At 68.0% G+C, this 55595-nt stretch carries 52 protein-coding genes and 1 pseudogene (2 of these 53 cut by a window edge); 33 read left to right on the top strand and 20 right to left on the bottom strand.

The window, feature by feature from the left end; all coding sequences use genetic code 11:
- Positions 1 to 680: the 3' portion of an L-histidine N(alpha)-methyltransferase gene (gene egtD, locus VPH46_RS06450; RefSeq protein ID WP_416609797.1), read on the top strand. It extends 292 nt beyond the left edge of the window; the window shows 680 of its 972 coding nt (coding positions 293-972); its start codon lies beyond the left edge, outside the window; it ends in the stop codon at positions 678 to 680.
- A 4-nt stretch (positions 681 to 684) separates the two neighbouring features.
- Here the strand turns inward: egtD and VPH46_RS06445 are convergent, their stop codons facing one another.
- On the bottom strand, positions 685 to 1785 hold the full coding sequence (locus tag VPH46_RS06445) for a DUF1176 domain-containing protein (RefSeq protein ID WP_416609796.1): 1101 nt from the start codon (positions 1783 to 1785) through the stop codon (positions 685 to 687).
- Between the two features lie 72 nt (positions 1786 to 1857).
- Between VPH46_RS06445 and VPH46_RS06440 the strand changes: the two genes are divergently transcribed.
- The 4 genes from VPH46_RS06440 to VPH46_RS06425 all read left to right on the top strand — a co-directional run bounded on the left by VPH46_RS06440 (position 1858) and on the right by VPH46_RS06425 (position 6948).
- Positions 1858 to 2727 (top strand): 3-hydroxybutyryl-CoA dehydrogenase, encoded by an 870-nt coding sequence (locus VPH46_RS06440; protein WP_416610023.1) that lies wholly within the window; start codon positions 1858 to 1860, stop codon positions 2725 to 2727.
- A 278-nt stretch (positions 2728 to 3005) separates the two neighbouring features.
- Positions 3006 to 3761, top strand: a complete 756-nt coding sequence (otsB, locus tag VPH46_RS06435; protein ID WP_416609794.1) for a trehalose-phosphatase — start codon at positions 3006 to 3008, stop codon at positions 3759 to 3761.
- Positions 3758 to 5557, top strand: coding sequence for a glycoside hydrolase family 15 protein (locus VPH46_RS06430; protein ID WP_416609792.1), 1800 nt, complete (start codon positions 3758 to 3760; stop codon positions 5555 to 5557). The genes otsB and VPH46_RS06430 overlap by 4 nt, the downstream gene beginning before the upstream one ends.
- Positions 5554 to 6948: an alpha,alpha-trehalose-phosphate synthase (UDP-forming) gene (locus tag VPH46_RS06425; RefSeq protein ID WP_416609790.1), complete on the top strand. Its 1395-nt coding sequence runs from the start codon at positions 5554 to 5556 to the stop codon at positions 6946 to 6948. Before VPH46_RS06430 ends, VPH46_RS06425 begins: the two co-directional genes overlap by 4 nt.
- 22 nt (positions 6949 to 6970) lie before the next feature.
- Here the strand turns inward: VPH46_RS06425 and VPH46_RS06420 are convergent, their stop codons facing one another.
- Together VPH46_RS06420 and VPH46_RS06415 are read right to left on the bottom strand one after the other, a co-directional pair.
- Positions 6971 to 8233, bottom strand: coding sequence for a NupC/NupG family nucleoside CNT transporter (locus tag VPH46_RS06420; protein ID WP_239434911.1), 1263 nt, complete (start codon positions 8231 to 8233; stop codon positions 6971 to 6973).
- Entirely contained in the window at positions 8230 to 8364 is a 135-nt protein-coding gene (locus VPH46_RS06415; protein WP_272695210.1) for a hypothetical protein, read from the bottom strand. Before VPH46_RS06415 ends, VPH46_RS06420 begins: the two co-directional genes overlap by 4 nt.
- Before the next feature lie 53 nt (positions 8365 to 8417).
- Here VPH46_RS06415 and VPH46_RS06410 point away from each other — a divergent pair.
- From VPH46_RS06410 to VPH46_RS06375, 8 genes and pseudogenes are all read left to right on the top strand, one after another.
- Positions 8418 to 9075 (top strand): annotated as a pseudogene (locus VPH46_RS06410) (queuosine precursor transporter).
- Positions 9072 to 9377 (top strand): alkylphosphonate utilization protein, encoded by a 306-nt coding sequence (locus VPH46_RS06405; RefSeq protein ID WP_416609787.1) that lies wholly within the window; start codon positions 9072 to 9074, stop codon positions 9375 to 9377. Before VPH46_RS06410 ends, VPH46_RS06405 begins: the two are co-directional and overlap by 4 nt.
- Positions 9378 to 9577: 200 nt before the next feature.
- On the top strand, positions 9578 to 10477 hold the full coding sequence (gene argB / locus VPH46_RS06400; protein ID WP_125961656.1) for an acetylglutamate kinase: 900 nt from the start codon (positions 9578 to 9580) through the stop codon (positions 10475 to 10477).
- Between the two features lie 91 nt (positions 10478 to 10568).
- Complete coding sequence (locus VPH46_RS06395) at positions 10569 to 10871, top strand: YggT family protein (RefSeq protein WP_125961655.1); 303 nt, start codon at positions 10569 to 10571, stop codon at positions 10869 to 10871.
- Entirely contained in the window at positions 10871 to 11182 is a 312-nt protein-coding gene (locus VPH46_RS06390) for a DUF167 domain-containing protein (protein ID WP_416609784.1), read from the top strand. Before VPH46_RS06395 ends, VPH46_RS06390 begins: the two co-directional genes overlap by 1 nt.
- Positions 11179 to 12054, top strand: coding sequence for a bifunctional methylenetetrahydrofolate dehydrogenase/methenyltetrahydrofolate cyclohydrolase FolD (gene folD, locus VPH46_RS06385; RefSeq protein ID WP_416609782.1), 876 nt, complete (start codon positions 11179 to 11181; stop codon positions 12052 to 12054). Before VPH46_RS06390 ends, folD begins: the two co-directional genes overlap by 4 nt.
- A gap of 18 nt (positions 12055 to 12072) precedes the next feature.
- Positions 12073 to 12693: a MarC family protein gene (locus VPH46_RS06380; RefSeq protein ID WP_125961652.1), complete on the top strand. Its 621-nt coding sequence runs from the start codon at positions 12073 to 12075 to the stop codon at positions 12691 to 12693.
- 230 nt (positions 12694 to 12923) lie between these two features.
- Positions 12924 to 15833, top strand: a complete 2910-nt coding sequence (locus VPH46_RS06375) for a TonB-dependent receptor domain-containing protein (protein WP_416609780.1) — start codon at positions 12924 to 12926, stop codon at positions 15831 to 15833.
- 76 nt (positions 15834 to 15909) lie between these two features.
- Here VPH46_RS06375 and clpB read toward each other — a convergent pair whose 3' ends face one another.
- Positions 15910 to 18489, bottom strand: a complete 2580-nt coding sequence (gene clpB, locus VPH46_RS06370; RefSeq protein WP_416609778.1) for an ATP-dependent chaperone ClpB — start codon at positions 18487 to 18489, stop codon at positions 15910 to 15912.
- 65 nt (positions 18490 to 18554) lie between these two features.
- Between clpB and VPH46_RS06365 the strand changes: the two genes are divergently transcribed.
- The 4 genes from VPH46_RS06365 (at position 18555) to VPH46_RS06350 (ending at position 23083) form a co-directional block, all read left to right on the top strand.
- The gene (locus tag VPH46_RS06365; protein WP_239434920.1) at positions 18555 to 18866 is read left to right on the top strand and encodes a hypothetical protein; all 312 of its coding nucleotides are present in this window, start codon (positions 18555 to 18557) and stop codon (positions 18864 to 18866) included.
- A 634-nt stretch (positions 18867 to 19500) separates the two neighbouring features.
- A complete protein-coding gene (locus VPH46_RS06360; protein WP_165890080.1) occupies positions 19501 to 19752 on the top strand; it encodes a TonB family protein in 252 nt (83 codons plus the stop codon).
- A 134-nt stretch (positions 19753 to 19886) separates the two neighbouring features.
- Positions 19887 to 22769 carry a M16 family metallopeptidase gene (locus VPH46_RS06355; RefSeq protein ID WP_416609775.1) on the top strand — a complete coding sequence of 961 codons (2883 nt, stop codon included), beginning with the start codon at positions 19887 to 19889 and terminating at the stop codon, positions 22767 to 22769.
- An 11-nt stretch (positions 22770 to 22780) separates the two neighbouring features.
- On the top strand, positions 22781 to 23083 hold the full coding sequence (locus VPH46_RS06350; protein ID WP_125961647.1) for a hypothetical protein: 303 nt from the start codon (positions 22781 to 22783) through the stop codon (positions 23081 to 23083).
- A 79-nt stretch (positions 23084 to 23162) separates the two neighbouring features.
- Here VPH46_RS06350 and VPH46_RS06345 read toward each other — a convergent pair whose 3' ends face one another.
- Entirely contained in the window at positions 23163 to 23471 is a 309-nt protein-coding gene (locus VPH46_RS06345) for a hypothetical protein (protein ID WP_416609773.1), read from the bottom strand.
- 347 nt (positions 23472 to 23818) lie between these two features.
- Between VPH46_RS06345 and VPH46_RS06340 the strand changes: the two genes are divergently transcribed.
- On the top strand, positions 23819 to 24394 hold the full coding sequence (locus tag VPH46_RS06340; protein ID WP_132884353.1) for an outer membrane protein: 576 nt from the start codon (positions 23819 to 23821) through the stop codon (positions 24392 to 24394).
- A gap of 131 nt (positions 24395 to 24525) precedes the next feature.
- Entirely contained in the window at positions 24526 to 25197 is a 672-nt protein-coding gene (locus tag VPH46_RS06335) for a fumarylacetoacetate hydrolase family protein (protein WP_416609771.1), read from the top strand.
- 66 nt (positions 25198 to 25263) lie between these two features.
- On the opposite strand, the gene VPH46_RS06330 is transcribed toward VPH46_RS06335, so the two are convergent.
- Entirely contained in the window at positions 25264 to 28110 is a 2847-nt protein-coding gene (locus VPH46_RS06330) for a TonB-dependent receptor (RefSeq protein ID WP_416609769.1), read from the bottom strand.
- Positions 28111 to 28911: 801 nt separating this feature from the next.
- Here VPH46_RS06330 and VPH46_RS06325 point away from each other — a divergent pair.
- On the top strand, positions 28912 to 30981 hold the full coding sequence (locus VPH46_RS06325; RefSeq protein WP_416609767.1) for a WecB/TagA/CpsF family glycosyltransferase: 2070 nt from the start codon (positions 28912 to 28914) through the stop codon (positions 30979 to 30981).
- A gap of 605 nt (positions 30982 to 31586) precedes the next feature.
- On the opposite strand, the gene VPH46_RS06320 is transcribed toward VPH46_RS06325, so the two are convergent.
- The 5 genes from VPH46_RS06320 to VPH46_RS06300 form a co-directional block, all read right to left on the bottom strand.
- Positions 31587 to 32147 (bottom strand): hypothetical protein, encoded by a 561-nt coding sequence (locus VPH46_RS06320; RefSeq protein WP_416609765.1) that lies wholly within the window; start codon positions 32145 to 32147, stop codon positions 31587 to 31589.
- An 11-nt stretch (positions 32148 to 32158) separates the two neighbouring features.
- The gene (locus tag VPH46_RS06315; RefSeq protein WP_416609763.1) at positions 32159 to 32470 is read right to left on the bottom strand and encodes an antitoxin Xre/MbcA/ParS toxin-binding domain-containing protein; all 312 of its coding nucleotides are present in this window, start codon (positions 32468 to 32470) and stop codon (positions 32159 to 32161) included.
- Between the two features lie 3 nt (positions 32471 to 32473).
- Complete coding sequence (locus tag VPH46_RS06310) at positions 32474 to 32647, bottom strand: hypothetical protein (protein ID WP_164521337.1); 174 nt, start codon at positions 32645 to 32647, stop codon at positions 32474 to 32476.
- Positions 32648 to 32767: 120 nt separating this feature from the next.
- Positions 32768 to 33709: a copper resistance protein B gene (locus VPH46_RS06305; RefSeq protein WP_416609761.1), complete on the bottom strand. Its 942-nt coding sequence runs from the start codon at positions 33707 to 33709 to the stop codon at positions 32768 to 32770.
- Positions 33706 to 35580, bottom strand: coding sequence for a copper resistance system multicopper oxidase (locus VPH46_RS06300; RefSeq protein WP_416609759.1), 1875 nt, complete (start codon positions 35578 to 35580; stop codon positions 33706 to 33708). Before VPH46_RS06300 ends, VPH46_RS06305 begins: the two co-directional genes overlap by 4 nt.
- Positions 35581 to 35734: 154 nt before the next feature.
- Here VPH46_RS06300 and VPH46_RS06295 point away from each other — a divergent pair, with 154 nt between their 5' ends.
- Both VPH46_RS06295 and cueR read left to right on the top strand, forming a co-directional pair.
- Positions 35735 to 38077, top strand: a complete 2343-nt coding sequence (locus VPH46_RS06295) for a heavy metal translocating P-type ATPase (protein WP_416609757.1) — start codon at positions 35735 to 35737, stop codon at positions 38075 to 38077.
- A complete protein-coding gene (gene cueR, locus VPH46_RS06290; protein ID WP_317894046.1) occupies positions 38074 to 38466 on the top strand; it encodes a Cu(I)-responsive transcriptional regulator in 393 nt (130 codons plus the stop codon). Before VPH46_RS06295 ends, cueR begins: the two co-directional genes overlap by 4 nt.
- 55 nt (positions 38467 to 38521) lie before the next feature.
- Here the strand turns inward: cueR and VPH46_RS06285 are convergent, their stop codons facing one another.
- The gene (locus tag VPH46_RS06285; RefSeq protein ID WP_416609755.1) at positions 38522 to 39574 is read right to left on the bottom strand and encodes a ribonucleotide-diphosphate reductase subunit beta; all 1053 of its coding nucleotides are present in this window, start codon (positions 39572 to 39574) and stop codon (positions 38522 to 38524) included.
- A gap of 44 nt (positions 39575 to 39618) precedes the next feature.
- Positions 39619 to 39819, bottom strand: coding sequence for a hypothetical protein (locus VPH46_RS06280; protein ID WP_416609753.1), 201 nt, complete (start codon positions 39817 to 39819; stop codon positions 39619 to 39621).
- A gap of 56 nt (positions 39820 to 39875) precedes the next feature.
- Between VPH46_RS06280 and VPH46_RS06275 the strand changes: the two genes are divergently transcribed.
- Positions 39876 to 40154 (top strand): DUF2171 domain-containing protein, encoded by a 279-nt coding sequence (locus tag VPH46_RS06275; RefSeq protein WP_125961969.1) that lies wholly within the window; start codon positions 39876 to 39878, stop codon positions 40152 to 40154.
- Positions 40155 to 40326: 172 nt separating this feature from the next.
- Here VPH46_RS06275 and VPH46_RS06270 read toward each other — a convergent pair whose 3' ends face one another.
- Entirely contained in the window at positions 40327 to 42228 is a 1902-nt protein-coding gene (locus tag VPH46_RS06270) for a ribonucleoside-diphosphate reductase subunit alpha (protein ID WP_239434934.1), read from the bottom strand.
- A 408-nt stretch (positions 42229 to 42636) separates the two neighbouring features.
- Between VPH46_RS06270 and VPH46_RS06265 the strand changes: the two genes are divergently transcribed.
- Positions 42637 to 44226 carry an amidase gene (locus tag VPH46_RS06265; RefSeq protein WP_416609750.1) on the top strand — a complete coding sequence of 530 codons (1590 nt, stop codon included), beginning with the start codon at positions 42637 to 42639 and terminating at the stop codon, positions 44224 to 44226.
- Between the two features lie 126 nt (positions 44227 to 44352).
- Here the strand turns inward: VPH46_RS06265 and VPH46_RS06260 are convergent, their stop codons facing one another.
- The 3 genes from VPH46_RS06260 to VPH46_RS06250 all read right to left on the bottom strand — a co-directional run bounded on the left by VPH46_RS06260 (position 44353) and on the right by VPH46_RS06250 (position 45911).
- Positions 44353 to 44745: a DUF4345 domain-containing protein gene (locus tag VPH46_RS06260; protein ID WP_416609748.1), complete on the bottom strand. Its 393-nt coding sequence runs from the start codon at positions 44743 to 44745 to the stop codon at positions 44353 to 44355.
- On the bottom strand, positions 44742 to 45203 hold the full coding sequence (locus VPH46_RS06255) for a DUF2721 domain-containing protein (RefSeq protein ID WP_132883171.1): 462 nt from the start codon (positions 45201 to 45203) through the stop codon (positions 44742 to 44744). The genes VPH46_RS06260 and VPH46_RS06255 overlap by 4 nt, the downstream gene beginning before the upstream one ends.
- A gap of 84 nt (positions 45204 to 45287) precedes the next feature.
- Positions 45288 to 45911 carry a DNA-3-methyladenine glycosylase family protein gene (locus VPH46_RS06250; protein WP_416609746.1) on the bottom strand — a complete coding sequence of 208 codons (624 nt, stop codon included), beginning with the start codon at positions 45909 to 45911 and terminating at the stop codon, positions 45288 to 45290.
- Between the two features lie 78 nt (positions 45912 to 45989).
- Between VPH46_RS06250 and VPH46_RS06245 the strand changes: the two genes are divergently transcribed.
- Positions 45990 to 46307, top strand: a complete 318-nt coding sequence (locus VPH46_RS06245) for a 2Fe-2S iron-sulfur cluster-binding protein (RefSeq protein WP_125961975.1) — start codon at positions 45990 to 45992, stop codon at positions 46305 to 46307.
- A 156-nt stretch (positions 46308 to 46463) separates the two neighbouring features.
- On the opposite strand, the gene VPH46_RS06240 is transcribed toward VPH46_RS06245, so the two are convergent.
- The gene (locus VPH46_RS06240) at positions 46464 to 47471 is read right to left on the bottom strand and encodes a quinone-dependent dihydroorotate dehydrogenase (RefSeq protein ID WP_416609743.1); all 1008 of its coding nucleotides are present in this window, start codon (positions 47469 to 47471) and stop codon (positions 46464 to 46466) included.
- Between the two features lie 181 nt (positions 47472 to 47652).
- Between VPH46_RS06240 and VPH46_RS06235 the strand changes: the two genes are divergently transcribed.
- From VPH46_RS06235 to VPH46_RS06205, 7 genes are all read left to right on the top strand, one after another.
- Positions 47653 to 48135, top strand: coding sequence for an SUF system Fe-S cluster assembly regulator (locus VPH46_RS06235; RefSeq protein WP_416609741.1), 483 nt, complete (start codon positions 47653 to 47655; stop codon positions 48133 to 48135).
- Positions 48135 to 49598, top strand: coding sequence for a Fe-S cluster assembly protein SufB (gene sufB, locus VPH46_RS06230; protein ID WP_416609739.1), 1464 nt, complete (start codon positions 48135 to 48137; stop codon positions 49596 to 49598). The genes VPH46_RS06235 and sufB overlap by 1 nt, the downstream gene beginning before the upstream one ends.
- A gap of 72 nt (positions 49599 to 49670) precedes the next feature.
- A complete protein-coding gene (sufC, locus tag VPH46_RS06225; protein ID WP_416609737.1) occupies positions 49671 to 50414 on the top strand; it encodes a Fe-S cluster assembly ATPase SufC in 744 nt (247 codons plus the stop codon).
- A complete protein-coding gene (locus VPH46_RS06220; RefSeq protein ID WP_416609735.1) occupies positions 50411 to 51490 on the top strand; it encodes a SufB/SufD family protein in 1080 nt (359 codons plus the stop codon). The genes sufC and VPH46_RS06220 overlap by 4 nt, the downstream gene beginning before the upstream one ends.
- The gene (locus VPH46_RS06215) at positions 51487 to 52701 is read left to right on the top strand and encodes a cysteine desulfurase (RefSeq protein ID WP_416609733.1); all 1215 of its coding nucleotides are present in this window, start codon (positions 51487 to 51489) and stop codon (positions 52699 to 52701) included. Before VPH46_RS06220 ends, VPH46_RS06215 begins: the two co-directional genes overlap by 4 nt.
- Positions 52701 to 53171, top strand: a complete 471-nt coding sequence (locus VPH46_RS06210; protein WP_125961981.1) for an SUF system Fe-S cluster assembly protein — start codon at positions 52701 to 52703, stop codon at positions 53169 to 53171. Before VPH46_RS06215 ends, VPH46_RS06210 begins: the two co-directional genes overlap by 1 nt.
- A 14-nt stretch (positions 53172 to 53185) precedes the next feature.
- A complete protein-coding gene (locus VPH46_RS06205) occupies positions 53186 to 53539 on the top strand; it encodes a HesB/IscA family protein (RefSeq protein ID WP_416609731.1) in 354 nt (117 codons plus the stop codon).
- Here the strand turns inward: VPH46_RS06205 and VPH46_RS06200 are convergent.
- Both VPH46_RS06200 and VPH46_RS06195 read right to left on the bottom strand, forming a co-directional pair.
- Positions 53529 to 54521, bottom strand: a complete 993-nt coding sequence (locus tag VPH46_RS06200) for a hypothetical protein (protein ID WP_416609729.1) — start codon at positions 54519 to 54521, stop codon at positions 53529 to 53531. The genes VPH46_RS06205 and VPH46_RS06200 overlap by 11 nt on opposite strands.
- Before the next feature lie 213 nt (positions 54522 to 54734).
- Entirely contained in the window at positions 54735 to 55418 is a 684-nt protein-coding gene (locus VPH46_RS06195) for an arylesterase (protein ID WP_416609727.1), read from the bottom strand.
- 65 nt (positions 55419 to 55483) lie between these two features.
- Between VPH46_RS06195 and VPH46_RS06190 the strand changes: the two genes are divergently transcribed.
- On the top strand, positions 55484 to 55595 hold the 5' end (the start) of the coding sequence (locus VPH46_RS06190) for an ABC transporter ATP-binding protein (RefSeq protein WP_416609725.1). The gene runs 587 nt beyond the window's last position; 112 of the gene's 699 nt are visible here — the first part of the coding sequence; it begins with the start codon at positions 55484 to 55486; the stop codon falls past the right edge of the window.

Below are 55595 nucleotides of genomic sequence, written 5' to 3'. Positions count from 1 at the left end.
GCATCGCCCCCGCAGCCTATGTGCCGATCGACATCTCGGGTGACTTCCTTCGCGACTCCGCCGCCGAGCTGCAGCAGGCATTCCCGACCCTGCCGGTCCTGCCGCTGGAGGCGGACTTCCTCCGTCCCGTGACGCTGCCCGGCGCCGTCGACGGCCAGCCCAAGCTCGGCTTCTTTCCCGGTTCGACGATTGGCAACATGGAGCCCTATGCCGCGGTCGACCTGCTGCGGGCGATGCGCGGATCGCTCGGCGAAGGCGCGCAGCTGCTGATCGGCATCGACCGGGTAAAGCCGGAAACGGTGCTGGTTCCCGCCTATGACGACGCCCAGGGCGTCACCGCCGCCTTCAACTGCAACCTGCTCGAACGGATCAATCGGGAGTTGGAGGGAACGATCCCGGTCGCGCACTTCGTCCACCGGGCGGTCTGGAACGACGCCGCCTCCCGCATCGAGATGCATCTGGAAGCGACGCGCGACCTGCGCTTCACCGTCGCTGGCCAATCGTTCGAGATCGGCGCGGGCGAGACGATCCACACCGAGAACAGCCACAAATATGGCGAGCGCGGTGCCCGCGTGCTGCTGCGCGCCGGGGGCTGGACCCCGATCGGCGAATGGTCCGACGAGCAGGGCTGGTTCGCGCTGATCCTGGCGGAGGCGCAGCCCTTCGCGACCGCGCCCTAGCGCCTCAACGTAGGACGCGGGCGCGCCACGTCGGCAGGTACACCTTGCTGCCGCGGCACTCCGGCATCTCCTCCTGTCGGGAGAGGCGGAAGCGGGTGCCGTCCCAGACGAACTCCTGGCGGATGCCGCAGTCGCCGAGTCCACGGCCGCGCGCGAAGCTGGTGAGCACCTCCTTCTCGAAGCTGCCGTCGACCACGTTCTGGATCGGCGAGCCGTCTTCGGACATGCCCGACTGCGCGTCGAACTGCGCCGGCGTGTGCTTGCCGTCGCGCACGGTGAACACCGCCATCATCAGGTTATAGGCGCCCGACGAGCAGGGAAGCAGGACGAGGGTGCGGTCGCCGAGCGGCTTTGCCTGCGGCGGGCCGAGGTCGCGATCGGTTTCGCATCCCGCCTCGCGCTTCATTGCAGCGACGCGGGCGGGATCGAGCAGTGCGGCTTCCCCGCGCACCGGCACGGCCCTGATCACCGGAAGTGCAGGCGCGGGCGCCGTATCCGCCTTGCTCCCGCGCGCGACCAGTGCGCCGCTGGTGCCGGCGCGTCCCTGCCGTTCGTCGATCCAGCGAAGTGCGGCGGCGGCACCCGACAGGCTCACCGTGCCGATCGCCTTGCCCGTGCCATCCGAGACAGCGAGCCGCCGTCCGTTGCCGACCGCGGCCGCGATCCGTTCCGCATCGGTGCCGTCGAACTGCACCGCGCCACCGGCTGCCGTGCCGCCCTTGGCGAGTTGCGTCCCGTCTACCGAGATGGTGAGCGGCGGCAGGCGCTCCTCCTGTCCCGTGATATGCACCTCGGGCACCGCTCCCGGTCCCGCGGCACGGTCGAGCGCGAGCATCAGCGTCGGCTGGATCTCGTCTTCCGGCGCCAGCGCCACGGCCCGGCACGCAAGCCCATTGTCGCAGCCGACGATCCAGTCCCGGAACGTCTTGGTCTCGGCAGGCTTCGGGGAAGCGTGACTGTCCGCATCCGCCTGCTGCGGTGTCTGGGCAAGGGGCTGGGGCGCAGCGGCGGTCTGGCCCGGCTGGGCGTTGGCAGGCGCGGGATCGTTGTCGCAGCCGGCGAGAGGCAGGAGGAACAGGCAGGCGAGCAGGGAGAGGCGGTGCATGGGGCGACACTATCGCGCTGTGCCGGCCGTCGAAACCCGCTATTGCCCCCGTCAAAGACAGGAGGATGGATGATGCAGGCAGTCGGAGTGATCGGCGCAGGGCAGATGGGGGCGGGAATCGCCCAGGTGGCGGCGCAAGCCGGCTATCGCGTGCTGCTGTCGGACGTGTCGGTCGAGCGCGCCGAAGCAGGCAAGGCGGGGATCGCCAGGCAGCTTGCCCGCGCCGTCGAGAAGGAAAAGATCACCGTCGACGATCGCGATGCGGCGCTCGGGCGCATCGAGGCGGTAGGCGATGTCGCCGCCATGGCGCCGTGCGACCTGGTCATCGAGGCGGCCACCGAGCGTGAGGCGATCAAGCGCGCGATCTTCGCCGAGGTAGGCAAGGTGCTGGGTCCCGACGCGATCCTGGCGAGCAACACCTCGTCGATCCCGATCACCCGCCTGGCGCAGGCTTCGCCCGATCCGGCCCGCTTCATGGGCGTGCACTTCTTCAATCCCGTGCCGGTCATGGGGCTGATCGAACTGATCCGAGGGCTCGCGACCTCTGACGAGACCGTGTCGCGCGTGGAAGCGTTCGGCCAGTCGCTCGGCAAGCGCATCGTCCATGCGAACGACGCGCCGGGCTTCATCGTCAATCGCGTGCTGATGCCGATGCTGAACGAGGCCTGCTTTGCGCTGGGTGAGGGCGTGGCGACGATCCCGGACATCGACGCCGCCTGCCAGCTCGGGCTCAACCACCCCATGGGGCCGTTCACCCTTGCCGACTTCATCGGACTGGACACGTGCCTGGAGATCACGCGCGTGCTGTTCGAGGGGACGGGGGACCCCAAGTTCCGGCCGGCGCCGCTGCTGGTGAAGTATGTCGAAGCCGGCTGGTATGGCCGCAAGACCAAGCGCGGCTTCTATGACTACACGGGCGCGGAGCCGGTGCCGACGCGGTAGGCGACCGGCGGGGTGAGGCTTCTGCCGGGCTGCCAACGCCACCCCAGCACTCCGTATCCCCGCGCAGGCGGGGATCCAGGGCCAAGCAGAGCAACGGCGGGCAGTCCCTGGAACCCTGGGCTCCGGCTTTCGCGGGAGCACGGAAGGGGAGCGCGAGGCGGACAGGGATACGCCTGCCTCCCCAGTGGTCGAGCGCATGCAGGGGCGCTAAAGGTCGTTTCCCGCACGAAATGATCGGCTGCGCGAAACGAATGCGCGGCTGTGGGGTTAGGAGAGGCATGCAAGTTTCGTCGGCGTCCGCGGCTCTGGTCGAGCCTCCATTTTCCCTGCTTCGTGATGCAAGCCTGTTCCTGGATTTCGACGGGACGCTGGTGGAACTGGCCCAGCGGCCGGACGGCGTGTCCGTCGACGAGGCGCTCCACACGCTGCTGCTACGCCTTGGGGAGCGGCTCGATGGACGCGTGGCAATCGTCAGCGGGCGCTCGATCGCGCAGATCGACGACTTTCTCGGTCGTTCGCTCGGGCGGATCGCCGTCGTGGGCAGCCATGGCGCGGAGATCCGCCGCGCCGGCGGCGCGATCGTGCGGCCAGAGCGCCCTGCTGCACTGGAGACCGCCGAGGCTGCGTTCACGGAGCGCTTCGGGAACCGCCCCGGCGTCGTCGTCGAGGTGAAGTCGCTGGGCGTTGCCATCCACTACCGCATGGCGCCCGAAGTGGAGGCGGAGGCCCAGGCGCTGGTGGAGGCCTTTGCCCGGCACGACGGACTGGAGGTACAGCACGGGAAAATGATGGCCGAGCTGCGCATGGCCGGCCATGACAAGGGCACCGCAATCGCCGCGCTGCTGGAGGATGCGCCGTTCCTTGGCCATGCCCCGATCTTCGTCGGCGACGACCTGACCGACGAGCCCGGCTTCGTGTTGTGTGCCCGTCATGGCGGTGCCGGCATCCTGATCGGCAGCCCGCGCGATACCGCGGCCCGGTTCCGGCTCGAGGACGTGTGGAGTCTGCGCCGCTGGCTGGAGGCGGCGGCTTGACGGCGACGCTCGATCTCTGGCCGATCGGCAACTGCCAGGTGTCCGCGCTGGTCGACCGGGCCGGCCGCTTCGTCTGGGGATGCGTCCCGCGTGTCGACGGTGAGCCGACCTTCTGCTCGCTGCTCGACGACCGGCCCCGGGGCGGGGAGGAGGGGTCGAGCGGCTTCTGGGACATCGACCTCGAAGGCTGCGTCGAGACCCGCCAGTCCTACGTCCGCAACACCCCGGTGCTGATCACCCGGCACAGCGACGCCGACGGCAACGCCATCGAGGTGGTCGACTTCGCGCCGCGCTTTCGCCGCAACGGGCGCATGTATCGGCCGGTGGCCTTCTGTCGCATCGTCCGGCCGGTGGCAGGATCGCCGCGGGTGCGCGTGCGGTTGCGGCCGGCACGCGACTGGGGCGCGCAATCGCCCGAGCGGACGCGGGGCAGCAACCACATCCGCTACCTGCTGAACGACATGACGCTGCGGCTGTCGAGCAACGCGCCGATCGGCTGGATCGAGGAGGAGCGCCTGTTCCGGGTAGAGCGCCCGCTCTATTTCTTCCTGGGGCCGGACGAGAGCTTCGCGGCCGCGATCCCGACCGCGATCGATGCGATGCTCGACCGGACGGTGCGCGAATGGCGGCACTGGGTGCGGGATCTCGCCACGCCGGCGGAGTGGCAGGATGCCGTGATCCGCGCGGCGATCACGCTGAAGCTGTGCCAGCACGAGGAGACCGGCGCCATCGTCGCGGCGCTCACCACTTCCATCCCCGAGCATGCGGGGTCGCAGCGCAACTGGGATTACCGCTTCTGCTGGATCCGTGATGCCTATTACACGGTGCAGGCGCTCAACCGCCTGGGCGCGCTCGACGTGCTGGAGGGCTATCTCGAATATCTGCGCAACATCGTCGACAACGCCAAGGGCGGGCACATCCAGCCGCTCTATGGTGTGGGTGGCGAGGCGCAGCTTCCCGAGCGCGTTGCGGAGAGTCTCCCCGGCTATCGCGGGATGGGCCCGGTGCGCGTCGGCAACCAGGCCTATGAGCAGGTCCAGCACGACGCCTATGGGCAGATCGTGCTGTCGAACGCCCAGGCTTTTTTCGACCAGCGGCTGTTCCGGATCGCCGGGCAGGGCGACTTCGAGGCGCTGGAGCCGGTAGGCGAGCGCGCCTGGGAGGCGTTCGACAAGCCCGATGCGGGGCTTTGGGAACTGCGCACGCGCAGCCACGTGCACACCTATTCCGCCGCGATGTGCTGGGCGGCATGCGACCGGCTGGCAAGCGTGGCGAAGCACCTGGGGCTCACGGATCGTGCCGCCTTCTGGCGCGACCGTGCGGACACGATGCGGCAGCGCATCGAGCAGGCGGCGTGGCGGCCGGACACGAAGCGCATGTCGGCGACCTTCAGCGGCGACGATCTGGACGCGAGCCTGATCCAGCTGCTCGACCTGCGCTTCGTTGCTCCCGACGACCCGCGCTTCCGCGGTACGCTGGAGGCGGTGGAGGCGGGGCTGCGGCGCGGATCGCATATGCTGCGCTATGCGACCGAAGACGATTTCGGCCTGCCGCATACCGCCTTCAACGTCTGCACCTTCTGGCTCATCGAGGCATTGCACGCGACGGGGCGTGTCGAGGACGCGCGCGTCCTGCTGGAGGAGATGATCGAGCGGCGGACGCCGGCAGGGCTTCTTTCGGAGGATATCGATCCAAGCACCGGGGAGCTGTGGGGCAATTACCCCCAGACCTATTCGCTGGTGGGGCTGATCAATTCGGCGATGCTGCTCAGCAAGCCGTGGACGGAGGTACGATGAGTCGCCTGATCGTGATTTCGAACCGCGTGCAGGCGCCGACCGCCGCCGACGCGGGGGGTGCACAGGGCGGCCTTGCGGTGGCGCTGACGGCGGCGCTGCGCGAGGAGCACGGCATCTGGTTCGGCTGGTCGGGCGAGACCGGGGAGGACCACAAGCTCCGGTTCGAGACCTATGAGGGCGTGACCTCCGCGGTCATGGACCTGTCCGAGCAGGACGTGGAGGAATATTACGACGGCTTTGCCAACCGCACGCTGTGGCCGCTGTTCCACTACCGGCTCGATCTCACCGAGTTCGAGCGCGACTTCCAGGGCGGCTATGAGCGGGTGAACCGTGTCTTCGGCCAGGCGATCGGCCCGCATATCGAGCCCGACGACGTGGTGTGGGTCCACGATTATCACATGATCCCGCTAGGCTGGGTGCTGCGCCAGCAGGGCGTGAAGAACCGCATGGGCTTCTTCCTCCACATCCCGTGGCCGCCGACCCGCCTCCTGGTCGCGCTTCCGCAGCATCGCCGGCTGGTCGAGTCGCTGTTCGCCTATGACGTCGTCGGTTTCCAGACGGAGGAGTGGCTCGAATCCTTCCGCCACTATGTCGTGACGGAAATGGGCGGCGTGCTCTCGGACGGCGACTGCGTGACCGTGGGCGGCCGGACCATCCGTGCGATCGCCTGCCCGATCGGCATCGACGCGGACTCCTTCATCAAGGCTGCCAATGGCCCCGTCGCCAAGGCGACCCAGCTGCGCATGCTCGAAAGCGCGGTGGGGCGCAGCATGATGGTGGGCGTCGACCGGCTCGACTATTCGAAGGGCCTTGCCGAGCGCTTCTCGGGCTATGAGCGGTTCCTCCAGAACCATGCCGACCGTCGCGCGCTGGTCTATCTGCTGCAGATCGCCCCGCCCTCGCGCACCGCGGTGCAGAGCTATCGCGACATTCGCGACAACCTCGACGCCATGTCGGGCCGCATCAACGGCGCCTATGCCGATATCGACTGGGTCCCGATCCGCTACGTCAACCAGGGCTATCCGCGTGACGTGCTGGCGGGGATCTACCGCGCGGCCCGCATCGGCCTCGTCACCCCGTTGCGCGACGGCATGAACCTGGTGGCCAAGGAGTTCGTGGCGGCGCAGGACCCGCACGACCCCGGCGTGCTGATCCTGTCACGCTTCGCGGGTGCGGCTGCGCAGATGCCGCAGGCGGTCCTCTGCAATCCCTACAGCGCCGAGGACGTGGCCGACGCCATCGACAAGGCGCTGCGCATGTCGCGCGAGGAGCGCATCGCCCGGTGGAAGCCGATGTTCGACAACGTCCGCAACGAGGACGTGCTGTGGTGGCGCCGCCGCTTCCTGGATACGCTGACCAACGCGCCTCTGTGCGAGCGGAACACGATCTAGGCCCGGCCGCTGCGTCCCGGGTTCAGGACAGCAGCAGCCCGGCGAGCGCCGCCGACATCAGGTTGGCTAGGCTTCCGGCCACCAGCGCGCGTACGCCGAGCTTTGCGATCATCGGGCGCTGATTGGGCGCCAGGCTGCCGGTCGCGGCCATCTGGATCGCGATGGAGCTGAAGTTCGCGAAGCCGCACAGCGCGAAGGTGACGATGGCGACGGTGCGCGGCGACAGCTGGTCGCGCAGGTTGCCGAGCTCGATGAACGAAACGAACTCGTTCAGCACGACCTTGCTGCCGAACAGGCCGCCGGCGATGCCCGCCTCGTGCCAGGGAATGTTGAGCAGGAACATCACCGGCTGGAACACGGTGCCGATGATCATCTGGAAGCTGAGCTCCGGATGGCCGAACCACCCGCCCACCGCACCCAGAAGGCCGTTGGCGAGCGCCACCAGCGCGACGAAGGCGAGCACCATGGCCCCGACGGCGACGGCGATCTTCACGCCGATCTGCGCGCCCGTGGCCGCCGCCATGATCAGGTTGGCGGCCTTTTCCTCTTCGAGATTGACCTCCGCCGCGCGGATCGCAGCTTCCTCGTCCGCCTGCGCGTCCGCATCCTTTGCGGCGATCGGCGCGTCCGGCATGATGATCTTGGCCATCAGCAGCCCGCCAGGTGCTGCCATGAAGGAGGCGGCGAGCAGGAAGGGAAGCGACTGCGGGCCGAGGAAGGCGGCATAGGCCGCGAGGATCGTGCCGGCGACGCCCGCCATGCCCACCGACATGACGGCAAACAGCTGCGAGGGCGTGAGGGTGGCGAGATAGGGGCGGATCACCAGCGGCGCTTCGCTCTGGCCGACGAAGATGTTGGCCGCGGCGCACAGCGACTCGACCTTGGAAACGCCGGTCACCTTTTCGATGCCGCCGCCGACCCAGCGGACGACGAACTGCATCACCCCCAGGTGGTAGAGGATCGAGACCAGCGCCGCGAAGAAGATGATGACCGGCAGGGCCGAAATCGCGAAGCTGTGGCCGCCCATCTCCGGCCGCGCGAGCGGGCCGAACACGAAGTCGGTGCCCGCCTGTGCATAGCCGAGCAGCGCCGAGACGCCGGCGGCGGCGGCCTGGATCAGGCGGCGGCCGAACGGCACGTAGAGCACCAGCACGGCGATGCCGACCTGCAGTGCGAAGGCGGCGCCGACGACGCGCAGCCGGATGGCCCGGCGGTTCGTCGAGATTGCGAAGGCGATCGCAAGGATCACGACGATACCGGCCACGCCGATAAGAAAACGGTTCATTCCTGGTTCCGGCCCCGTGCCCGCTCGGCAGGCGTAGTGATGGTCACGTCGAGCTTCTGGCGCAGAAGCGCGGCGGGACTATGGCCAAGCGGCGCCCGCGGCAACAGTCCTTTCGTCGTGGGACGTTCCATTTCAGGCGGTTGCGCGCATTGACCGACACGGGAAAGCGTCTAGCGTCGCGCGGATGACTCCCCATCCTTCCACCGCGGTGCCGCGGTCGTTGTTCGTGTTCTCCATCTTCTACGGCGGCATGGTCTGCATCGCAGGCGTGCTCGGCAACAAGCAGGTCGCCGTCGGGCCGCTCGCCGTCGAAGCGGGCATCTTCGCCTTCCTGTTGCTCGTGACCGTCTCCAGCGCCGTCGCGGAACTGCACGGCCGTGCCATGGCCAACCGCCTGGTGCAGTTCGGCTTCGTGCCGCTGATCTTCTCGATCCTGCTGTTGCTCGCCGTGCTGACGGTGCCGGCCGCACCCGACATGGAGCCGGAGCGGCTCGCAGCATTCGAGTTGATGATGCGCGCGACCCCGCGCATCTGGGGGGGCGGGCATCGTCGCTTATGGCGTGTCGCAGACGTTGAACGTCACCATCTTTGCCGCGATGCGCCGCGGCGTGGGCAAGTTCCTGTGGCTGCGGGCGGGAACGGCCAGCGCCCTGTCGCAGATCGTCGACACGCTGATTTTCATCACCATCGCCTTCTACGGCGCGTTCCCGATCGGCCAGCTGATCGTCGGCCAGATGATCGCCAAGGTGGTGCTCTCGATCGTGCTGGTCCCGCCGCTCATCTACTTCTTCGTCGCGCTCGGCCGCTGGCTGGACGGCACTCGCGCGGAGCAGACGGCATGAGCGACGACTATATCTATGACGAGGCGACCGGCGAGTGGATCAGCCCGTCCGACGCCGCCGCTGCCCCGGCGGAATCGCCGGACGGCGGCGTCGAGGTGCGGGATGCTGCGGGCAACCTGCTCGCCGACGGCGACAGCGTGACGCTGGTCAAGGACCTGAAGGTCAAGGGCGCGAACCAGACGCTGAAGCGGGGCACCGTGATCAAGGCGATCCGCCTGACCGGCGACGCGCAGGAGATCGACTGCCGCTACGAAGGCATCAAGGGGCTGGTCTTGCGCGCGGAGTTCGTGCGGAAGCGGTGAGGCTCGCGCCGTTGGGCATCTCTTGAGTACCCCGGCGGAGGCCGGGGCCCAGTTGGGATGGCGTCGGCGAGGGCGCGCCAACTCTCCGGAGCCTCCGCAACTGGGCCCCGGCCTTCGCCGGGGTACGCGTGTGGGCCGGGCGCGGTAGCCGTCCCTCAAAAACTTTGGCTCTCCGCGCGCTTGGCGCTACAGGCGCGCGCATGACCGACCATTCCCCCGATCCCGCGATGCTCGCCAAGGCGGAGACGCTGACCGAAGCGCTGCCCTATCTCCAGCGCTACGCCGGCATGACCTTTGTCGTGAAATACGGCGGCCACGCGATGGGCGATCCCGAGCTGCAGCGCGACTTCGCCGAGGACGTGGTGCTGCTGAAGGCAGTCGGCATCAACCCGGTGGTGGTACACGGCGGCGGGCCGCAGATCGGCGCGATGCTCAAGCGCCTGGGCGTCGAAAGCCGCTTCGTCGACGGGCTGCGCGTGACCGATGCGGCCACGGCCGAGGTCGCGGAAATGGTCCTGGCAGGCAAGATCAACAAGGAAATCGTGTCCTGGATCGCTGCCGCCGGCGGGCGCGCGGTCGGTATCTCGGGCAAGGACGCCGGCCTCGTGCGCGCCGAAAAGGTGCAGCGGACCGAGCCCGACCGCAATTCGGGCATTGAGCGCCACGTCGATCTGGGCTTCGTCGGCGAGCCGGTGGCGGTCGACCCGACGCTGCTCAACAGCCTGGCGCGCGACGGCTTCATTCCCGTCGTGGCGCCGGTGGCGCTGGGCGCGGACGGCCACACCTATAACGTCAACGCCGACACCATGGCGGGTGCGATCGCGGGTGCGCTGGGGGCCGCCCGCTTCTTCCTGCTGACCGACGTCCCGGGGGTGATGGACAAGTCGGGCGAGTTGCTGACCGACCTTCAGCCCAAGGACATCGCCGCCTTGAAGGAAGACGGCACGATCCGCGGCGGCATGATCCCCAAGGTCGAGACCTGCGTCGCCGCCGTCGGCGCCGGCGTGGACGCGGCGGTGATCCTGGACGGCCGCATCCCGCACGGGCTGCTGCTGGAGATCTTCACCCGCCAGGGCGCAGGTACGCTGGTCCGCGCCTGATGCGCACCGCTTCCGCATCCGGGCAGCGGGCGCTTGTCCGCTGCCGTCCGGGTAGGGTATCGCTGCCCAAGACCGTTTCGGAGCCGCACCGTTGAACGTCCTGATCCAAATCATCGACTACCTGCTCAACGTCCTGTGGTGGGTGATCTTCGTCCAGTTCGTGTTGTCGATCCTGATCGCCTTCAACGTCATCAACACGCACAGCGACTTCGTGCGCAGCGTGTGGCGGGCGCTGAACGTCATTACCGAGCCGATCTATCGTCCGTTCCGCCGGATCCTGCCGGACCTGGGCGCGATTGACCTCGCGCCGATGGCGGTGCTCGTGACCATGGGCATCCTGCAGACGATCGTGCTGCCGGCGCTCTACCGGGCGACGCTGCCCTACGCGATCTGATGCGGGGCGGGGCGGCCTGGTCGCCCTACCAACACGGCATCCGCATCGCCGTCCGGGTGACCCCGCGTTCCTCGCGTGAAGCGTTCGGGGGCAGCGATGCCGGGCATTTCGCCGCCCGCCTGACCGCACCTCCGGTCGAGGGGGCGGCCAATGCCGCCCTGGTGCAGCTCGTCGCGCGCAGCTTCGGCGTGCCCAGGCGCGCGGTGACGCTGGTCGCCGGCGACACGGCGCGGGTGAAGCGGTTGCTGGTGGAAGGCGACACCGCAGCGCTGGAACAGACGGCCGCGACGCTCTATGCGACCAAGGCATGAGCGCTGACATCATCGACGGAAAGGCCTTCGCGGCCAAGTTGCGGGGCCGGGTAGGCGAGGCCGCAGGAGCATTTGCCGAGGCCGCCGGCCGCCCCGCGGGGCTTGCGGTGGTGCTGGTGGGTGAGGATCCGGCCTCTGCGGTCTACGTCCGCTCCAAGGGCAAGGCGACGGTCGCCGCCGGCATGGCGAGCTTCGAGCACCGCCTGCCGGCCGACACCGACCAGGCGACGCTGGAGGCGCTGGTCGACCAGCTCAACGCCGATCCTGCCGTCGACGGGATCCTGGTACAGCTGCCGCTTCCGCGCCACCTGGATGCCGACGCAGTGCTGCTGCGCATCGACCCGGACAAGGACGTGGACGGCTTCCATCCGGTCAACGCCGGTCGGCTCGCCTCCGGACTGCCGGGGTTCGTGCCGTGCACGCCGCTCGGCTGCCTGATGCTGCTGCGCGACCGGCTGGGCGACCTGTCGGGGCTGGAAGCCGTGGTGATCGGCCGTTCCAACATCGTCGGCAAGCCGATGGCGGCCCTGCTGACCGCCGACAGCGCCACCGTCACGCTGGCGCATTCGCGCACCCGGGACTTGCCGGGCCATGTCGGGCGCGCCGACATCGTCGTGGCGGCGGTGGGACGGCCGAACTTCGTGCGCGGCGAGTGGCTGAAGCCCGGCGCGACCGTGATCGACGTCGGCATCAACCGCGTCGAGGGCGGCCTGGTCGGCGATGTCGACTTCGCCTCCGCAGTCGAGGTGGCCGGGGCGATCACACCTGTGCCAGGCGGGGTGGGCCCGATGACCATCGCCGTCCTGTTGCGCAACACGCTGGTGGCGGCGCACCGCCGCGCGGGCGTGCCGCTCGACGAAACCACGCTCTAAGATCGCGAAGGTCCGGCCGTGCTCGAGCTGTTCATCTCCGCCCTGATCACCTTCTTCGTGGTGATCGATCCCCCCGGCTGCGCCCCAATCTATGCAGGGCTGACGGCGGGGGCGAGCGGGGTCCAGCGTCGCAGCATGGCGATCCGCGCGGTGCTGACCGCGGCTGCGATCCTGCTGGTGTTCGCGCTGTTCGGCCGCGGGCTGCTCCATGCGCTGGGCATCAGCCTCGACAGCTTCCGCATCGCCGGGGGCATCATGCTATTCCTGATCGCGCTGGAAATGGTGTTCGAAAAGCGCACCCAGCGCCGTGAGGACCGCGCCGCCAAGATCATCGAGACGCATGAGGTGGAAGACGTCTCGATCTTCCCCATGGCGATGCCGATGATCGCAGGGCCGGGCTCGATCGCCAGCGTGATGCTGCTGATGGGGCAGACCGACGGCACCTCCGCCAAGCTGGTCGTGCTCGCCGCCCTGGCCAGCAACCTCCTGCTGATGCTCGTCGCGCTGCTCGCCGCCGCCCCGCTGATGCGCCTGCTGGGCGCCAAGATCGAAGCGGTGATCACCCGCGTGCTGGGCGTGCTGCTGGCAGCACTCGCCTCGCAGTTCGTGATCGACGGCCTGCGGGCGAGCTTCTTGTAAGGTGAGGGGGCTTCGCGTCCGCCAAGCCTCATCCGGACAGTAAACGCACCGGTAAGGTGCATTTGTTGCGGGACGGCTACACCCGCGAAAGAAAAGTACGCGGCTCGCCGCCCTGTCCTTTACAAATCTTAGCCCTGGGTCGCATTGCTGCTCCACCGGCTTCCGTGCCGGGGGGAAGCGATCCGCTGCGTAGCGGGCGAAAAAGGGACAGTATCTTGATCAAATCCTCGATGTTGCGTGGAACCACCGCGCTGACCGCGCTCGTGCTGGTTGGCATGGGCGTTTCCGCGCCGGCGTTCGCCCAGACGGCGGACGAGCAGGCGACCGCCACCGCAGATCAGGCGCAAACGCCTGGGGCTCGCGAGGCCGCGACCGACACCGACACGACCGGTCAGGAGATCGTCGTCACCGGGTCGATGTTCCGCCAGGCCGTCACCCCGTCGCCCGTCACCGTCGTCTCGACCGAGAACCTCGAGCAGCGCGGCATCCAGACCGTCCAGGAAGGCATCCAGCGGCTGGCGGCCAACAACGGCCCGGCGCTCACCAACTCGTTCAGCGCGAACGGTGCGTTCGCAGGCGGCGCTTCCGCCGTGTCGCTGCGCGGCCTTTCCAGCAGCTCGACTCTGGTGCTGTTCGACGGCCTGCGTGCGGCCTATTTCCCGCTCGCCGATGACGCGACCCGCAACTTCGTCGACCTGAACACCATCCCGGACGACATCGTCGAGCGCGTCGAAGTGCTGCGCGACGGCGCATCGTCGAGCTACGGCGCCGACGCGATCGCAGGCGTGGTGAACATCATCACCAAGCGCAGCTTCCGGGGCGTCGCAGCCCGCGCCGAGGCCGGCATCTCCGAGGACGGCATCGCGCCGACCCAGCGCCTGTCGCTGACCGCCGGTACTGGCGACCTCGATAACGACGGCTACAACGCGTACATCAGCGGCTTCTACTACCGCGCGGGCGAGGTCTATAACCGCGACCTGCCCTATCCGTTCAACTCCTCCGACCAGACCGGCATCGGCGGCCCGAACGACACGATCAATCCGGACACCTGGGGCGTCACCAACGCCGGTTCGAACCTGTACATTCGTCCGGTCGGGTCGACCCAGTATTCGCTGCTCTCGGGCGGTTGCGCCAATGGTAACGCCGTGTCGACCGGTGCGCCGGCAACCGGCGTGGTGCCCGGCACCATCTGCAGCCAGGACAACATCAACCAGTATGGCGTGGTCGCGCCGAAGGTTGAGCGCTTCGGCGGTTCGGCCAAGTTCACCGCGATGGTCGGCGACAGCTCCGAAGCCTACGCGCAGTTCAACTTCCAGCAGACCACCAGCAGCTATGACGGCACGCCCTCGCAGATCTATGCGAACGCTCCCGCCGGCATCTACTTCCAGCCGTTCTCGACCCGCTCGAGCGCTGCGTCCTATGCACCGGGCTCGGGTCCGCTGACGCTGCCGGGGACCAACCCGTACAATCCGTTGGGCGTGGACGCTGAGCTGGTCGGTTGGCTGCCCAACTCCATCGAGCGTGACGAGACCCGCAGCCGCGTCTATCGCGCCGCTGCCGGTATTCACGGCACCGTGTTCGGTGACTGGGACTATCGCGTCGACCTGACCGCGATGCACACGGACCTGCGTCGTCGCCAGAACGGCTACGTCTACATCCAGCACCTGCTCGATGTGATCGCGGACGGATCGTACAACTTCATCAATCCGTCGGCGAACAGCCAGAGCGTCACCGACTATCTGATGCCGGAGAACATCACCGACGCCTCGTCGGACCTCTACCAGGCACAGTTCTCGGTCAACAAGGCCGTGACCCAGCTGCCGGGCGGCGACCTGGAAGTCGGCTTCGGCGGCTCGATCTACTATGAGGCCGTGGACGCGCCGAGCGCGAACTCGGACATCAACGGTCCGACCGAGCGCTATTTCCGCCTCAACGCCTTCGGCACCGAGGGCAACCGCACCGTCACCTCGGCCTTCGGCGAAATCAACGCGCCGGTGCTGGATCAGCTGACCCTCAACGCCTCGGGTCGCTTCGACCACTATTCGACCGGCCAGAGCAACTTCTCGCCCAAGCTCGGCGCGAAGTTCACGCCGATCGAGCAGCTGACGGTGCGTGGTACCTGGTCGCGCGGCTACCGCATCCCGAGCTTTGCGGAAGCAAACGCACTGCCGACCACCGGCTATGTGACCAACTCGCCGAACCTGTTCACCGACGCGTTCCTGGCGCAGTATTCGACTCCGGGTGCGGTGTGCTCGAAGGACACCTTCAGCAGCTGCCCGACCTACATCCGTTCGGGCAGCTATGGTTCGACGACGCTCGCGTCGCCGGATCTGAAGCCGGAGAAGTCGCGCAGCTTCACGGCCGGCGTGGTGTTCGAGCCGTTCCACAACGTCGCGTTCACGGTCGACTATTTCAACATCAAGAAGACCAACGCGATCACGTCGCTCACCGCCGGTGACGCGCTGCAGGCATATTACGCCGGGCAGCCGGTGGACCCGGCCTTCACGATCACTCCGGATGCTCCGGACGCGGCCTTCCCGAACGCCACGCCGCGCGTGCTCTACGTCGCGTCGGCGCTGGTCAACGCCAACACGATCAAGTCGGAAGGCATCGACTTCGGCATCAACAGCCGCGTGCAGTTCGGTGACGTGACCTGGGTGAGCAACCTGGATGCGACGCTGCAGCTGGAGCTGAGCACCACCTTCCCGGATGGTCGCAAGGAAAGCTATGTCGACACGCTCGGCAACTACAACCTGACGGCCGGTTCGGGCACGTTCCGCTGGCGCGGCAACTGGCAGAACACCCTGCTGGTGGGTCCGTACTCGCTGACCGCGACGGCGAACTACACCTCGGGCTATGACCTGTCGGCAGAGGACCAGGGTGGCGAAGCAGGCGACTGCAGCCTGGCACCGAGCCCGAACTACACGGGCTGCCGCGTGAAGAGCTACTTCACGCTGGACCTGAACGGCACCGTCAAGGTCAGCGACAACATGACCTTCTACGTGAACGTGCTGAACGTGTTCGATCGTCTGCCCGACGTCGATCCGGTCACCTACGGCGCGTGGCTGTACAACCCGGTCCAGGCCGGCGAGAACATCTACGGCCGCCGCTTCCTGGCGGGTGCGCGCGTCAACTTCTAAGTCGACGGACGCTGAAAAAAGAAGGGGCGGCTCCGAAGGGAGCCGCCCCTTTTCGTTTGGGCAGAAGCGCCGCCCCTCAGTCGACCGTCAGCCGCAGCGCGCCTTCGCCTTCGTCGACGGTCACGGTCGAGCCATCGCGAACCTCGCCCTTCAGGATCAGGTCGGCGAGCGGGTCCTGCAAGTAGCGCTGGACGGCGCGCTTCAGCGGGCGTGCGCCGTAGACGGGGTCGTATCCGACCCGGCCCAGCCAGTCGCGGGCGGCGTCCGTCAGGTGGATCGTGATCTTGCGATCCGCCAGCAGCTTCGCCACGCGGCCGACCTGGATGTCGACGATCGGCGCCATGTGGGCGCTGCCCAGCCGGTGGAACAGGATGATCTCGTCGAGCCGGTTGAGGAATTCCGGGCGGAAGTGCGCGCGGACCACGTCCATCACCTGCGGCTCGACATCCTCGACCGACTGGCCCTCGGCGAGGTTGGTGAGGTACTGGCTGCCCAGGTTCGACGTCAGGATGATGATCGTGTTCGAGAAGTCGACCGTGCGGCCCTGACCGTCGGTCAGGCGCCCGTCGTCCAGCACCTGGAGGAGCACGTTGAACACGTCGCCGTGTGCCTTCTCGACCTCGTCGAACAGCACGACCTGATACGGCCGGCGTCGCACCGCCTCGGTCAGCACGCCACCTTCCTCATAGCCGACATAGCCCGGAGGGGCGCCGATCAGCCGCGCGACCGCGTGCTTCTCCATGAACTCGCTCATGTCGATGCGCACCATCGCGTTGGGATCGTCGAACAGGAATTCGGCGAGCGCCTTGGTCAGCTCGGTCTTGCCGACGCCCGTCGGCCCCAGGAACAGGAACGAGCCGAGCGGACGGTTCGGATCCTGTAGCCCCGCACGGCTGCGGCGGACGGCGGTGGAGACCGCGCGCACCGCTTCCGACTGGCCGATCACGCGCTTGCCGAGCTGCTCCTCCATGTGGAGCAGCTTTTCGCGCTGGCCTTCCTGCATGCGGTCGACCGGAATGCCGGTCCAGCGGCTGACCACCGCGGCGATATCGTCGGCGGTGACCTCCTCGCGCAGCATGGCGCCCTTGGTCTGGCTCTGCGCTTCCTCCAGCTGGCGGGTGAGCGCGGGAATGCGGCCGTAGGAGAGCTCGCCGGCGCGGGCGAGGTCGCCCTGGCGCTGCGCCTGCTCCAGCTCGACGCGGGCGGCGTCCAGCTGTTCCTTCAGCTTCGCCTCGGCCCCGATCTTGTCCTTTTCGCCCTGCCAGCGGGTGGTGAGCTCGGCCGACTGCTGCTCGAGGTTGGCGAGTTCCTCCTCCAGGTTCGCCAGCCGGTCTTGCGAGGCGGCGTCGCTCTCCCGCCGCAGCGCCTCCCGCTCGATCTTGAGCTGGATGATGCGGCGGTCGAGGGTCTCGATCTCCTCGGGCTTGGACTCCACCTCCATGCGGATGCGCGAGGCGGCCTCGTCCATCAGGTCGATCGCCTTGTCGGGCAGGAAGCGGTCGGTGATGTAGCGGTTCGACAGGGTCGCCGCGGACACCAGCGCGCCGTCGGTGATGCGCACGCCGTGGTGCAGCTCATACTTCTCCTTCAGGCCGCGCAGGATCGAGATGGTGTCCTCGACCGTCGGCTCGCCCACGAACACGGGCTGGAAGCGCCGCTGGAGCGCGGGGTCCTTTTCGACGTACTTGCGATACTCGTCGAGCGTGGTCGCGCCGATGCAGTGGAGCTCGCCGCGGGCGAGCGCAGGCTTCAGCAGGTTGCCGGCGTCCATCGCGCCTTCCGACTTGCCCGCGCCGATCAGCGTGTGCATCTCGTCGATGAAGAGGATGATCTGCCCCTCGGCGCCCTTCACCTCGTCGAGCACGCCCTTCAGCCGCTCCTCGAACTCGCCGCGATACTTCGCGCCGGCGATCAGGCTGCCCATGTCGAGCGCCATCAGCGTGCGGTCCTTGAGCGTGTCGGGCACGTCGCCGTTGGCGATGCGCAGCGCCAGGCCCTCGGCGATCGCGGTCTTGCCGACGCCGGGCTCGCCGATCAGGACGGGATTGTTCTTGGTGCGGCGGGCGAGGATCTGGATCGTGCGGCGGATTTCCTCGTCGCGACCGATCACCGGATCGAGCTTGCCGGCATGCGCCGCCTCGGTGAGGTCGCGCGCGAACTTCTTCAGCGCATCATAGCGGTCCTCGGCGGTCGCGGTGTCGGCGGTGCGGCCGCCGCGCAGCTCGTTGATCGCAGTGTTGAGCGCTTCGGCGCGCACCCCTGCGGCGGCAAGCGCCTTGCCCGCGGCAGTGTTGGGGGAAAGCGCAAGGGCGAGCAGCAGCCGCTCGACGGTGACATAGCTGTCGCCGGCTTTCTCGGCGACCTGCTCGGCCTGGTCGAGCACGCGCACCGCATCGTTGTCGAGCCCGGGCGTCTGCTGCGCGCCGCTGCCCGACACGGCGGGGATCTTCGCCAGTGCCGCGTCCGTGTCCGCCACGGCCCGCCGCGGGTCGCCCCCGGCGCGCTCGATCAGCCCGGCGGCCATGCCCTGGTCGTCCTCGAGCAGCGCCTTCAGCAGATGCTCGGGCGCGATGCGCTGGTGGTTGAGCCGGATGGCGACGGTTTGCGCCGCCTGGAGAAAGCCCTTCGCGCGGTCCGTGAATTTCTCTAGGTTCATGACAAATCCCTGTTATCTTCGGGAACCAAGGTGGTGTTGCTTTTATGCAACACAAGAGGTGCGTGATGCTGACACTCGCGTTGTTGACCCTGGCTGCCGTTCAGGATGCGCCACCGCCGCCGTCGGTCAATCTGGTTGTGCCTGCCGGCCCCTGCAAGCCCACCATCGACGGCGTCGCCGTCACGCTCGATGGCCTGCGCGCGACGACGGCACGCTGGGCCGCCACCAAGCAGGAAGTGCGGTTCGAGCCGGACGCGAAGGCCGCCGAGACCTGCATGCAGGACGTGCTCAAGATCCTCGCCGCGGCTGGGGCAGGGGAGCGGTTCCCGATCGCATTCGTGGACAACGAAGCCTTCACCGGCGTCGAGGGCGGCTGACGCCCGGCGCTCACGGGCGATCGCGGGGCGAAGACGGACCCGTTTCGATGCTTGCGGCTGCTGAGGCGGCCGCTACTCTGATGCGGTGAAGTACGCCGCTGCTTCCCGTCAGCCTCCTGGCGCACCCCTGTGGATGCGGACGGCGGGGTTTGGCTCGGCGATCTTGCTGCATCTCTTGGCGTTTCTGCTGCTGTTGTGGCTGTGGGCACCGGTTCCGCCGACTGCGGGCCCCGAACAGCGCAGGCTGACGCTCTGGGAGCTTCCGCCTCCGCCTCCACCGCCGCAACCTCTTCCGCAGCCCATCGAGCAGCGCGTGCCTCAGCCGCAGGCGCCGCCGGCGCAGGAGATTGCCGGCGGCAGCCGGGGAGGGAGCCCTCCTGCTTCCTTACCCGCACCGAAGGCTGTCGAGCCCCCGCCATTGCCCCTGGTGCCCGTGCGCCCCGCGGCCCCTCCGCCCATCGGGGCACCGTCGACCGGGAACGGCGGTTCGGCGGGCGATGCCAACGGGTCTGGGGCCGGCGCCTCGGGCACCGGGAGCGGGAGCGGGAATGGCACGGGCGCCGGCAGTGGGCGCGGCGGGGCGGAACCTGCGATCACGGTAGCGCGCTGGGTCAGGCGCCCGGGCTTCCAGGAGTTGAACCCGTCGATCCCTTCAGAGGTCCGCAAGCGCGGCATCTCGGGCACGGCCTATCTGGTCTGCCGGGTCCAGAGGAACAAACACCTGCGCAACTGCTCGGTGCTCAAGGAGACGCCGGCAGGAAGCGGCTTCGGCGCGGCGGCGCTGGCGGCGTCGCCCAAGTTCCGGATCTATCCGCCGGAGGTGGACGGCAAGCCGTCCGATCTGGCGTGGGTGATCGTGCCGATCGAATATCATTTCCAGAAGTAAGGCTCGGAACAACGCGCTTTTCGAAGTGCCGGGCTGCGACGACGCGATCATTTCGTACGACGAGCCGCAGTTTTCGTTGTCAGCCAGTTCGCGAGCCCATAGGCTCGCGCTTTCCGCTCCGACCGCGAGGTTTCATGTTCCGCTCCTTCGCCTATGCCCTAGCCGCTTCCACTGCACTCGCCAGCGGCTCCGTCGCCTGGGCCGCGCCCCTTTCGGCGCAGACGGCACCGGCGCCCACGGCGCAGCTGCCGGCCGCACCGCTCGCGGAGCTCATTCGTCCGGTCGACATTCCCCATGAGAAGTTCACGCTGCCCAACGGCCTGACCGTGATCGTCCATACCGACCGCAAGGCGCCGATCGTCGCGGTCTCCACCTGGTACGACGTCGGCTCCAAGCACGAGCCCAAGGGCAAGACCGGCTTCGCCCATCTGTTCGAGCACCTGATGTTCAACGGATCGGAGAATGCACCCGGCGATTTCTTCGCGCCGCTGCGCGAGGTGGGGGCGACCGACTTCAACGGCACGACCTCGTTCGACCGCACCAATTATTTCGAGACGGTGCCCCGGGCGGCGCTCGACCGCGCGCTGTTCCTGGAAAGCGATCGCATGGGCTATCTGCTCGGCGCGATCACCCAGGGCGTGCTCGACGAGCAGCGCGGCGTCGTCCAGAACGAGAAGCGTCAGGGCGACAACCAGCCCTATGGCCTGGTCAAGTACAAGATGACCGAGGGCCTGTTCCCTGCAGGCAGCCCGTACCACCACTCCGTGATCGGCTCGATGGCGGATCTGGATGCGGCGAGCCTGGAGGATGTGAAGACCTGGTTCCGCAGCCACTATGGCCCGAACAACGCGGTGCTCGTGCTCGCCGGGGACATCACCGCGGCAGAGGCGCGGCCGCTGGTGCAGAAGTATTTCGGCAGCATCCCCAAGGGACCGGACTCGCCGCGGCCCAACATCACCGTGCCGACGCTCTCTGCGCCGAAGGTCGAGACGATGCGCGACCGCGTCGCCACCACCCGCGTCATGCGCATGTGGGCGGTGCCGGGCATGGACAGCGCCGATGCGACCGCGCTGGACGTGGCGGCAGGGGCGCTCGGCGGGCTGGGTAGCTCGCGGCTCGACAATGTGCTGGTACGGCAGGAGAAGCTGGCGGTCTCGGTTTCCGCCTCCAACCAGACGCTCGCGCAGGCGGGCATGTTCGTGATCAGCATGGACGTGCGCCCGGGCGTGGATGCGAAGCTTGCCGCACAGCGGCTGGACCAGGTCGTGGCCGACTTCCTGCGCACCGGCCCGACGGCGGAGGAGGTGCAGCGCGTCGCCACCGTCACCGTCTCCGGCACCGTCGCGGGCCTGGAGGCGGTCGGCGGCTTCGGCGGCAAGGCGGTCGCGCTTGCAGAAGGCGAACTCTATCTGCGCGATCCCGACTATTACAAGAAGCAGCTCCAGCGGCTCGCCGCGACGACCCCGGCGAGCGCCAAGGCGGCGGCGACCAAGTGGCTGTCGCGGCCGGTTTATGCGCTGACGGTGGAGCCGGGCGCGCGCGACGCCTATGAGGAGACGCAGGCGGCGCCCAAGGTGCCCGCCGGCAACGCCGCGCCCACGCCCGCGTCGGCGGAAGGTCCGGCAAAGGGCACCCGCGGGGCGATGCCGGCGGTCGGCCAGGTGCAGGACCTGAGCTTTCCCGCGATCCAGCGGAGCCGTCTCTCCAACGGCATCGAACTCGTCTACGCGCAGCGCACGGCCGTGCCGGTGACGCAGATCGCGATCAGCTTCGACGCGGGTGCGGCCGCGGATCCGGCGGGCAAGCTCGGCACCCAGGCGCTGACGCTGGCGGTGATGGACGAAGGGACCACCACCCGCAATTCGGTAGCGCTGGCAGAGGAGCAGGAACGCCTCGGCACCCGCATCTTCTCCTCGAGCTCGCCGGACCTGACCTATATCGGCCTGGGCGGGCCGAGCGCGAACCTTGCCAGCAGCGTGACCCTGCTCGCCGACGTCGTGCGCAACCCTGCCTTCGCTCCGGCGGAAGTGGACCGGCTGAAGGCGACGCAGCTCGCCCGCATCGCACAGGAGATGACGAGCCCGGGTGGCCTGGCGAGCCGCGCGATGCCGCCGCTGCTCTATGGCAAGGACTCGCCCTATGCGAAGCTCGCCGCCGGCAGCGGGGACCCGGCAGCGGTTCAGGCGCTGACCCGCGACGATCTCGCCGCCTTCCACCGCGCCTGGCTGCGCCCGGACAAGGCGAAGGTCTTCGTCACGAGCGATCGGCCGCTCGCCGAGGTGCAGGCTGCGCTCGAGAAGGGCTTCGGCGACTGGCGTGCAAGCGGGCAGGCGGGGGTCAAGAACTTCGCCTCCGCGCCCGTGCAGGCCACCCCCAGGATCCTGCTGATCGACCGGCCGGACTCGCCCCAGTCGTTGATCTATGGCGCGCAGCTGACGGCGGAGAAGGGAACCGACGACCTGCTCGCGCTGAACACCGCGAACGATGCGCTCGGCGGCAACTTCCTGTCGCGGATCAACATGGACCTGCGCGAGGAGAAGCACTGGTCCTACGGCGCCCACGGCTCGGTGAACCAGCTGCCCAACGCGGTGAGCTATGTGATCTCGGCGCCGGTCCAGGCCGATCGCACCGGGGACTCGATCGCGGCCCTGCAAAAGGACGTGCGCGAGTTCCTGACCACCAACGGCATGACCCAGCAGGAGTTCGACCGGACGATCACTGGCGAGACGCGCGAGCTGACCGGCCGGTTCGAGACGTCGGACGCGGTGCTGAATGCGATGATCTCGAACGACCTGCTCAAGCGGCCCGACGATTATTACGCGACCATCACCGACAAGTACCGCGGCTTCACCCTGCCGCAGCTCAATGCAGCCGCCCGCAAGGCGCTGCGCCCGGACCGCTTCGTCTACGTCGTGGTCGGTGACGCCAAGGTCGTCCGGCCCCAGCTTGACAGCCTGGGGCTGCCGGTCGAGGTGGTTGCAGCACAGCCCGCAGCAAGCGCGCAGGGCAGCAAGTAGGAGAGCGTAGCATGGCAGATATCGACGGCAGCTGGGATACGGTGACCAAGACGCCGCTGGGCGAGCAGCAGGCGACGCTGACCATCCGGCAGGAAGGCAGCGGCTTCACCGGCACCTATTCCGGCGCGATGGGCTCGGTCGACATCGAGAACGGCCAGGTCGAGGGCGACACGCTGCGCTGGAAGGTGTCGGTGACCGTGCCGATGCCGCTGACGCTCGACTGCACCGCGCGGATCGAGGGCGACACCATCACGGGTGACGTCGGCGCCGGTGCATTCGGCAGCTTCCCGATGACGGGAACGCGCGTCGCCTGACGGCGCAGCCGTACGCGCATACGAAAAAGGGCCCGCTTGCCAGTTCGGCAGGCGGGCCCTTTTTCATGGATGCGGGATCCTATTCGACGATCACGACCGGGATGCGCCGGATCGGACGGCCTTCCTCGGCCATTTCCTTGCGGAAATCATGTTTGGCGTCGGCGATCTCACGCCGATACTCGGCCCAGGCATCCTCCCGGTCCGCTTCGTCATCCGCGCGCGCCAGGTCCTTGCGGAGCTCACGCTTCGCTTCGCTGATGTCGGTCTTGTAGTCGAGGTAATGGGAATTCGCGTCCGAGTAGATCGGCGCCCGGCTCCGGTCCCCGGCGAGGGCGGGGGCGGCGAGCACGGTTCCGGCGGCGGCAAGGGCCAGCATGGTCTTGTACATGATACGCTCTCCTGATGGCACCTGCCGCAAACCGGCGTTGCCGAGCGGGAGTTCCGCTGTTGCCGCCAGCGGTGCCGTGGCTGCGCCGAGCCGAAGCTATCGGGCTTTACAAATGCAAAAGGCGTGATTGCCACATCTCGGCCACGTTTCGGCGGCTCCCCTGCCGCAGTTGGCGCGCTTTGTTCACCCCCGCGTCAGGAACTGTTGCCGAAAGGCCACTGGTTCCAACTGAGTGGCGCCGCGAAACGATCGCGGTGCAACATTCCTGATGCTGGCCGGTTAACGGAGCCTCGGATAGCCGGCGCACCAACGACACCGGATCCAAACGAGTAACAGAGGTACAGAGTATGCGTAAGTTCACGCTTGCGGCCGCCGCCGCCGCCGCCTTCGTCGCCATGCCGGCTTATGCGCAGGACGAGGCCCCCGACGGCTCGCGCGCGTTCGGCATCGATCCGTATGTCGCCGTGCTGGGTGGCTGGGAGCAGTTCGACAACGAGCCGAACGAAGCGGGCATCCCGGCCGCGACCCGCGGCCGTCTCGACGGCAGCCTGGTCCAGGGCATCGTCGGCTTCAACGTGCCGCTCGGCCCCGTGTTCGTGGGCGCCGAAGGCAATGTCGCCAAGGGCATCTCGGGCGACATCGACTGGGAGTATGGCGTTGCTGGCCGCGCGGGCGTTCGCGCTGGTGAGAGCGGCCTGATCTACGGCAAGGTCGGCTACCAGTGGGTGAACTTCGCAGCGTTCGGCAAGGACAGCCCTGACTATCACGCCATGACCTACGGCCTCGGCTTCGAAGTCGGCCCGAAGGACATCGGTCTCGGCGGCATCACCGACAACGCTGGCGTCCGCCTCCGCGCGGAAGTCACCACCTTCGGTGACGCCCAGAGCCTCCGCCCGATGGCGGGTCTGGTCGCGCACTTCTAAGCGCGATCGTGTAACTGCGTACCGGAAGGGGCGGGGTTCGGGATACCGGACCCCGCCCTTTCTGCGTCCGGAGGATGCGAACGCCGGCCGTCCCCTGGTCGGCCGGGCGCCGGGGAGCTATCCTGCGCCCCATGAAGCTTCCCACCGTCCACACGCCAAGCCTTGCCATTCACGACAGCAGCGCCCGTTTCCCCGTGCGGCGGATCTATTGCGTCGGCCAGAACTATGCCGAGCATGCCCGTGAAATGGGCAATGATCCCGATCGGCAGGAGCCCTTTTTCTTTTCGAAGCCGGCCGATGCGGTCGTCCCGACCGGCACGGTTATCCCGTTCCCCACGCGGACGCAGGACCTTCACCACGAGGTGGAACTGGTGATCGCGCTGGGTGCAGGAGGATGCGACATCCCGGTGGAAGAGGCCGAGCAACGGATCTTCGGCTGCGCGGTGGGCGTCGACCTCACCCGTCGCGACCTTCAGGCGGTAGCCAAGAAGGCGGGACGTCCGTGGGACATGGCCAAGGGCTTCGACCGGTCCGCGCCGATTGGTGCCCTTGTTCCGGGGCCGGTGCCGCGGGACGGTGCGATCGCGCTCGCGGTGAATGGCAGCCCGCGGCAGTCGGGCAGGCTTTCCGACATGATCTGGGCGCCCGCCGAGATCGTCGCGATCCTCTCCACCTATGTCGAACTGGCGCCCGGCGACCTGATCTTCACGGGCACGCCCTCCGGCGTCGCACGCCTCAATCGCGGAGATGCCGTCGAGGCCGTCGTCGAGGGGCTGCCGCCGCTCACCTTCGAACTGGTATGAAGGTCCCGCGGGAGCAGACACCCTGCTCCCGCGGGACGGGCGAGCCCGAACGCTCGCCCGCGTAGCTCAGAACCGGAAGCGAAGGCCCAGAGAGTAGACGCGCTCCAGGTAGAGAACCTGGCGGGTGTAGGTGTCGCCCGCATCGTTGAACTCGCGCGTCCGCTTGATCGGATTGCCCAGCAGATTCACGATGTCGAAGGCGAGGGTGACACTGGGGATCGGCGTGACGGTGGTCGAGAAATCGAGCTGGCCGCGACCTTCCTCGATCACCGGGCGGGTGCGTGGGGTGCCATTGGCACCCACGTCCAGTGCCTCGACGCTGTAGTAGCTCACGAAGTCCGACCGGTAGTTATAGGCGAGGCGCGCCGAGAAGTTGGGCTTCTCGTAGAGGCCCACCAGGTTGCCAGCCCACTTGGACACGCCGGTGAACCGCTGCTGCTCGCCCAGCACATTGGGTGAGCTTGCGAGACCGCTGGCGAGATCGCCCTTCGAGTCGATGTAGGTGCCGTTTGCCTGAATGCCGAAGCCCTTCATCCACTCCGGGATACCGTCGATGTCGAGGAAGCTGGTGAACGAGACCTCGGCCCCGCGGAAGCGGGTGTCGCCCGTGTTTTCCGGCAGGTCGAGCCGCGACGGGCCATAGCCGATGTCGACCGGCGAAATCGCGACGCGGGAGATGAAGCCCTGCGCGTCGCGCTGGAACAGCGCGCCCGTGAGCGAGCCCGAGCGAGAGAAATACCACTCGAGGCTGATGTCGTAATTGTCGGAAGTGAGCGGCTTCAGATTGGGGTTGCCGCCGGTGATGGTGCGCAGGTTGCTGTTCGGGGCGCACTGCGGCAGCGACGGGTCCTCCGTGCACTCGGGCGGGATCGTGGGGGGCGGGCCGACGGTGAGGGTCGGATTGAGGTCGAAGAAGTTCGGCCGCGTCCGGGTCTGGTTGTAGGCCAGACGCAGTTGAAGCTCTTCGTTGAAGCGCACGCGCGCGCTCACATTGGGGAGGTAATCGGTATAGTCGTTCTTGGCCGTCGTCGGAACGAATGTCGGCGTCGTGGCACCGCCGGTTTCGTCGCGGATGAAGCCGCTGATCCGCGTCTTAGTCTTGATCGCGCGCAGGCCGAGGAGACCATCGACGGTCATCGAGCCGCCCAGGTCGAACCCGTATTTGATCTGCGCATAGCCGGCGAGCGCCTTTTCGTTGGCGCGGAAATTCTCGGTCGGGTTGAACTCCGGCGGGCCGGCGGGGGCCTCGAAGAAGCTTCGCAGTTCGGCGATATTGTCCCTAAGACTCTTTGCCGACACCCCGGCGAACCTGCGGATCGGGAACGTGTCGTTATAGGTGAACGCCGGCTGCGTGGGTTCGACCGTCACGGGCAGGCTGGAGATCGGGATGCGCAGGTCCAGCACGTTGGTGCCGCCGATCGTGTTCACATACGGTGCGCCGCGGTCCCGCGTCGCATCGCGATCGTTGTAGCGCACGCCGAACTGGACGCGCTGCAGGAAGCCGCCGTCGAATTCATACTGCACGTCCCCGCGCGTCTGGATGTCCTTTCCGCTGACTTCCAGGCGCTCCTGGAACAGGCCGCGCGCGATGAAGTTCGCGGGGTCGGTCACGTCGAAGTCGACGAACTCGAAGCTGGGGCCGCCATCCTGGCCCGGCGACTCGAAGACGACGTTGCGCGCCGGGGAGCTTGCAAAGGCATAGTCCAGGTTGATCAGGTTGAACGTGTATTTGCTGTCCGTGTAGGCCACGTCGCCGGAGATCTGGAGGCCGCCGCGACGCCAGATCGCACCGCCGCCGACCTGGAACGTGTCGGTATGGCCCTGGGCAGAGGTGTAGTAGCCGTCCGGGGCATTGGCACCCACGACGGTCGCGCTCTGGGCGATGTTGCCATTGCCTTCCCGGGTGGTGAGATTGTTCAGCTGGAAGCCGGCGCCGCCGAAGATCGGCACGAACATCCACTGATTGGAGTCCTTGCTGCGGAAACCCTGGTAGAGGCCGTCCGCATAAATCTCCAACTCCGGCGTCGGCTTCCACTGGAATGCTGCGTTGGCCGATGGGCGGAAGCGGTCGCCATTGCTGGTGAACCGGCCCTGCGCATCGGGATAGCGGATGCCGGCACCCGCCGCAGGGGCGTTTGCGGCAGTGGTCGTGCCGATGACGAGCGACTGTTCCCGCGTCGCATCCAGATAGTTCAGTCCGACATAAGACGCGTTGACCAGCAACCCGATCTCACCCGCGCCGGTTTCCCAGCGATTGCTGACGAGCAGGTTCCCGTTCCAGGTAAGCTCGCTGGACTGTTCCCAGTTCACCCCGTTCAATGAGCCCGAGACCTCGAGCCCCTTGAAGTCGAACGGCTTGCGGCCGCGGACGTTCACCTGGCCGCCGATGCCGCCCTCGATCCGGTCGGCGGTGCCGTTCTTGTAGACTTCCAAGGCGGCGACGGTGCCCGCCGGAAAGTCCTGGATCGCCACGAAGCGCCCTTCGGCGGTGAAGATCTCGCGATCGTTGTAGGTGGTGGAGAGGTCGGGCAGGCCGCGAACCTGAACCCCCGCCGCCTCGCCAGCGCCACGCGTCACCTGCACGCCCGGAACCCGCGCCAGCGCTGCCGAGGCGAAGGTGTCGGGAAGCTTGCCGATGTCCTCCGCGACGATGGCATCGACGATCCCGTCCGCATTGCGCTTGATCGCGGCGGCGCTTTCCAGGCTCCGGCGCACGCCGGTCACCACAATGGCGTCGCCGGCGGCTTCATCCGGCTGCGTTGGCGTCGTGACCGGCACCGGATCGGGCGTCGATTGCCCGGTGGTCGCCTGGCCCGCCGCGGGTGCCTGCACGTCCTGGCCCCATGCCGCTGGTGCGCTCGTCAGCAGTGCGAGCACGGAAGTGGTGACGCAAAGACGCCTTCCCTTGATCATACATCCTCCCCAGGATTGTCATTATGGCGGCTTTGGCCGCTCGCTTAATGTCGGACAATAGGACGCCAACACTTGCGGATTTGCAAGTATCCAAGACCGTGTCGCTACAGGAAAACTTGGCTGTTGCTATTCTGACACAGCTTCACTGACGTCAGGGCATCGTACGAGTCCAGGCTGCGTTCAAGTGAGGTTCTTTTGATTGTCTCTGACATCAACGTTCAGTCCGTTTGAAACGGATAAACAAGCATCCAACTTGAACCCAAGTCCGCTGGCCTGAAGGTATGAGGTAGCTAAACTCTCCCCATAGTCCGTTGGCCGCGAGGGGGGCGAGGGAGGTGCTGCACCATGCTTGTAGGTCTTTCCCGGTTCCGCAGGAATATGCACAGCGATCATCGCATCGTCGCATTGAACTTGTCGCGCGGTTACCACGGGGTGAGAGGATCTTGTTCCGTGTCTTCCAAGGTTCCAAGCGTGGGGAGAACTCGGCCGGGCGTGGCGGCATAGCGTCGGCTTCGATTGCACCACCCGCTTCATGGTGCCGTCCTACGGAAGCTGCGATGGGCGCTGCGTTCGGGCGAGTAGGTGTGCGGCGGGGTGCTGCCCCCACTCCGCCGCACACCGCGTCGGTGGCAAGCGGCGGACATCGCAGCCCGGATGATCCAGGGCGGCCGGGCCGTGGCCGCTAACTTGCCGCCGCCGCTGCGGGGAAGGGCCCGAAGCTTCGGCCGCAGGGGTTTGGCCGTCGCGCCCGACTCGGCCCGGGAGGATGCCGCCGATCTCAGGGACGAACCTCCGGTCGACGTGGATCGTGTCCGCGCGCGCCCGACGCCGCCGCAGCTTTCCGCCTTGGCTGATCGTCCAGCCGCCGCGAGCCATATGTCACGGGGGGAGGGGGGCACCGGCACCCTCGGGGTGACGGAGGAGGAAAGCGTCGGCTGGGAACCGCCGCACGGCCGGGATCTGCGCACAGCGCTCCGGCAGGCCGTGTCCGACGAGCCATTCTGCCCTGCGCTCCTCCACGGGCTGCGCGTCGTGCATGTCGTCCGGCAGTTCGCGCCCGGCGTCGGCGGGATGGAGGATTATGTCCGGCAGCTGGCGCTCCAGCAGCGCGCGGCCGGCATGGGGGTGCGGATCGTGACCCTGGACCGCATCTTCGATCAACCGCAGCAGGCGCGGCTTCCGGCACGGGAGTGGATCGACCGGCTGGAGGTGCAGCGGCTGCCCTGGTGGGGGTCCAAGCGCTACCCGATCGCTCTCGGCGTGCTCCGTGCGCTCAAGGATGCCGATCTGGTGCATGTTCACGGGGTCGACTTTTTTTGCGATTTCCTGGCCGTCACGCGCGGGCTGCACCGCAAGCGGCTGGTGCTGTCGACACATGGCGGTTTCTTTCACACGCCCTTCGCGGCGCGGGCCAAGCGGCTGTTCTTCCATCACGTCACGCGGCGCAGCCTACGGGGATTCGCCGCCATCATCCCCTCCAGCGTCAGCGACGAGGCGCAGTTCCGGAGGATCCGGGCGGAGGGATCGGAGACCGTGGAGAACGGCGTCGACCTCGACAAGTTCGACGGCTGCGCCGATCCGGCTGCGCGCACCATGATCTATTTCGGCCGGCTCGCGCCCAACAAGGGACTGGACCAGCTGATCGGCTGGTTCGCGGAGGTGCATCGCCAGGACGCATCCTGGCGCCTGATCCTGGCCGGCCGACCCATGGGGGTGGAGCCCGACGCGCTTGCCGAGCAGGCCCGGCAGTCCGGGATGGCGGAGGCGGTGGAGATCCACCCCTGGCCCAGCGATGCCGAGTTGCGGGGGTTGATCGGGCGCAGCAGCGTCTATGTCTGCGCTTCGGCCTATGAGGGGTTCGGGATCGCGGCGGTGGAGGCGATGGCAGCCGGGCTCTATCCGGTGCTGAGCGATATCCCGGCCTTCCGGCGGACCCTCGCGCGGGCGGATTATGGCACCCGGACCTGCTTCGCTCCCGATCCCGCCAGCGTGGCGCGGACGCTCGCCGAAGTAGACGCGGGGCTTTGGGCGGCACCGGATGCGGACGAGCGGCGACGCCGGCTGGCTTCCTTCGGCTGGACGGGCGCGGCGGATGCGATCGGCGGCATCTACCTGCGTGCGCTGGGGCGAAGCCGCCGGCGCATCGGGCAGGTCTCGGTGACTGTGTCCTGCCGGCGTGAGTTTTTGCGCCGGATCGACCGGTGCCTTTCCAGCCCCGCGCGGCGTCCGCTGTTTGTCGCGTTCTGCAACGCCCACACGGCCAACACCGCGCAGCGCGACCCGGCCTTTGCCGCCGCGCTCGCCCAGGCGCTGGTGGTCAACGACGGGATCGGCGTCGACCTGGCAAGCTCGGTGCTGTTCGGAAGACCGTTCCAGGAAAACCTGGCCGGCACCGACCTGGTGGACCAGGTGTTGGAGCGGGCGGCAGGGAGCCTGCGCATCTTCCTGGTGGGCAGTGCGCCCGGCGTCGCGGACCAGGCCGCCCGAGCCCTGCGCGAACGCGCGCCCCGGCACCGTGTGGTCGGCACCGCCCACGGCTTCTTCACCGATGCCGAGACGCCCGAGCTCATCGCCCGAATTCGAGCAAGCACCCCCGATCTGGTGCTGGTGGGGATGGGGCATCCGCGCCAGGAAATCTGGTGCGCCGCCCATCATCGCGAACTGGGGGCGATCACGATGGCGGTGGGTGCCTATCTCGACTTCCTCGCCGGAGAGGTTCGTCGCGCGCCCTACTGGGTGCGGAGGGCCCGGTGTGAATGGATTTTCCGGCTCGTTCAGGAGCCGCGCCGGCTGGCGCGCCGCTACCTGATCGGAAATCTCCGGTTCCTCGGGCGGCTGTTGCTGCAATGGTATCGCGGCGCCCGCATCTGACGGACCGGGTAAGCCGTGCCGGAGGTGCCGCGCTTGCGAACCGTAGCGGATCGAAGGGTTCAGGTTTCGAAAGCGCGGGGCGCCTGACCCAGCGCTACCGTGATCGCAGGTTCCGCCCCGCCACGTGGACTGCTGGCGCCCGTACCGTCCCGCTCCGGCTCCCAGTTCCCGATGCGCCGACCGCAAAACCACTCGTCCCGCCTGTCGAACCGCCGGTTCCGGTCGACGGTGCCCGATCGACGCCGGGCCGCGGGGGCGCGAGCAGATGGGAGCGTTGCGCAGGGCGGCGAGAAGCGCGACACCCGGCACCCGGCACCCGGCACCCGGCACCCGGCACCCGGCACCCGGCACCCGGCACCCACGACCCAGGGGCAACTCTGCTCCACCAGAGCGCGCTTCATCTCGCGGCGAAGCAGTCGGCGTTCGTGACCAAACAGCCAGCGGTGGCGTCGAAACCGGCGCGACAGCGCGGCGAGTGGCGCGGTGTTCCGGCGGCGGAGGCACGATGCGACGAGCGACTTCGAAGGGAAGGCCGGTGCGATCTTCCGGACAAGGACCCTCCGCATCTGGGCGTCCGCTGCCGCGTGGCGCCTTGCAGCCGGTGCTCAACGCGGCCGGACCGCGTTCTCCGGGCCGGACCTCACGAGGCGGGTGGCGATGGACAGGTAGAAATCGCAGACGTCGGCGACATCGTCGGCGGTGATGATCAGGCATTCCCCGACCGGAAACTGCTTGAGCGGCCCGCTACGATCGGGTGCATCGGCCCAGCCCACCGTGAGCCAGGGAGAACCTGCCACGTCCCCGCGCGTCACCCTCCCGCTGCAATAGAAAAGGCAGTCGCGGGCCCGCCCCAGCGCGCGCAGCCGCGCATGCTCGCCGCCCGGCTGCGCCGCGCCGGTCAGGAGCGCGCGCAGCTTGTTCGCGGTGTTGCGCTCCGCAGGGGAGGTTCGCTGCCCGGCTGCGATTGCCACCTCATCCACCAGCACGTTCAGGAAACGGTCGAGCTCGCGAAGTCCGTTGCCGATCACCTTGGCGCGGTAGCGCCCGAGGATCGGTGTCCGGGCCTGCAGAGGCTCGGCATAGAGGCCCGCCGCAAGGAAGCGGGCGCCCTGTCTGAGCGTGGCTTCTGCCCGGGCAAGTGGCGCGTGCGTCAGGGGAGTGGTCAACATTCGGCTGGTCAGCCGCCCGTAGCACGCCCGGCGATCGCCTGCTCGACCGCGGCAAGGCCCGTGTCGCTTCCGACCGCGAGATCGAGCGGGCGGCCGTCCAGCACCGGATCATGGGTGTTGAGAAAGGCAATGGCCTCGTCACGGCCACCGAGCATGCGGAACGCCATCAGGGTCACTCGACCCTGGCGGTCGGCCTCTTCCGCCGACAACCGCGGCGCCTTGTAGCGGCTCACGAACTGGCGGCGTTTCGGCCGTTGGAGCGAGTCCGTTGGCTCCTCGGCCTTTGGCGTTGCGACATCCGTGCTGGAAATGTCGGTCATCGTTCACTGCGCCTCGATGATCGGCGAGGTCGCGCCGAGGTGAACCCGCAGCGCATCGATGCGAACGGCATATTCGTTTGCCAGACGCCGATGGGCGAAGCGTGCCTCGCACCCTTCCGCCTCTTGCGCCCGCATCAGGGAAACTTGGTGGCGTGCCAGCAGGTAATTGAGATCCATGGCAGTCTCCGGCTTGTAAGCGGGAGCGCATGCGTCTCTCAGTCGAGGGCGCCTACGAAGCGGATTGCCACCGATCCTTTCAATATGGGGCATTGCGCGCGAAATGGAAGGTGCGGGCGCCTAGAACCAGAAGCGTACCCCGGCCACGAAGGTGGTGTCTTCCACGTCGTCGCCGTCCTCCCGCGCAAAACGCGCCGTGTCGCCGAGCTTGCGGCTCCAGGACACGCCCACATAGGGCGCGAACTCCCGCCGAAGCTCGTAGCGCAGCCGCAGCCCGAGTCCCGCATCGCTGAGACCGGAGCCGGTGCGGGTGGCGGCCACGTCCTGCGCCGCGAAGTTGAGCTCCACGCGCGGTTGCAGGATCAGTCGTTGCGAGATCCGCTGATCGTACCAGCCCCCCAGTCGGCCCAGCAGGTCGCCCTTGGTCGACAGGAACAGCGCAGCTTCGGTGTGGAACTGGTAGGGGGCCAGTCCCTCGAGCCCCACTGTGGCATAGGTCCGATCAGGCCCGACGCCGAAGTCCTGCCGTACGCCCGCCTGCAGGTTGAAATAGGGGTCGATCGCACGCGAATAGAGCGCCTGCACTTCCGCATGCTCCATGTCGCGGCCGAAGCTGCCTTCGCCTTCGCTCTTGATCCACAGGCGATCGATGTCCCCGCCGAAGAAGGCTTCGCCGTCCCAGCGATAGCCATCCGTGCCGTTGCGCATCTGAACCTCGGCAAGGTTGAGGAGTACCTGGCCGTACCGCTGGCCGCCGCCCTCCTCCATCATCGCATGGTGACCGCGCGCCATGTCCTCTGGGGGAAAGAAGCGGTCGGCGTAGCGGTCCTGCGGGACGGGCGGGGGCGGCGCATCGCCGGCGGGCAGGTCGGTGCCGACCGGCCCCGCCGGATCGGCCGCGGGTGCCGGCATTTGGTGGCCGGCGTGCGGGTCTGCGGCCGGCGCGTCGTGCTGGATGGGAGCCGGGCCGGCGGGCGCCATCTCGTGTGCGCCATGGTGCTGCGCAAGGGCCGGAGCGCTGGCGAGGGTCGCGAGCGCCGTCCACGAAAGCACGCGGATCATGCCGCTTCTCCCGCCGGCCGCACGCTCACGACGCGCATCATCCCCGACGCCATGTGGTAGAGCATGTGGCAGTGGAAGGCCCAGTCGCCGATCGCATCCGCGGTGAAGTCGAAGGTGACGGTGCCGCCGGGCTGGACCAGCACCGTGTGCTTGCGCGGGGCATGGCCGCCATGGCCGGTCACCAGTTCGAAGAAATGGCCGTGCAGGTGGATGGGGTGGCCCATCATCGTGTCGTTGACCAGCTTCACGCGCACGCGTTCGCCCAGGGTGAAGGGCAGCGGCGCCATCGCGTCCGACATGCGCAGCCCGTCCATCGACCACATGTAGCGCTCCATGTTGCCGGTGAGGTGGACCTCGATCGAGCGGTTGGGTGCGCGCACGTCGGGGTTCGGCGCACGCGCAACGAGGTCGCGGTAGACGAGCACGCGGTGACTCGCGTCCGCCAGCCCCTGTCCGGGCTCGCCGGTGCGGTCGACCGGCATCGGCGCGATCGTCTGGACGCTCGGGTCGCGCGCGACCTGCGGCGCGTTGGCGAAGTCCCGCATCTTCATGGAGCCATGCTCCATCGTGTGCGGCGCCGGCGTGCCGTGGCTCATGGCAGCATGATCCATGCCGGCGTGGCCCATGGCAGCGTGGTCCATCTGCCCCATCGCGCCGGGAGCCGTGCCAGGGGTCGAGGGTTCGGCGGCGGACGTGGCGAGCCGCGCAGAGGCGTTCTGCTCGGCAGTCGAATCGACACCGCGTACAGCCTCGTGCTGCATGTCGCCCATGCCCATGTCCTTCATGGTCGCGACGGGCCGGCGGCGAAGCGGCGGCACCGGCCCGACCATGCCGGGGCGCGGCGCCAGGGTGGCGCGCGCCATGCCGGACCGGTCGATGCTCTCGCCCACCAGCGTGTAGGCGCGGTCCTCCGCCGGCGTGACGACCACGTCATAGGTCTCGGCGACGGCGATCTGGAGCTCGTCGACGGTGACCGGGCGCACATGCTGCCCGTCCGCCTGCACCACCGTCAGCGGCAGCCCCGGAATGCGGACGTTGAAGGTCGTCATCGACGAGGCGTTGATGATGCGCAGCCGCACCCGCTCGCCCTGCCGGAACAGCGCCGTCCAGTTGTCCGCAGGGCCATGGCCGTTGACCAGATAAGTGTAGGTGTCGCCGGTCACGTCGGCGATGTCGGTCGCGTCCATGCGCATCGCGCCCCAGTGCAGCCGGTCCTTGAGCGGCTGGTCCTTGCCCGCGGCGAGGCCGGCGAGGGTCTGGCGCTGCCGGTTATAATAGTTGGGCTCGACCTTCAGGTGCCGGAAGATCGCGTCGGGGGACTCGCGGCTATGGTCGGACAGGACGATCACATGCTCGCGATCGAAGGCGACCGGGTCCGGGCCCGCCGGGTCGATGACGATCGGGCCATAAAGCCCCATCTGCTCCTGGAACCCCGAATGGCTGTGGTACCAATAGGTGCCCGACTGGACGATCGGGAACTCGTAGGTGAAGTGGGTGCGGGGCAGGATGCCCGGGAAGGAAACGCCCGGCACGCCGTCGAACTGCGCCGGCAGCAGCAGCCCGTGCCAGTGGAGCGAGCTGTCGACGTCGAGGTCGTTGTGTACGTGCAGGCGGAGCTTCTGGCCTTCGCGCAGGCGCAACAGTGGAGCGGGCACGGTGCCGTTGATGCCGATCGCCTGCGTCCGCCGCCCGTCGATCGTCATCGTCTGCCGCTGGATGCGTAGCGTGATGTCCTCGCCCGAGAGCTCCGGAAGCGTGGTCCCGGTCGACACCGATTGTGCCCAGGCCGGCATCCAGGCCGACAGCGCCATGCCGCCGCCCGCCAGGGTGGCTCCGCGCAACAACCTGCGGCGATCGAGAACCAGACTCATGCGTTCACCCTCATGCGGCCACGACTCTGCGGCCCTGCGAGCCCTTGCTCGCGTGAGGACCTTGGCGGCTGACACCGTGTCAGGGTCAAGCGGAAAGCAGCCCTTGACCCTGACATGATGTCAGTCCCCATCTAGGGCGGCGATGGAGGATGCGATGCACGATCACCACTCGCCCACGACGGACCACGCGCAGGGAGGATGCTGTGGCGGAGGAGCCACGGCCAGGGACCCGGTGTGCGGAATGGCGGTGGATCCGGCCAAGACCGCCCATCATGCCGAACATGCCGGTGTCGCCTATCATTTCTGTTGCGCCGGTTGCCGCACCAAGTTCCTGGCCGATCCCGACCGCTATCTTGGGGATGCGCCCCGCGCGCAGGCGCCTGCCGCGCCCGATGCGATCTATACCTGCCCGATGCACCCGGAAATCCGGCAGCAGGGGCCCGGCACCTGCCCGATCTGCGGCATGGCGCTGGAGCCGGAGGCGCCGTCGCTCGACGATGGCCCCAATCCGGAACTGGTCGATTTCACCCGCCGCACCTGGGTGTCCGCGGCGCTTGCGGTGCCGCTGCTCGCGCTCTCGATGGGGGCGGAGATGCTGGGGCTGCGGCTGGTGCCCCTTGCATGGTCTGCCTGGGTGCAGCTCGCGCTGGCAGCGCCGATCGTCCTGTGGGCAGGGCTGCCGTTCTTCGAGCGCGGATGGGCGTCGCTGCGCTCGCGCCACTTCAACATGTTCACGCTGGTGTCGATCGGGGTAGGGGCGGCGTTCCTCTACAGCCTGGTGGCGACGGTGGCGCCCGGGCTGTTCCCGTCCACCTTCCGCATCCACGGCATGGTGCCCGTCTATTATGAGGCGGCGGGCGTCGTCGTGACGCTGGTGCTGCTGGGCCAGGTGCTGGAACTGCGCGCCCGTGCCGCCACCGGCCGCGCGATCCGGGCGCTCCTGAACCTCGCGCCCAAGACCGCGCGCCGGATCGATGCCGACGGAGGCGAGGCGGAAGTGCCGCTCGACGCGATCCTCGCGGGCGACCGGCTGCGCGTGCGTCCCGGTGAGGCGGTGCCGGTCGACGGGATCGTGGTGGAGGGGCAGTCGTCGGTCGACGAATCGATGCTCACCGGCGAACCCGCGCCCGTCGCCAAGGAAGCAGGCGCGGCGCTCACCGGCGGTACCGTCAACGGCATCGGTGCTCTCGTGATGGAGGCACGCGCGGTGGGCGCCGACACCGTGCTCGCGCGCATCGTCGCGATGGTCGCCGCCGCACAGCGCAGCCGTGCGCCGATACAGGCGGTGGCGGACCGCGTCTCCGGCTGGTTCGTGCCGCTGGTGGTGGCGATCGCGGCCGCGACGTTCCTGGTGTGGAATGTCGCCGGGCCGGAGCCGCGGTTCAGCCATGCGCTGCTGAACGCCATCGCGGTGCTGATCATCGCCTGCCCCTGCGCACTGGGGCTCGCCACGCCGATGTCGATCATGGTCGGCACCGGCCGTGGTGCCCAGGCCGGCGTGCTGGTCAAGGATGCCCAGGCGTTGCAGGCGCTGGAGAAGGTCGACACGCTGGTGATCGACAAGACGGGCACGCTGACCGAGGGCAAGCCGCGGCTGACCGTGATCGAGCCCGTCGCAACGGCCGAGGACGAACTGCTCGCGCTCGCGGCGGCGGTGGAGGCGCATTCCGAGCATCCACTGGCGCACGCCATCGTGACGGAAGCGGCCCGGCGCGGGCTGGTTGTGACACCGGCCGAGGGGTTCCGTTCGAAGACGGGCGCGGGCGTGACCGCAACGGTAGCTGGACGCTCGGTCGCGGTCGGCAATGCCGCGATGATGCGCCACGCAGGCGCGGACCCGCGGCCGCTCGCCGCCCGTGCGGAGGCGCTGGCGCGCGACGGCGCGGGCGTCATGCTGGTCGCGGTCGATGGCCGCATCGCCGGGCTGCTCGGCGTCGCCGATCCCGTCCGCGAGTCCGCCTCTGGAGCGATCGCCCAGCTGCGTGCCGAGGGCCTGCGGATCGTCATGCTCACCGGCGACGGCCGCGGCACGGCGGAGGCGGTCGCCCGCACCATCGGCGGCATCGACGAAGTGCACGCCGGGCTCGCGCCCGAGGACAAGGCCCGCATCGTCGGCGAGCTCAAGGCGCGCGGCGCACGCGTGGCGATGGCAGGCGACGGCATCAACGACGCGCCCGCGCTTGCCGCAGCCGATGTCGGCGTCGCGATGGGAACCGGCACCGATGTCGCGATCGAAAGCGCGGGGCTGACGCTGACCCGCGGGGACCTGGCCGCGATGGTGCGCGCACGGCGGCTGGCGAAGGCGACGATGCGCAACATTCGCCAGAACCTCGCCTTCTCCTTCCTGTTCAACGGCATCGGCGTGCCCGTTGCGGCCGGCGTGCTCTATCCCGTCGCCGGCATCCTGCTGTCGCCGATGCTCGCCGGGGCGGCGATGGCGTTGTCGTCGTTCGCAGTGGTAACCAACGCGCTGCGACTGAACGGAGTGCGGCTATGAACATCGGCCAGGCGGCGGACGCGAGCGGCATCTCCCAGCGGATGATCCGCCACTATGAGAAGATCGGGCTGATCCCGGCCCCGCTGCGACGGGACAGCGGCTATCGCGACTATGATGTGGCGGATGTGGCGCGCTTGCGCTTCGTCGCCCATGCCCGCGACCTGGGCTTTCCGATCGAGGAGATCCGCTCGCTCCTGGGCCTGTGGCAGGATCGCCACCGCTCCAGCGCAGATGTGAAGGCGCTGGCGATCGCGCGTGCGGAGGAACTGGGCCGCAAGGCGCGAGCCCTGGAGGAGATGCGGGGCACGCTGCTCGACCTGGCGCAGCGCTGCCACGGCGACGACCGGCCGGACTGCCCGATCCTCGACCGGCTCGCCGACCCCGCCTGAACGCAGAAGGGGCGCCGCAGCGCGACGCCCCTTCGGTTCGGCGGCTAGGCCGGAGTTACTCCGCGGCGACGCCGTTGTGGGAGAACATGTCGCTCTCGCCAGCTTCCTCGTTCGCGGCGGCCGGGCCCTTGGCCTTCTGGCGCTTGTCGAAGCTGTCCCAGACCTCGTTCCAGTTGCCGCGAGTCGCGCCCTTCGAATATTCGGTCGCGCGCTGTTCGAAGAAGTTGGCGTGCTCGACGCCGTTCAACAGCGGCGTCAGCCACGGCAGCGGGTGCTCGTCGATCATGTAGATCGGCTTCATGCCCAGCTGCCCCATCCGCCAATCGGCGATGTAGCGGATGTACTTCTTGATCTCCTTGGGCGTCATGCCGTTGACCGGGCCCATCTCGAACGCGAGGTCGATGAACGCGTCCTCCAGCCGGATCGTCGTCTGGCACTGGTCGGCGATGTCGTCCTTCACCGCCTTGGTCAGGCAGTCGCGCTCCTTGGTGAAGGCGTGGAACAGCTGGATGATGCCCTCGCAGTGCAGGCTTTCGTCGCGCACCGACCAGGACACGATCTGCCCCATGCCCTTCATCTTGTTGAAGCGCGGGAAGTTCATCAGCATCGCGAACGACGCGAACAACTGCACGCCCTCGGTGAAGCCGCCGAACATCGCCAGCGTGCGGGCGATGTCCTCGTCGGTGTCGACGCCGAACTGCTGCAGATAGTCGTGCTTGTCCTTCATCTCGGCATAGTCGAGGAAGGCGCCATATTCGCTCTCGGGCATGCCGATGGTGTCGAGCAGATGGCTGTAGGCCGCGATGTGGATGGTCTCCATGTTGCTGAACGCCGTCAGCATCATCTTGACCTCGGTCGGCTTGAACACCCGGCCGTATTTCTCGTGGTAGCAGTCCTGCACCTCGACGTCGGCCTGGGTGAAGAAGCGGAAGATCTGCGTCAGCAGGTTGCGCTCGTGATCGGACAGCTTCTGCGCCCAGTCGCGGCAGTCCTCGCCCAGCGGCACTTCCTCCGGCAGCCAGTGGACCTGCTGCTGGCGCTTCCAATATTCATAGGCCCAGGGATATTCGAAGGGCTTGTAGGTCTTGCGGGCGTCGAGAAGAGGCATGGGTCAGACTCCAGGAATTTGAATGGGGCGGGCGCGGCGACTGGTCATTGTGTCTGGTTCCAGGACCATTGCGCCGTCGCGAAGATGGCAAGGACGAGGGCGAGGGCCGCGAGCATCGTGCCGGCGATGCGATAGCCATAGACCGCACCCTCGCTGGTGGCGGTGCGGAGCCGCAGGAGCAGCCAGGCGCCGGCGATCCCTGCGACGAGTGCCACGCCGTACATGATGAACACTGCGACGGTCATGCGACCATCCGGGGAGACGTGCGTTGATCGGCCGTCACCAACCAAGGAGGACTCCCATGGCAGACCTGACGGCCATCAAGGAACATATGGAAGTGATCGGCGCGGACGGCGTCCATGTCGGCACCGTCGACAAGGTCGAGGGCGACCGTATCAAGCTGACCAAGAAGGACAGCGGTGCCGACATCGAGGGCGTCGAGGAAGGCCTCCATACCGACCATCACCACTTCATCTCCATCGGCCTGGTCGCCGAGGTCGAGGGCGACAAGGTCCGCCTGTCGGCGAACGCGGACGTCGCGGTCACCTTCGAAGAGGAAGAGGACGGCGAGCCGCTCTGATCCGGATGCCGCCGCAGCGGTCCGCGGTGCGCGGGCCGGTGCGGCGATTCCGAACGTGGCGGAGGCTGCGTTCATTCCATCCTCATCGCCCCAGCCGGGGCGGATCGGCGTCCCGGAGCTACGGCTCCCGGGACGCCTTCCTATAGCATAGCCGACGGGCGGCTGCGCGGCCTTACTGGCAGGCCAGGCACTCGTCGTAGTCGGTGCTCTCGCCGATCTCGAACTTCGGCGCCTCGGGCGTGTTGTCCGCCTCGACGCCGCCGGTGCCGGCGAAGCCCGCGCGCTGGATCGACTTCGAGCGCAGATAGTAGAGCGACTTGATGCCCAGTTCCCAGGCGCGGAAGTGGAGCATCAGCAGATCCCACTTTTCCACGTCCGCCGGGATGAACAGGTTCAGCGACTGCGCCTGGTCGATATAGGGCGTGCGGTCGCCGGCCAGTTCGAGCAGCCAGCGCTGGTCGATCTCGAAGCTGGTCTTGAAGCACGCCTTTTCGTCCGCGGACAGGAAGTCGAGGTGCTGGACCGAGCCACCATGCTCCAGGATCGAGTTCCAGACCGCGTCCGAGTCCTTCGACTTCTCGCGCAGCAGCTTCTGGAGGTGCGGGTTCTTGACCGCGGTCGAGCCCGACAGCGTCTTGTGGGTGTACATGTTCGCCGGGATCGGCTCGATGCACGCAGACGTGCCGCCGCAGATGATCGAGATCGACGCGGTGGGCGCGATCGCCATCTTGCAGCTGAACCGCTCCATCACGCCCATGTCGGCGGCGTCGGGGCAGGGGCCGCGCTCGACCGCAAGCTGCATCGACGCCTCGTTCACCTGGGCGTTGATGTGCTTGAAGATCTTGAGGTTCCACGACTTGGCCATGGCGCCCTCGAACGGCAGCCCGCGTGCCTGAAGGAAGCTGTGGAAGCCCATGACGCCCAGGCCCACCGAACGCTCGCGCTCCGCCGAATAGCGGGCACGCGCCATCTCGTCGGGAGCGTTCTTGATATAGTCGGTCAGCACGTTGTCGAGGAAGCGCATCACGTCCTCGATGAAGCGCTTGTCGCCGTTCCACTCGTCCCACTTCTCCAGGTTGAGCGAGGACAGGCAGCACACCGCAGTGCGATCGTTGCCAAGATGGTCGGTGCCGGTCGGCAGCGTGATTTCCGAGCAGAGGTTCGAGGTCGAGACCTTGAGCCCCAGGTCACGATGATGCTTGGGCATCGTCGAGTTCACATGGTCGGAGAACACGATGTAGGGCTCACCGGTGGCGAGGCGGACCTCGACCAGCTTCTGGAACAGCGCGCGCGCATCCACCTTGCCGCGGACCGAGCCGTCCTTGGGGCTCTTGAGCTCCCATTCGGCGCCCGCGCGGACCGCTTCCATGAACGCGTCGGGGATCAGCACGCCATGGTGCAGGTTCAGCGCCTTGCGGTTGAAGTCGCCCGAGGTCTTGCGGATCTCCAGGAACTCCTCGATCTCCGGGTGGGAGATGTCGAGGTAGCAGGCCGCCGAGCCGCGGCGCAGCGATCCTTGCGAGATCGCGAGGGTGAGCGAATCCATCACCCGCACGAACGGGATGATGCCGCTGGTCTTGCCGTTGAGGCCCACCGGCTCGCCGATGCCGCGGACGTTGCCCCAATAGGTGCCGATGCCGCCGCCGCGCGAGGCCAGCCAGACATTCTCGTTCCAGGTCTCGACGATGCCTTCCAGGCTGTCGGGAACGGAGTTCAGATAGCAGGAGATCGGCAGGCCGCGGCCGGTGCCGCCGTTGGACAGCACGGGCGTCGCCGGCATGAACCACAGGCGCGAGATATAGTCGTACACGCGCTGCGCATGCGCGGCATCGTCGGCGTAGGCCGAGGCCACGCGTACGAACAGGTCCTGGAACGACTCACCGGGCAGCAGGTAGCGGTCGGTCAGCGTCTCCTTGCCGAACTCGGTCAGCAGCGCGTCGCGCGCATGGTCGACCTCGACCGGATAGGGGCGGGCGATCGAGCGGCTGTCGCGCGCGGCCGCAGGGGCGGGTGCGTCCAGCGTGGTCGTGCTGTCGCCTGCGCGATTGTCCTGGCTGTCCCTGCTGAAGTCCATGCTGCCCTCGTTCCAAATGTCTTGTTCGCGGCCTTGGCAGGCCCGATGTAGCGTCGCCGAACACGGCCGCAACCAGCCCGCGTGAGCCACCTGCACCGTCAAAAAACGCGGCTTTTCCGCCGCATTCCGTTCAAACTGGAAGCCTTCGCTGGATACCAGCGATAGCGCCGCTTCCCAGGCGCCACCACAAGACTTGGTGTCGCGCAAACCTCGGCGGCTTGCAAGATCGCTCGTCGCAGTGAATCCGGCGTTCATCGTTCCGCGGCGCGCGCGACGCGTGGACATTCCTAGCGATCAAGCGAAAACCGCAGCCTGAAAAAATTTTCGCATGCGCCCGGCAGCCCTGCCGCCCCGTTGCAAGCGGTCGCTGTCGGCCTCAAGCTGCGTCCACAAGCTAGGGAGTATCGGATGCGGCGGGTACAAGGGGGAATGCTGGGATTGGCGCTGCTGGCGCTTGCGACGACCGCGCGAGCGGACCCGCCCCAGACGCCTCCCATCGAGGAACTCTCCCTTTCCGACGCCGCAGCCGCATTGGCGGCGGGCACCAGCAGCGAGGCGCTGACTCGCGCCTATCTCGCGCGCATCGAGGCGATCGACCGCAAGGGGCCGACGCTGCGCAGCGTCGTCGCCGTGAACCCCGAGGCGCTGGCGCAGGCGCGTGCCCTCGACGCCGAACGGCGCGCAGGACGAATCCGCGGTCCGCTTCACGGCGTGCCGGTGCTGATCAAGGACAATATCGAGACTCGCGAACTGCCGACCACCGCCGGCAGCCTGGCGCTCAAGGACAATCGCACCGGCCGCGATGCGCCGGTGGTGGCGCGGCTGCGCGCCGCAGGCGCCGTGATCCTGGGCAAGACCAACCTGTCCGAATGGGCGAACATCCGCTCTTCGGGGTCGATCAGCGGATGGAGCGCGGTCGGCGGGCTGGTGCGCAACCCCTATGCGCTCGACCGCACCGCGTGCGGCTCGTCGAGCGGCAGCGGCGCCGCGGCCGCCGCCAGCCTCGCCGCGGCGGCGGTGGGGACGGAGACCGACGGCTCGGTCGTGTGCCCGGCGGCGATGAACGGGCTGGTGGGGCTCAAGCCGACGATCGGCTTGGTCAGCCGCACCCACATCGTGCCCATCAGCCACAGCCAGGACACCGCGGGGCCGATGGCGCGCAGCGTGCGCGATGCGGCGCTGCTGTTCTCGGCAATGATCGGCAGCGATCCCGCCGACCCGACCACGCGCGACGCCGACCGGCACCGCACCGACTATGCCGCCGCGCTGTCGGCCGATGCGCTGAAGGGCATGCGGGTGGGCGTGCTCCGGCCGGAAATGTCGGCGCCGCTCGCGAAGCAATATGATGCGGCGCTGGCGGTGCTGCGCGCGGCAGGCGCGACCCTGGTCGACGTGACGCCGCCCAAGCTGGACGGGCTGGGCGAGGCCGAGTTCCTGGTGCTGAAGGCTGAGTTGAAGGCCGACCTCAACGCCTATCTCGCGACCACGCCGCCCGCGGTGAAGACGCGGACGCTCGCCGACGTGATCGCCTTCAATGCCGAGCATGCCGACACCGAAATGCGCTTCTTCGGCCAGGACACGTTCGAGGCGGCGCAGAAGATGCCCGGCCTCGAAGACCCGGCCTACAAGGAGGCGCGCGCCAAGGCGCTGCGGCTCGCGGGTGCCGAGGGCATCGACGCAATGCTGGCCCAAGCGAAGGTCGAGCTGCTGGTGTCGCCGACCTATGGCCTGCCGTGGCTGTCGGACCCGGTGCACGGCGACCACTTCGTGCCGCCCTCGGCCAGCGAGCTTCCGGCGGTGGCCGGCACGCCGCACCTGACCGTCCCGATGGGGCTGGTGCAGGGGCTGCCCGCCGGCCTCTCCTTCCTCGGTCCCAAGTACAGCGAGGCGCTGCTGCTGGGCGCCGGCTATGCCTTTGAGCAGCGCGGGCGGATGCGGGTGAAGCCCGGCTATGCGGCGAGCGTGCTGACGGAGGGAGGGCTGGAAGGGGCGCGATAGACGACCTGGCGCGCCTCCCGCGTGCTCCTGCGCAGGCAGGAGCCCAGAGTTCCGGGCGCGACCGTCGTTCTGCTGGGCACTGGATCCCCGCCTGAGCGGGGATACGGAAGGAAGTGCGACGAAGATCTAACCGCGCCAGCGCCGTTGCAGGCTCGCCTGCCATAGCAGGACCAGCGGTACCGCCCCTAGTTCGACGCACAGCCCGACCAGATGCCCCGTCGACGGCGCACCCACCGACAGCAGCGACCACGCCCGTGCCAGCCCGCCGATCACCACCATGATCCCCAGCAGGCGAAAGCGTGCGCCCTGCCGCTCGATCGCGGGGATGCAGCTGGCAAAGCCCAGCGCCATCCCCAGGAACACGCCGGAGAGGTAGCGAAAATGGCTGTCGAGGTCGGGGCGCACGGCGTCGTGCGCCAGCCACTCGGCCCCGCGCAGGATGCCGGCGGCCGCGGTCGTGAACGGGATCAGGCACAACAGCGCCACGACCGCCTGCAGCAGCCGGCGCTCCCAAGTCACGGCAGCGGCAGTTCGAGCAGGTCGGAGCGGACGCGGATCGCGCGCACGGACATGTGAATCTCGATCAGGAAGCAGATCAGCCCGCCGGTCAGCAGCAGCATCGAGACGATGAAGGCGACCGCGATCACCTGCCCGATCTGGAAATTGCCCAGTTCGGCCACGAACAGCATCGCCACCACTAGGCAGATTGCGATCGCCGCCATGACGACCAGATAGACCGCATTGTTGATCATGCGGATGCGCCCGTCGATCAGCCGCAGTTCCTGGACGTGCTGGATTCGCTCGGGATCGTCGCCGCGCAGTTGCAGGGTGGTCAGCTGGCGCGAGCGGTCGACGATGCGGGCGAGCCGCCCGACCATCACGTTGAGGATCGCGCCGAGGCCGGCGAGCAGGAAGACGGGCGCAATCGCGACCTGGATCGTTTCTGCGACGGTGGAGAGGACGGGAGAGAATGCCACGCGCCCGTTATTCGTGGGCCGTCAGGGTTGCGCAAGCGAAATGGTGGGCGTCGGGGCGCTGCCCGGTCGAACCGCACCGGGCGTTCAGATCACCTCCATCTTGCTGTTGTAATGGTGCCAGGCGAGGATCGCCGCGGCCCCGCGGTGTGGGCGCCAGCCTTCCGCCAACACCCGCACCAGCTTCTCGTTCGGGCGTTCGGCGTGGCCCAGGATGCGCCCGACCTCCACCTGCACCGCGAGGTCGCCGGCCGGCCAGATGTCCGGCCGCCCCTCCGCGAACAACAGGTAGATTTCCGCCGACCAGCGCCCGATCCCCTTGATGCGGGTAAGGGCCGTGATCGCTTCCTCGTCGTCCGCCGGCAGCGCGGCCAGGTCCAGTCGCCCGCTCGCCACTTCGTCGGCCAAGCTGCGGGCGTAGCCGATCTTCTGCCGGGAAAGCCCGGCGGCGCGCAGCGTCTCGTCGCTTGCGGCGGCAAGGCGGGCAGGATCCTCGACCTCGCCCAGCGCCTCCTCCAGCCGGCGCCAGACGGCGGCGGCGGCATGGACGCTCACCTGCTGGCCGACGATCGTGCGCAGCAGCGTCGCATAGCCGGGCTCGCGGATGCGGGGCGGGGGATAGCCGACGCGCCCGACCGCCGCGGCGAACGCCGGCTCGATCGCGCCAAGCGCATCCAGCGCCTCGCGCAGCTGTTGTGCGCTCAGTCCCATGCCTGCATCCGGGCCGGTGCGCCTTGAATTTGGCGGCGGCGGTCGCCAATGCCCTGACAGCTGTTCTGGAGAAAATGCATGCCCACGCTTACCGTCACCACGCGCGAAGGAGAAGAACGCAGCGTGCCCGCAGAGGTCGGCCTGAGCGTGATGGAAGTCATTCGCGACGCCGGCTTCGACGAGTTGCTGGCGCTGTGCGGCGGCTGCTGCAGCTGCGCGACGTGCCACGTCCATGTCGATGCGGAATTCCTGCCGCTGCTGCCGCAGATGAGCGAGGACGAGGACGAACTGCTCGACAGCACGTCGGACCGTGACGAACGCTCGCGCCTGTCGTGCCAGATCCAGTTCACGCCGGCCCTCGACGGCCTGCGCGTGACGATCGCCGCCGAGGATTGAGGCTAGGGGCACGAACGTTGAACCCACCCGTTCGTCCTGAGTAGCCATTGAGCGTAGTCGAAATGGCGTATCGAAGGACCGCCACGGTGCTTCGATACGGGACTTCGACTTCGCTCAGCCCCTACTCAGCACGAACGGACATATTTTCCTGATGCTTCAGGCGCTGGGCTTCAATCCGGCGACGATGCGCCGGGCCAGCCCCGGCCCCTCGAACACCAGCGCCGAGTAGAGCTGCACCAGGCTGGCACCTGCATCGAGCCGACGCTGCGCTTCGTCCGCCGAGCCGATGCCGCCGACCGACACCAGCGGCAGCTGCCCGCCGGTGATGTCGCGCGCCTCGGCAAGCTTGGCGCGGGCGAGCGCGGCGAGCGGGGCCCCCGAAAGCCCGCCCGTTTCGCCCGCATTCCCCGACCGCAGGCCCGCCGGCCGCGAGATGGTGGTGTTGGAGACGACCAGCGCGTCGATGCCGCCGTCGATCGCAGCGCGGGCGGCGACTTCCAGCCCGGCGCGATCGAGATCGGGCGCCACCTTCAGGAACAGCGGCACGCGTCGGACCGCCAGGTGACGCGCCGCGTCGCAGGCGGCGATCAGCTCGCCCAGCGCCGGCTGTGCCTGAAGATTGCGCAGGCCCGGCGTGTTGGGGGAGCTGATGTTGATCGTCAGATAGTCGGCGAAGGGCGCTGCCTTGGTGATGCCGGCGACATAATCCGCGATGGCACTGTCGCCTGCCACGGATTCCTTGTTGGCGCCGACGTTGATGCCGAGCACGCCGCGGCGCTCGGGCATGCGGGCGATGCGGTCGAGCGCCGCCTCCAGCCCGCCGTTGTTGAAGCCCATGCGGTTGATGACCGCGCGATCCTCCACCAGCCGGAACAGGCGCGGTTGCGGATTGCCCAGCTGCGGGCGCGGGGTGAGCGTGCCGACCTCGACCGATCCGAAGCCGAGCGCGAAGAAGCCGGCAACGGCCTCCGCATCCTTGTCGACGCCCGCCGCGAGCCCCACCGGGTTCGGGAAGCGCAGCCCTGCGATCGTGACCGGCATCTCGCGGGGCGCACCGGGCGCGAACGGTGTGCCGGCGGCACCCCAGGCGGCCAGCATGCGGATCGTCAGGCGGTGCGCACGCTCGGCATCGAGCGAGAACAGCAGGGGATGGTAGAAGCGCATCGCCCGGCTATGGCAGCGGCGGGAAGGGGGGTCAAAGCCTCCGAGCGTCCCCGCCCGGCCAGCCGATTACTGTGATCGGAACAATAACGCCGAAGATGCCTTCGCGCCTGCAAAATCCGGTTGACCCCAAGGGTCGCTGCTCCCATTTGCAATTCAGACCGGAATGATCCGATTGGGAGCCATGCGACTTTCCAGCCTTGCCGACTATGCCGTCGTGATGATGAGCGCGACCGCGCGCCACTGCGGTGGCGTGGCGCGGCTCAACGCGACGCGGCTGGCCGAGGACACGGGCCTGCCGCTGCCGACCGTCCAGAAGCTGGTGAGCCGGTTGTCGGCGGCCGGGCTGGTCGAGACCGGGCGAGGTGCGGCCGGCGGCTTCCGGCTGGCACGGCCCGCGGCGGCGATTTCGCTTGCCGACATCGTGGAGGCGGTGGAAGGGCCGATCGCGCTCACTACCTGCGTCGACGCGGAGCGCCACGACTGCGCGGTGGAGGGCAGCTGCCGGGTCCGCCCGCACTGGGGCGGCGTCAACGCGCTGGTCCGCGACGCGCTCGCCTCGGTCAGCCTGGCGACGATTTCTTCCTCTGCAGGCCCCGAGCCTGTTGAACCAACCCTTTCCCAACTGGACCCCGCGCTTCGCCCGGGTGCCGGAGTGCACGCATAATGGCTACCAAGAACGCAGAGGCGCTCGCCGCCGCCAACAAGAAGTACGAGTGGGGCTTCTCCTCGGACATCGAGCAGGACTTCGCGCCCAAGGGGCTGAGCGAGGACACCGTCCGCTACATCAGCGCCAAGAAGGCCGAGCCCGAATGGATGCTCGACTGGCGCCTGAAGGCGTTCCGCCTGTGGCAGACGATGGAGGCGCCGGACTGGTCGAAGCTCAACGTCCCGCCGATCGACTATCAGGACGCCTACTATTACGCCGAACCCAAGGCGAAGCCGAAGCTCGGCAGCCTGGACGAGGTGGATCCCGAGATCCTGCGCGTCTATGAAAAGCTCGGCATCCCCATCGAGGAGCAGAAGATGCTCGCCGGGGTCGAGGGCGCGCGCAAGGTCGCGGTCGACGCGGTGTTCGACAGCGTTTCGGTCGCCACCACTTTCCGCAAGGAGCTGGAGGCCGCTGGCGTCATCTTCCGCTCGATCTCGGAAGCGATCCGCGAATATCCCGATCTCGTCCGCAAGTGGCTCGGCAAGGTCGTGCCGCAGCGGGATAACTACTTCGCGACGCTGAACTCCGCGGTGTTTTCGGACGGCACCTTCGTCTACATTCCCGAGGGCGTGCGCTGCCCGATGGAGCTGTCGACCTATTTCCGCATCAACGCGGAGAACACCGGCCAGTTCGAGCGGACGCTGATCGTCGCCGACAAGGGCGCGTACGTCAGCTACCTCGAGGGCTGCACCGCGCCGATGCGCGACGAGAACCAACTGCACGCCGCCGTCGTGGAGCTGGTCGCGCTGGACGATGCCGAGATCAAGTACAGCACCGTTCAGAACTGGTACCCGGGCGACGAGAATGGCGTCGGCGGCATCTACAACTTCGTCACCAAGCGCGCGCTCTGCCAGGGCAAGAACTCCAAGGTGTCGTGGACGCAGGTCGAGACCGGCTCCGCCATCACCTGGAAGTATCCGAGCTGCGTGCTGGCGGGCGAGAACAGCGTCGGCGAATTCTATTCGGTGGCCGTCACCAACAATCGCCAGCAGGCCGATACCGGCACCAAGATGATCCACCTCGGCAAAGGCAGCCGTTCGACGATCGTGTCGAAGGGCATTTCGGCCGGGCGCTCGGACAACACCTATCGCGGGCTCGTCCGCGTCGGGCCGACCGCGGAGAACGTCCGCAACTTCACCCAGTGCGACAGCCTGCTGCTGGGCGACCAGTGCGGTGCGCACACGGTGCCGTACATCGAGGTGCGCAATCCGTCGGCGCAGATCGAGCATGAGGCGACGACGTCGAAGATCAGCGAGGACCAGCTGTTCTACGCGATGCAGCGCGGGCTCGACCAGGAAGCGGCGGTGGCGCTGATCGTCAACGGCTTCGCCCGCGAGGTGCTGCAGCAGCTGCCGATGGAGTTCGCGGTCGAGGCGCAGAAGCTGCTGGGGATTTCGCTCGAAGGCTCGGTCGGCTGATCGACGCACGGGCGCTTGGTACTACGGGGCGGCGCGCGCTGCTCGGACAATGGAAAGTTCTGGAAGTCATCCATGCTGAAGATTGAAAACCTGCACGCCGAGATCGACGGCAAGCCGATCCTGAAGGGCCTTTCGCTGACCGTGAATGCGGGCGAAGTGCACGCGATCATGGGGCCGAACGGCGCCGGCAAATCGACGCTCGGCTATGTGCTCGGCGGCCGTCCGGGCTATGAAGTGACCGAGGGTTCGGTGACCTTTGGCGGCGAGGACCTGCTGGAGATGGAGGCGGACGCACGCGCCGCTGCCGGCCTGTTCCTGGGCTTCCAATATCCGGTCGAGATCCCCGGCGTCTCCAACGTCCAGTTCCTGCGCGAGGCGCTGAACGCCCAGCGCAAGACCCGCGACGAAAAGCTGCTGTCGGGCGGTGAGTTCCTGAAGCTCGCCCGCGCACAGGCCGATGCGCTCAGCATGGACGCGGAAATGCTCAAGCGCCCGGTCAATGTCGGCTTCTCCGGCGGCGAGAAGAAGCGCAACGAGATGGTCCAGATGGGCATCCTCGATCCCAAGCTCGCGATCCTGGACGAGACCGACTCCGGCCTCGACATCGACGCGCTGCGCATCGTCGGCGACGGCATCAACCGGATCATGCGTGCGCCCGACAAGGCGGTGATCCTGATTACCCACTATCAGCGGCTGCTCGATTATGTGAAGCCGGACGTGGTCCATGTGCTCGCCGACGGGCGGATCGTGCGCACCGGCGGTGCCGAACTCGCGCTCGAGCTGGAGCGCGAGGGCTACGCGCAGGTGGCGGCGTGAGCACCCTCGAACTTCCGTCGCCCAAGTCGGAGCGGTGGCGCTGGGCGGACCTGCCGGCGCTGCAGCGTGCGGCCGAGAGCCCGCGTGGGCCCGCGCCCGACCTGGAATCCGCGCTGCTGCCGATCGATGGCCCGCGGCTGGTGTTCGTCGACGGCGTCTATGATGCCGCGCGCAGCGCGCCAGGACCTGTTGCCGTCGGCAGCCGTACCTGGACCAGCGAGCACCCGCTCGCCCGCTTCGCTCCCGGTGAAGGCTGGGCGCTGGAGTTGGGCCAGGAGGCAGTGACCGATCCGATCCAGATCGTGCATCTCGGTTCGGGTGGCGGCAATCACCTGCGCGGCTCGATCGTGCTGGCGGCCGATGCCGCGGCCTCCGTGGTCGAGACCTTCGTCGGCAGCGGCTGGGCCAATCGCCAGACCCGCATCGAGCTCGCCCGCGGTGCGCGGCTGATGCGCTCGGTCCGGCTGATCCAGGCAGGCGGCTTCGTCTCGATCCGCGACGAGGTCGATGTCGGCCAGGCGGCGAGCTATGCCGCGACCTTCCTGGGCGCGGGCGGCATGGGCAGCCGCATCGACGGCGAACTCGTCGTCAGCGGCACCGACGCCTATGCCGAAATGGGCGGCGCGCTGCTGACCCGCGGCGAACAGCGGCAGGAGTGCGCGGTCACCGTGCGCCACGCCGCCGAACGCGGCACCAGCCATCAGACCTGGCGCGCAGTCGCCGCCGACCAGTCGGTGGCGAGCCTTGCCGCCCGCGTCGACGTCGCGCGCGGTGCGCAGAAGACGGATGGCGAGCAGTCGCTCCGCGGCATCCTGCTTCAGCGCACGGCGACGGTGAACCTCAAGCCTGAGCTGGAGATCTTTGCCGACGACGTGAAGTGCGCGCATGGCGCGACCGTGGGCGAGCTCGACAATCGCGCGCTCTTCTATCTCCAGAGCCGCGGCGTGCCGCGCCCGCGCGCTAAGGCGCTGCTGACCCGCGCGTTCGTGGCAGACTCGCTCGACCGCATCGGCCAGGAGACCGTGCGCGAGGCGTTCGTGGCCGACGCCGATCGCTGGCTGGAAGCGGCGCTGTGAGCGTGCTTGCCGACACCCGTCCGCTCGACGTGGTCGCCGATTTCCCGGCGATCCCGCCAGGCTATGCCTATCTCGATACGGCCGCGACCGCGCAGAAGCCGCGGCCGGTGCTCGATGCGATCGCGCGCGGCTATGGCGAGACCTATGCCACCGTCCACCGCGGCGTGTACCAGCGCTCGGCCGACATGACGCTGGCGTTCGAAGCGGCGCGGCGGCGGGTGGCGGACTTCGTCGGCGCGCGTTCGCCGGACGAGATCGTCTTCACCCGCGGCGCGACCGAGGGGATCAACCTGGTCGCGCAGTGCTGGGCCGGCACGCAGCTGAAGGCGGGCGACCGCATCCTGCTGTCGATGCTGGAGCACCACAGCAACATCGTGCCGTGGCAGATGGTCGCCGAGCGCGTGGGCGCGGCGATCGACGTGGTGCCGCTCACCGCCGACGGCCGCATCGACCTCGACATGATGGCGCAGATGCTGCGGCCCGAGCACAAGCTGGTCGCGCTCGCCCATGTCTCCAACGTGCTGGGCTCCGTGCTCGACGTGCAGCGCGCGGTGACGCTTGCGCATGGCGTCGGCGCCAAGATCTTGATCGATGGTTGCCAGGCGGTCGCGCGGCTGCCGGTCGACGTGGCTGCGCTCGGCTGCGACTTCTACGTCTTCTCCGGTCACAAGCTCTACGGTCCCACCGGCATCGGCGTGCTGTGGGGCAGGGCGGAGCTGCTCGAAGCGATGCCGCCGTACCAGGGCGGCGGGTCGATGATCGACCGAGTGACCTTCGAGCGCACCACCTATGCGCCGCCGCCGGGACGGTTCGAGGCAGGGACGCCGCACATCGTCGGCGTGCTCGGGCTGCATGCCGCGATCGACTATGTCGCGGGCATCGGTCTGGACGCGATCCACGCGCACGAGACGGCGTTGGTCGCCGCCGCCCGCGAAGGGCTGGGGCGGATCAACTCGGTCACGCTGTTCGGGCCGGAGGATTCCGCCGGCATCGTCAGCTTTGCGTTTCAGGGGGTGCATCCGCACGACATCGGCACCATCTTGGACGAGGAACGCGTGGCGATCCGCGCCGGCCACCATTGCGCACAGCCGCTGATGGACCGGCTCGGCGTGCCGGCGACCGCGCGCGCGAGCTTCGGCGTCTATAATTCGGCCGCCGACGTGGATGCGCTGGTGCGCGGACTGGAACGAGTGAGCAGGATCTTCGGGTAATGGACGAGACACGCAGGATCGCGGTGGAAGAAGTCGACACGGTGGACGCGCCGCGCAAGGCGCGCGTGGACGAGGTGGTCGATGCGGCAGCGGAGCCGCGCCGCCGCGACTATCTGGAAGGCTTCCTGGCGCAGAAGCCGGAGCCGGTGTCGGCCGGCGAGCCGGGCGGCGAAATCTACGACGGCGTCATCGCGGCGCTGAAGGAGATCTACGACCCCGAGATCCCGGTCAATCTCTATGACCTGGGGCTGATCTACGGCGTCGACGTGACCGAGGGTGGCCATGTCGCGGTTACCATGACGCTGACGACGCCGCACTGCCCGGTCGCGGAATCGATGCCGGGCGAAGTCGAGTTGCGCGTCGGCGCGGTGCCGGGCGTCGCCACGGCCGAGGTGAACCTGGTGTGGGATCCGCCCTGGGACCCGCAGAAGATGTCCGACGAGGCCAAGCTCGAACTCGGCATGTTGTAAGGGAGGAACGAGACATGGCCACCACCCTTCGCCCCCGTCCCGCCGCGCTGACGCTGACCCCGTCGGCCGAGCAGCGCATCGCCGACCTGATGGCCAAGGCGCCCGAGGGCGCGATCGGCGTCAAGCTCTCGACGCCGCGCCGCGGCTGTTCGGGCCTCGCCTACTCCGTCGACTATGTCATCGAGGCCAAGCCGTTCGACGAGCGCATCGATACGCCCAGCGGCACGCTGTTCGTGGACGGCGGCTCGATCCTGTACCTGGTCGGCTCGACCATGGACTGGGTGGAGGACGATTTCACCGCCGGCTTCGTGTTCAACAACCCCAACGCCAAGGGCGCCTGCGGCTGCGGGGAGAGCTTCACGGTTTGAGGGATTGCGCTGCTGACTCTCGCGATCCTGGTTCTTTCACCGCTGGCGGGGAGCCGCTGACGGTGCCGAGCCAGAACACCCCGTCGTAATCGGGGTTCGGATCTGCTCCTGGAAGGGCGCCCAGCGCGATGAACGGCTTCCGCCGGAGGTTGGCGTGCCCGCTGATGGGATGAGCGGCGCATTCCAGGTCCTCGGAGGTGATCCGCTTGTCCGGCCCAGGGATCATGCCTGGCTTCAATTGGCAGTTCCACGCCGTGCCTCCGGCTGTTTCCATGTGCAGCGAGACGACGGCCGGCGGTGAACCAAGGCGCATCGCCATCGTTTCGAACATCGCGCCAGAATGTTGAACAACGCGCTTTTTCGCGTGAAGACTTCCGACCAGCACCAGAACGTGGTCGTACGGCCGTGCAGCAGCCGCGACGCGGATGTTTTCAGCCTGTGCCGCCTCGTGCGGCCCCTGGCCGGGCAGATGCGCGAGACGGCGGCCTTGAGCCTCGTCCTTGGTGCCGTTGAACGCGACGATGTCGATCGACCGACCACTTTGAGCCAGTTGGTGAAGTTGTTCGAGCAGGATCAGCATCGCCTCACTAGCGACGCCGTCGCTGCGACCTGCCCAGCCCGCGCGTTTCATGGCCTCGGAGAATTGCGCGGCTGGAAGGCGCCAAGCCGCTTGAAAGGCAGCATCGTCCGTGGAGGAATGTTCGACCGCAACCAGAATGCGCTTACCTCTTACGGCCAATGCACACGCGACGTCCCCGACAAAGGCGGGCGCCTGCTGGGTTCCATGCGTTTCGCCGAAGATCACGAAGCGGGGATTCCGCGCTGCTACAGCATTCCAGCCCTCTGGCAGCGGACAGGCCTCTCTCCCGTCCAGACGGATTGCACGCGCGCGATGATCATCGAACGAGCCTGCAAGAGCCCAAGCCGATGTGCCGGCGAACTGTGCCACTAGACAGAGACACGCCACGGCCGTGATCTTCATCCAACCGCTCCCCACCTACACCGCAAGTCCATTCGACCGCACGAACGGCAACTGGTCGCGTAGGATAACAGCTTTCCTACAGCAGCGCCGTCGATTTCATAATAATCGTAACGCTGCGTCCCGCCTTAGGACGATGTAGGTACGCTCAGGAGTGAAAAGTGCCCGGGTGCAGCAGGCCGGTGAGGCAGAGATCTTCGGCAACAGGCGTATGAATCAACTCAGCCGCTGCAGCCGCTCCGTTACCACCGGCGCGATGCGCGTGACCATCTGTTGCACGCCCTTGGCGTTCGGGTGCACCCGATCGGCCTGCATCAGCGCAGGGTTGCCGATCACGCCGTTCAGCACGAACGGGTAGAGCACCGCGTCATATTCCTCGGCGAGCTCGGGGAAGATGCGGTTGAACGCGCCTGCATAGTCCGCCCCCAAATTCGGCGGCGCCATCATGCCGGTGAGCACGACGGGGATCTTGCGGCGCTTCAGCTCGTCCAGCATCACCTTCAGGTTTTCGCGGGTGGTGGCCGGCGGGATCTGGCGCAGCACGTCGTTGCCGCCCAGGCCCAGCACCACCAGATCCGGCGTGCGCTTCAGATTGTCGAGCGAGAAGGCGAGCCGCTGGCGACCGGCCGCGGTCGTGTCGCCGGACACGCCCGCGTTCACCACCGTGGCGTTGATGCCGGCGCCGCGGAGCGCCGTCTGCAATCCGTCCGGGAAGCTCTGTCCCCGCGCCAGGCCGTAGCCTGCATAGAGGCTGTCGCCGAACGCCAGCACCAGCCGCTCCGGCCCCTGGGGCACGCTCGCCGCGGGTGCCGCGGCCGCCTGTGCGCCGTTCACCGGCACGTTCGCCTGTTCGGCCGGAACCTCTTGCGCCCCTCGATCATCGCAGCCTGCGAGCAGCAAGGCTTGGAGAAGCAGCGTACCCGCTCCATAACGAAAGCTACCATCCTCCAATGCGATCCTCCGACATGCCCGAAACGAACCACGGCGATATGGTGATCGCCGCGCGTGATGTCACCTTGACCCTCGGCAACGGCGACGCCGCCACGCCGATCCTGCGCGGGATCACCCTTTCGGTGG

This window comes from Sphingomonas sp. MJ1 (PH-R8) (genome assembly GCF_048058635.1).
Lineage (GTDB): Bacteria > Pseudomonadota > Alphaproteobacteria > Sphingomonadales > Sphingomonadaceae > Sphingomonas.
This window is presented reverse-complemented; position numbering and strand designations above follow the sequence as displayed.

What these genes read in the sequence shown, in the direction of transcription:
- VPH46_RS06275 (WP_125961969.1), top strand. Translation starts at nt 39,876, where the DNA reads ATGGCAGACCTGACGGCCATCAAGGAACATATGGAAGTGATCGGCGCG.
- cueR (WP_317894046.1), top strand. Translation starts at nt 38,074, where the DNA reads ATGAACATCGGCCAGGCGGCGGACGCGAGCGGCATCTCCCAGCGGATG.
- clpB (WP_416609778.1), bottom strand. Translation starts at nt 18,489, where the DNA reads ATGAACCTAGAGAAATTCACGGACCGCGCGAAGGGCTTTCTCCAGGCG.
- sufB (WP_416609739.1), top strand. Translation starts at nt 48,135, where the DNA reads ATGGCTACCAAGAACGCAGAGGCGCTCGCCGCCGCCAACAAGAAGTAC.
- VPH46_RS06285 (WP_416609755.1), bottom strand. Translation starts at nt 39,574, where the DNA reads ATGCCTCTTCTCGACGCCCGCAAGACCTACAAGCCCTTCGAATATCCC.
- VPH46_RS06240 (WP_416609743.1), bottom strand. Translation starts at nt 47,471, where the DNA reads ATGCGCTTCTACCATCCCCTGCTGTTCTCGCTCGATGCCGAGCGTGCG.
- otsB (WP_416609794.1), top strand. Translation starts at nt 3,006, where the DNA reads ATGCAAGTTTCGTCGGCGTCCGCGGCTCTGGTCGAGCCTCCATTTTCC.
- VPH46_RS06405 (WP_416609787.1), top strand. Translation starts at nt 9,072, where the DNA reads ATGAGCGACGACTATATCTATGACGAGGCGACCGGCGAGTGGATCAGC.
- VPH46_RS06345 (WP_416609773.1), bottom strand. Translation starts at nt 23,471, where the DNA reads ATGTACAAGACCATGCTGGCCCTTGCCGCCGCCGGAACCGTGCTCGCC.
- VPH46_RS06235 (WP_416609741.1), top strand. Translation starts at nt 47,653, where the DNA reads ATGCGACTTTCCAGCCTTGCCGACTATGCCGTCGTGATGATGAGCGCG.
- VPH46_RS06210 (WP_125961981.1), top strand. Translation starts at nt 52,701, where the DNA reads ATGGACGAGACACGCAGGATCGCGGTGGAAGAAGTCGACACGGTGGAC.
- VPH46_RS06365 (WP_239434920.1), top strand. Translation starts at nt 18,555, where the DNA reads ATGCTGACACTCGCGTTGTTGACCCTGGCTGCCGTTCAGGATGCGCCA.
- VPH46_RS06415 (WP_272695210.1), bottom strand. Translation starts at nt 8,364, where the DNA reads ATGGAACGTCCCACGACGAAAGGACTGTTGCCGCGGGCGCCGCTTGGC.
- argB (WP_125961656.1), top strand. Translation starts at nt 9,578, where the DNA reads ATGACCGACCATTCCCCCGATCCCGCGATGCTCGCCAAGGCGGAGACG.
- VPH46_RS06205 (WP_416609731.1), top strand. Translation starts at nt 53,186, where the DNA reads ATGGCCACCACCCTTCGCCCCCGTCCCGCCGCGCTGACGCTGACCCCG.
- VPH46_RS06330 (WP_416609769.1), bottom strand. Translation starts at nt 28,110, where the DNA reads ATGATCAAGGGAAGGCGTCTTTGCGTCACCACTTCCGTGCTCGCACTG.
- VPH46_RS06315 (WP_416609763.1), bottom strand. Translation starts at nt 32,470, where the DNA reads ATGACCGACATTTCCAGCACGGATGTCGCAACGCCAAAGGCCGAGGAG.
- VPH46_RS06335 (WP_416609771.1), top strand. Translation starts at nt 24,526, where the DNA reads ATGAAGCTTCCCACCGTCCACACGCCAAGCCTTGCCATTCACGACAGC.
- VPH46_RS06375 (WP_416609780.1), top strand. Translation starts at nt 12,924, where the DNA reads ATGTTGCGTGGAACCACCGCGCTGACCGCGCTCGTGCTGGTTGGCATG.
- VPH46_RS06270 (WP_239434934.1), bottom strand. Translation starts at nt 42,228, where the DNA reads ATGGACTTCAGCAGGGACAGCCAGGACAATCGCGCAGGCGACAGCACG.
- VPH46_RS06280 (WP_416609753.1), bottom strand. Translation starts at nt 39,819, where the DNA reads ATGACCGTCGCAGTGTTCATCATGTACGGCGTGGCACTCGTCGCAGGG.
- VPH46_RS06340 (WP_132884353.1), top strand. Translation starts at nt 23,819, where the DNA reads ATGCGTAAGTTCACGCTTGCGGCCGCCGCCGCCGCCGCCTTCGTCGCC.
- VPH46_RS06265 (WP_416609750.1), top strand. Translation starts at nt 42,637, where the DNA reads ATGCGGCGGGTACAAGGGGGAATGCTGGGATTGGCGCTGCTGGCGCTT.
- VPH46_RS06355 (WP_416609775.1), top strand. Translation starts at nt 19,887, where the DNA reads ATGTTCCGCTCCTTCGCCTATGCCCTAGCCGCTTCCACTGCACTCGCC.
- VPH46_RS06250 (WP_416609746.1), bottom strand. Translation starts at nt 45,911, where the DNA reads ATGGGACTGAGCGCACAACAGCTGCGCGAGGCGCTGGATGCGCTTGGC.
- VPH46_RS06440 (WP_416610023.1), top strand. Translation starts at nt 1,858, where the DNA reads ATGCAGGCAGTCGGAGTGATCGGCGCAGGGCAGATGGGGGCGGGAATC.
- VPH46_RS06420 (WP_239434911.1), bottom strand. Translation starts at nt 8,233, where the DNA reads ATGAACCGTTTTCTTATCGGCGTGGCCGGTATCGTCGTGATCCTTGCG.
- VPH46_RS06310 (WP_164521337.1), bottom strand. Translation starts at nt 32,647, where the DNA reads ATGGATCTCAATTACCTGCTGGCACGCCACCAAGTTTCCCTGATGCGG.
- VPH46_RS06390 (WP_416609784.1), top strand. Translation starts at nt 10,871, where the DNA reads ATGCGGGGCGGGGCGGCCTGGTCGCCCTACCAACACGGCATCCGCATC.
- VPH46_RS06245 (WP_125961975.1), top strand. Translation starts at nt 45,990, where the DNA reads ATGCCCACGCTTACCGTCACCACGCGCGAAGGAGAAGAACGCAGCGTG.
- VPH46_RS06200 (WP_416609729.1), bottom strand. Translation starts at nt 54,521, where the DNA reads ATGAAGATCACGGCCGTGGCGTGTCTCTGTCTAGTGGCACAGTTCGCC.
- folD (WP_416609782.1), top strand. Translation starts at nt 11,179, where the DNA reads ATGAGCGCTGACATCATCGACGGAAAGGCCTTCGCGGCCAAGTTGCGG.
- sufC (WP_416609737.1), top strand. Translation starts at nt 49,671, where the DNA reads ATGCTGAAGATTGAAAACCTGCACGCCGAGATCGACGGCAAGCCGATC.
- VPH46_RS06350 (WP_125961647.1), top strand. Translation starts at nt 22,781, where the DNA reads ATGGCAGATATCGACGGCAGCTGGGATACGGTGACCAAGACGCCGCTG.
- VPH46_RS06445 (WP_416609796.1), bottom strand. Translation starts at nt 1,785, where the DNA reads ATGCACCGCCTCTCCCTGCTCGCCTGCCTGTTCCTCCTGCCTCTCGCC.
- VPH46_RS06305 (WP_416609761.1), bottom strand. Translation starts at nt 33,709, where the DNA reads ATGATCCGCGTGCTTTCGTGGACGGCGCTCGCGACCCTCGCCAGCGCT.
- VPH46_RS06425 (WP_416609790.1), top strand. Translation starts at nt 5,554, where the DNA reads ATGAGTCGCCTGATCGTGATTTCGAACCGCGTGCAGGCGCCGACCGCC.
- VPH46_RS06295 (WP_416609757.1), top strand. Translation starts at nt 35,735, where the DNA reads ATGCACGATCACCACTCGCCCACGACGGACCACGCGCAGGGAGGATGC.
- VPH46_RS06300 (WP_416609759.1), bottom strand. Translation starts at nt 35,580, where the DNA reads ATGAGTCTGGTTCTCGATCGCCGCAGGTTGTTGCGCGGAGCCACCCTG.